The organism is Vibrio sp. CJQ_6, from assembly GCF_043106745.1.
Taxonomy (GTDB): Bacteria; Pseudomonadota; Gammaproteobacteria; order Enterobacterales; family Vibrionaceae; genus Vibrio; species Vibrio furnissii.
In genome coordinates this window covers 517,139-574,809 of sequence record NZ_JBICMV010000028.1, presented here as the reverse complement: position 1 = coordinate 574,809, position 57,671 = coordinate 517,139, and the positions used below count along the sequence as shown (strand labels likewise).

Annotated in this window: 51 protein-coding genes (2 of these 51 running past the window's edge); 25 read left to right on the top strand and 26 right to left on the bottom strand. The window is 52.4% G+C overall.

Annotation, left to right across the window (positions count from 1 at the left end; genetic code table 11):
* The 3 genes from ACF8PK_RS17450 to ACF8PK_RS17440 form a co-directional block, all read right to left on the bottom strand.
* A protein-coding gene (locus ACF8PK_RS17450) for a methyl-accepting chemotaxis protein (RefSeq protein WP_004727918.1) crosses the window boundary here: on the bottom strand, positions 1 to 1,428 show its 5' portion. It extends 198 nt beyond the left edge of the window; the window shows 1,428 of its 1,626 coding nt (coding positions 1-1,428); its start codon is at positions 1,426 to 1,428; its stop codon lies beyond the left edge, outside the window.
* A gap of 297 nt (positions 1,429 to 1,725) precedes the next feature.
* The gene (locus ACF8PK_RS17445; RefSeq protein ID WP_392442713.1) at positions 1,726 to 2,610 is read right to left on the bottom strand and encodes an arginase family protein; all 885 of its coding nucleotides are present in this window, start codon (positions 2,608 to 2,610) and stop codon (positions 1,726 to 1,728) included.
* A 167-nt stretch (positions 2,611 to 2,777) separates the two neighbouring features.
* Positions 2,778 to 3,716: a helix-turn-helix domain-containing protein gene (locus tag ACF8PK_RS17440; RefSeq protein WP_143679400.1), complete on the bottom strand. Its 939-nt coding sequence runs from the start codon at positions 3,714 to 3,716 to the stop codon at positions 2,778 to 2,780.
* A gap of 707 nt (positions 3,717 to 4,423) precedes the next feature.
* On the opposite strand from ACF8PK_RS17440, the gene alr reads away from it, so the two are divergent.
* Positions 4,424 to 5,587, top strand: a complete 1,164-nt coding sequence (gene alr / locus ACF8PK_RS17435; RefSeq protein WP_392442710.1) for an alanine racemase — start codon at positions 4,424 to 4,426, stop codon at positions 5,585 to 5,587.
* Positions 5,588 to 5,704: 117 nt separating this feature from the next.
* On the opposite strand, the gene ACF8PK_RS17430 is transcribed toward alr, so the two are convergent.
* The 5 genes from ACF8PK_RS17430 to ACF8PK_RS17410 form a co-directional block, all read right to left on the bottom strand.
* Positions 5,705 to 6,334, bottom strand: a complete 630-nt coding sequence (locus ACF8PK_RS17430; RefSeq protein WP_392442707.1) for a hypothetical protein — start codon at positions 6,332 to 6,334, stop codon at positions 5,705 to 5,707.
* A 10-nt stretch (positions 6,335 to 6,344) separates the two neighbouring features.
* Positions 6,345 to 7,349, bottom strand: coding sequence for a 5'/3'-nucleotidase SurE (locus tag ACF8PK_RS17425; protein WP_392442704.1), 1,005 nt, complete (start codon positions 7,347 to 7,349; stop codon positions 6,345 to 6,347).
* 157 nt (positions 7,350 to 7,506) lie between these two features.
* Positions 7,507 to 8,577 carry a hypothetical protein gene (locus ACF8PK_RS17420; RefSeq protein WP_392442701.1) on the bottom strand — a complete coding sequence of 357 codons (1,071 nt, stop codon included), beginning with the start codon at positions 8,575 to 8,577 and terminating at the stop codon, positions 7,507 to 7,509.
* 29 nt (positions 8,578 to 8,606) lie between these two features.
* On the bottom strand, positions 8,607 to 9,434 hold the full coding sequence (locus tag ACF8PK_RS17415) for a hypothetical protein (protein WP_275725074.1): 828 nt from the start codon (positions 9,432 to 9,434) through the stop codon (positions 8,607 to 8,609).
* Between the two features lie 113 nt (positions 9,435 to 9,547).
* Complete coding sequence (locus ACF8PK_RS17410; protein ID WP_232281731.1) at positions 9,548 to 10,309, bottom strand: AraC family transcriptional regulator; 762 nt, start codon at positions 10,307 to 10,309, stop codon at positions 9,548 to 9,550.
* Between the two features lie 235 nt (positions 10,310 to 10,544).
* On the opposite strand from ACF8PK_RS17410, the gene proC reads away from it, so the two are divergent.
* From proC to ACF8PK_RS17360, 10 genes are all read left to right on the top strand, one after another.
* Positions 10,545 to 11,375: a pyrroline-5-carboxylate reductase gene (gene proC, locus ACF8PK_RS17405; RefSeq protein ID WP_238771035.1), complete on the top strand. Its 831-nt coding sequence runs from the start codon at positions 10,545 to 10,547 to the stop codon at positions 11,373 to 11,375.
* Positions 11,376 to 11,549: 174 nt separating this feature from the next.
* Complete coding sequence (gene dctP / locus ACF8PK_RS17400) at positions 11,550 to 12,608, top strand: TRAP transporter substrate-binding protein DctP (RefSeq protein ID WP_143679405.1); 1,059 nt, start codon at positions 11,550 to 11,552, stop codon at positions 12,606 to 12,608.
* A 68-nt stretch (positions 12,609 to 12,676) separates the two neighbouring features.
* Positions 12,677 to 13,180 carry a TRAP transporter small permease subunit gene (locus ACF8PK_RS17395; protein WP_158142018.1) on the top strand — a complete coding sequence of 168 codons (504 nt, stop codon included), beginning with the start codon at positions 12,677 to 12,679 and terminating at the stop codon, positions 13,178 to 13,180.
* Positions 13,177 to 14,505: a TRAP transporter large permease subunit gene (locus ACF8PK_RS17390; protein ID WP_172562896.1), complete on the top strand. Its 1,329-nt coding sequence runs from the start codon at positions 13,177 to 13,179 to the stop codon at positions 14,503 to 14,505. The genes ACF8PK_RS17395 and ACF8PK_RS17390 overlap by 4 nt, the downstream gene beginning before the upstream one ends.
* 75 nt (positions 14,506 to 14,580) lie before the next feature.
* Positions 14,581 to 15,540: an ornithine cyclodeaminase family protein gene (locus ACF8PK_RS17385; RefSeq protein ID WP_158108740.1), complete on the top strand. Its 960-nt coding sequence runs from the start codon at positions 14,581 to 14,583 to the stop codon at positions 15,538 to 15,540.
* 179 nt (positions 15,541 to 15,719) lie between these two features.
* Positions 15,720 to 16,001, top strand: coding sequence for a YhdT family protein (locus ACF8PK_RS17380; protein ID WP_004727901.1), 282 nt, complete (start codon positions 15,720 to 15,722; stop codon positions 15,999 to 16,001).
* Positions 15,994 to 17,448 (top strand): sodium/pantothenate symporter, encoded by a 1,455-nt coding sequence (gene panF / locus ACF8PK_RS17375; protein ID WP_392442695.1) that lies wholly within the window; start codon positions 15,994 to 15,996, stop codon positions 17,446 to 17,448. Before ACF8PK_RS17380 ends, panF begins: the two co-directional genes overlap by 8 nt.
* 216 nt (positions 17,449 to 17,664) lie before the next feature.
* Complete coding sequence (locus tag ACF8PK_RS17370; RefSeq protein ID WP_392442693.1) at positions 17,665 to 18,567, top strand: LysR family transcriptional regulator; 903 nt, start codon at positions 17,665 to 17,667, stop codon at positions 18,565 to 18,567.
* 124 nt (positions 18,568 to 18,691) lie between these two features.
* On the top strand, positions 18,692 to 19,651 hold the full coding sequence (locus tag ACF8PK_RS17365) for a glutathione S-transferase family protein (protein ID WP_158108742.1): 960 nt from the start codon (positions 18,692 to 18,694) through the stop codon (positions 19,649 to 19,651).
* A 62-nt stretch (positions 19,652 to 19,713) separates the two neighbouring features.
* Positions 19,714 to 20,322, top strand: a complete 609-nt coding sequence (locus ACF8PK_RS17360) for an alpha/beta hydrolase (RefSeq protein WP_392442690.1) — start codon at positions 19,714 to 19,716, stop codon at positions 20,320 to 20,322.
* 75 nt (positions 20,323 to 20,397) lie between these two features.
* On the opposite strand, the gene leuE is transcribed toward ACF8PK_RS17360, so the two are convergent.
* On the bottom strand, positions 20,398 to 21,039 hold the full coding sequence (gene leuE, locus ACF8PK_RS17355; RefSeq protein WP_041943353.1) for a leucine efflux protein LeuE: 642 nt from the start codon (positions 21,037 to 21,039) through the stop codon (positions 20,398 to 20,400).
* A 372-nt stretch (positions 21,040 to 21,411) separates the two neighbouring features.
* Here leuE and ACF8PK_RS17350 point away from each other — a divergent pair, with 372 nt between their 5' ends.
* The 4 genes from ACF8PK_RS17350 to ACF8PK_RS17335 all read left to right on the top strand — a co-directional run bounded on the left by ACF8PK_RS17350 (position 21,412) and on the right by ACF8PK_RS17335 (position 24,967).
* Positions 21,412 to 22,254, top strand: a complete 843-nt coding sequence (locus ACF8PK_RS17350; protein ID WP_392442688.1) for a DUF3100 domain-containing protein — start codon at positions 21,412 to 21,414, stop codon at positions 22,252 to 22,254.
* Positions 22,247 to 22,717, top strand: a complete 471-nt coding sequence (locus ACF8PK_RS17345) for a hypothetical protein (protein WP_392442686.1) — start codon at positions 22,247 to 22,249, stop codon at positions 22,715 to 22,717. The genes ACF8PK_RS17350 and ACF8PK_RS17345 overlap by 8 nt, the downstream gene beginning before the upstream one ends.
* A 144-nt stretch (positions 22,718 to 22,861) precedes the next feature.
* Complete coding sequence (locus tag ACF8PK_RS17340; protein ID WP_392442685.1) at positions 22,862 to 24,037, top strand: M20 aminoacylase family protein; 1,176 nt, start codon at positions 22,862 to 22,864, stop codon at positions 24,035 to 24,037.
* Between the two features lie 21 nt (positions 24,038 to 24,058).
* Positions 24,059 to 24,967: a LysR family transcriptional regulator gene (locus tag ACF8PK_RS17335; protein ID WP_392442683.1), complete on the top strand. Its 909-nt coding sequence runs from the start codon at positions 24,059 to 24,061 to the stop codon at positions 24,965 to 24,967.
* Positions 24,968 to 24,986: 19 nt separating this feature from the next.
* Here the strand turns inward: ACF8PK_RS17335 and ACF8PK_RS17330 are convergent, their stop codons facing one another.
* From ACF8PK_RS17330 to ACF8PK_RS17300, 7 genes are all read right to left on the bottom strand, one after another.
* Entirely contained in the window at positions 24,987 to 26,213 is a 1,227-nt protein-coding gene (locus ACF8PK_RS17330; RefSeq protein WP_392442680.1) for an MDR family MFS transporter, read from the bottom strand.
* Complete coding sequence (locus tag ACF8PK_RS17325; protein WP_392442679.1) at positions 26,214 to 26,990, bottom strand: ABC transporter ATP-binding protein; 777 nt, start codon at positions 26,988 to 26,990, stop codon at positions 26,214 to 26,216.
* A gap of 2 nt (positions 26,991 to 26,992) precedes the next feature.
* Complete coding sequence (locus tag ACF8PK_RS17320; protein ID WP_238809261.1) at positions 26,993 to 28,045, bottom strand: iron ABC transporter permease; 1,053 nt, start codon at positions 28,043 to 28,045, stop codon at positions 26,993 to 26,995.
* Between the two features lie 55 nt (positions 28,046 to 28,100).
* Complete coding sequence (locus ACF8PK_RS17315) at positions 28,101 to 29,132, bottom strand: ABC transporter substrate-binding protein (RefSeq protein WP_238824945.1); 1,032 nt, start codon at positions 29,130 to 29,132, stop codon at positions 28,101 to 28,103.
* A gap of 631 nt (positions 29,133 to 29,763) precedes the next feature.
* A complete protein-coding gene (locus ACF8PK_RS17310) occupies positions 29,764 to 30,720 on the bottom strand; it encodes a TRAP transporter substrate-binding protein (RefSeq protein ID WP_392442677.1) in 957 nt (318 codons plus the stop codon).
* A gap of 32 nt (positions 30,721 to 30,752) precedes the next feature.
* Positions 30,753 to 32,057: a TRAP transporter large permease gene (locus ACF8PK_RS17305; RefSeq protein WP_038152347.1), complete on the bottom strand. Its 1,305-nt coding sequence runs from the start codon at positions 32,055 to 32,057 to the stop codon at positions 30,753 to 30,755.
* A gap of 78 nt (positions 32,058 to 32,135) precedes the next feature.
* Entirely contained in the window at positions 32,136 to 32,657 is a 522-nt protein-coding gene (locus ACF8PK_RS17300; RefSeq protein WP_014258202.1) for a TRAP transporter small permease, read from the bottom strand.
* A 349-nt stretch (positions 32,658 to 33,006) separates the two neighbouring features.
* Between ACF8PK_RS17300 and uxaC the strand changes: the two genes are divergently transcribed.
* From uxaC to ACF8PK_RS17285, 3 genes are all read left to right on the top strand, one after another.
* Complete coding sequence (gene uxaC, locus ACF8PK_RS17295; RefSeq protein ID WP_014258201.1) at positions 33,007 to 34,419, top strand: glucuronate isomerase; 1,413 nt, start codon at positions 33,007 to 33,009, stop codon at positions 34,417 to 34,419.
* Between the two features lie 73 nt (positions 34,420 to 34,492).
* The gene (locus tag ACF8PK_RS17290) at positions 34,493 to 35,956 is read left to right on the top strand and encodes a tagaturonate reductase (protein ID WP_392442674.1); all 1,464 of its coding nucleotides are present in this window, start codon (positions 34,493 to 34,495) and stop codon (positions 35,954 to 35,956) included.
* Positions 35,957 to 35,966: 10 nt separating this feature from the next.
* Positions 35,967 to 37,454, top strand: a complete 1,488-nt coding sequence (locus ACF8PK_RS17285) for a UxaA family hydrolase (RefSeq protein ID WP_275725051.1) — start codon at positions 35,967 to 35,969, stop codon at positions 37,452 to 37,454.
* Between the two features lie 141 nt (positions 37,455 to 37,595).
* Here ACF8PK_RS17285 and ACF8PK_RS17280 read toward each other — a convergent pair whose 3' ends face one another.
* Positions 37,596 to 38,345, bottom strand: a complete 750-nt coding sequence (locus tag ACF8PK_RS17280) for a GntR family transcriptional regulator (protein ID WP_014258197.1) — start codon at positions 38,343 to 38,345, stop codon at positions 37,596 to 37,598.
* A 195-nt stretch (positions 38,346 to 38,540) separates the two neighbouring features.
* Here ACF8PK_RS17280 and ACF8PK_RS17275 point away from each other — a divergent pair, with 195 nt between their 5' ends.
* Together ACF8PK_RS17275 and ACF8PK_RS17270 are read left to right on the top strand one after the other, a co-directional pair.
* Positions 38,541 to 39,230, top strand: a complete 690-nt coding sequence (locus ACF8PK_RS17275; protein ID WP_041943349.1) for a DNA-3-methyladenine glycosylase I — start codon at positions 38,541 to 38,543, stop codon at positions 39,228 to 39,230.
* Between the two features lie 204 nt (positions 39,231 to 39,434).
* Positions 39,435 to 39,953, top strand: a complete 519-nt coding sequence (locus tag ACF8PK_RS17270; RefSeq protein WP_392442670.1) for a cytochrome b/b6 domain-containing protein — start codon at positions 39,435 to 39,437, stop codon at positions 39,951 to 39,953.
* 32 nt (positions 39,954 to 39,985) lie between these two features.
* Here ACF8PK_RS17270 and ACF8PK_RS17265 read toward each other — a convergent pair whose 3' ends face one another.
* Positions 39,986 to 43,018, bottom strand: a complete 3,033-nt coding sequence (locus ACF8PK_RS17265; protein ID WP_392442667.1) for an EAL domain-containing protein — start codon at positions 43,016 to 43,018, stop codon at positions 39,986 to 39,988.
* Positions 43,019 to 43,630: 612 nt separating this feature from the next.
* On the opposite strand from ACF8PK_RS17265, the gene pdhA reads away from it, so the two are divergent.
* The 3 genes from pdhA to ACF8PK_RS17250 are packed head-to-tail and all read left to right on the top strand — an operon-like array spanning position 43,631 to position 46,846.
* Positions 43,631 to 44,722 (top strand): pyruvate dehydrogenase (acetyl-transferring) E1 component subunit alpha, encoded by a 1,092-nt coding sequence (gene pdhA / locus ACF8PK_RS17260; protein ID WP_238819454.1) that lies wholly within the window; start codon positions 43,631 to 43,633, stop codon positions 44,720 to 44,722.
* Positions 44,715 to 45,698, top strand: a complete 984-nt coding sequence (locus ACF8PK_RS17255; RefSeq protein ID WP_004727876.1) for an alpha-ketoacid dehydrogenase subunit beta — start codon at positions 44,715 to 44,717, stop codon at positions 45,696 to 45,698. The genes pdhA and ACF8PK_RS17255 overlap by 8 nt, the downstream gene beginning before the upstream one ends.
* Complete coding sequence (locus tag ACF8PK_RS17250) at positions 45,695 to 46,846, top strand: dihydrolipoamide acetyltransferase family protein (protein WP_392442664.1); 1,152 nt, start codon at positions 45,695 to 45,697, stop codon at positions 46,844 to 46,846. Before ACF8PK_RS17255 ends, ACF8PK_RS17250 begins: the two co-directional genes overlap by 4 nt.
* A gap of 665 nt (positions 46,847 to 47,511) precedes the next feature.
* Here ACF8PK_RS17250 and ACF8PK_RS17245 read toward each other — a convergent pair.
* Complete coding sequence (locus tag ACF8PK_RS17245) at positions 47,512 to 48,450, bottom strand: electron transfer flavoprotein subunit alpha/FixB family protein (protein WP_392442662.1); 939 nt, start codon at positions 48,448 to 48,450, stop codon at positions 47,512 to 47,514.
* A 17-nt stretch (positions 48,451 to 48,467) separates the two neighbouring features.
* Positions 48,468 to 49,220, bottom strand: coding sequence for an electron transfer flavoprotein subunit beta/FixA family protein (locus tag ACF8PK_RS17240; protein ID WP_392442660.1), 753 nt, complete (start codon positions 49,218 to 49,220; stop codon positions 48,468 to 48,470).
* A gap of 304 nt (positions 49,221 to 49,524) precedes the next feature.
* Between ACF8PK_RS17240 and ACF8PK_RS17235 the strand changes: the two genes are divergently transcribed.
* Positions 49,525 to 51,198 carry an electron transfer flavoprotein-ubiquinone oxidoreductase gene (locus tag ACF8PK_RS17235; RefSeq protein WP_392442658.1) on the top strand — a complete coding sequence of 558 codons (1,674 nt, stop codon included), beginning with the start codon at positions 49,525 to 49,527 and terminating at the stop codon, positions 51,196 to 51,198.
* Positions 51,199 to 51,316: 118 nt separating this feature from the next.
* On the opposite strand, the gene yghU is transcribed toward ACF8PK_RS17235, so the two are convergent.
* From yghU to ACF8PK_RS17205, 6 genes are all read right to left on the bottom strand, one after another.
* A complete protein-coding gene (gene yghU / locus ACF8PK_RS17230; protein ID WP_392442657.1) occupies positions 51,317 to 52,177 on the bottom strand; it encodes a glutathione-dependent disulfide-bond oxidoreductase in 861 nt (286 codons plus the stop codon).
* Positions 52,178 to 52,429: 252 nt separating this feature from the next.
* Positions 52,430 to 53,269, bottom strand: a complete 840-nt coding sequence (gene pstB / locus ACF8PK_RS17225) for a phosphate ABC transporter ATP-binding protein PstB (protein ID WP_392442655.1) — start codon at positions 53,267 to 53,269, stop codon at positions 52,430 to 52,432.
* Positions 53,270 to 53,291: 22 nt separating this feature from the next.
* A complete protein-coding gene (gene pstA / locus ACF8PK_RS17220; protein ID WP_055465137.1) occupies positions 53,292 to 54,119 on the bottom strand; it encodes a phosphate ABC transporter permease PstA in 828 nt (275 codons plus the stop codon).
* Positions 54,116 to 55,081, bottom strand: coding sequence for a phosphate ABC transporter permease subunit PstC (pstC, locus tag ACF8PK_RS17215; RefSeq protein ID WP_392442653.1), 966 nt, complete (start codon positions 55,079 to 55,081; stop codon positions 54,116 to 54,118). The genes pstA and pstC overlap by 4 nt, the downstream gene beginning before the upstream one ends.
* Before the next feature lie 19 nt (positions 55,082 to 55,100).
* Entirely contained in the window at positions 55,101 to 56,144 is a 1,044-nt protein-coding gene (pstS, locus tag ACF8PK_RS17210) for a phosphate ABC transporter substrate-binding protein PstS (protein ID WP_392442650.1), read from the bottom strand.
* A gap of 278 nt (positions 56,145 to 56,422) precedes the next feature.
* Complete coding sequence (locus ACF8PK_RS17205) at positions 56,423 to 56,812, bottom strand: nuclear transport factor 2 family protein (RefSeq protein ID WP_202651045.1); 390 nt, start codon at positions 56,810 to 56,812, stop codon at positions 56,423 to 56,425.
* A gap of 139 nt (positions 56,813 to 56,951) precedes the next feature.
* On the opposite strand from ACF8PK_RS17205, the gene ACF8PK_RS17200 reads away from it, so the two are divergent.
* Positions 56,952 to 57,671, top strand: the 5' portion of a protein-coding gene (locus tag ACF8PK_RS17200; RefSeq protein ID WP_392442647.1) for an AraC family transcriptional regulator. The gene runs 18 nt beyond the window's last position; only the first 720 of its 738 coding nucleotides appear in the window; it begins with the start codon at positions 56,952 to 56,954; its stop codon lies beyond the right edge, outside the window.

Below are 57,671 nucleotides of genomic sequence, written 5' to 3'. Positions count from 1 at the left end.
GTTGATTTCACTCACCAACACCGAAATTTCTTCGAATGCCACGCTGGCATCGTTCGCCACCGTTAAGGTTGAGTTGGCCAGCTCATTGCTGTGTCCCATTTTGCTCACAGTCTGGCGAGTTTCCGAGCTCACGGCGGTAATCATGGTTTCAATATCCGCTGTGGATTGTTGCGTCCGGTGAGCCAGTGCACGCACTTCGTCTGCCACCACCGCAAAGCCACGACCATTTTCTCCGGCGCGCGCCGCTTCAATCGCTGCGTTCAGTGCCAACAAGTTGGTTTGTTCAGCAATGGCACGAATCACGTCCAGCACGGTGCTGATATTGGCTACGTTATCGGAGAGCGCCAACACGCTGTTTTCCGCATCTTGCATGTCCATTTTCAGCAGTTCTAGCGCGCTGATCGTTTCTACGATTTTCGATTTGCCGATCTGCGTTTTATCGTCCATTACTTCCGCGTTCGCACTGGTCGCGCTAGCGGTCCGAGCGACTTCTTCAATCGCCGAAGTCAATTCGCTGACGGCCGTTGCAGCCAAGCTCAATTGATCGCTTTGCTGGGTCACAATCACGGAGGATTGATGCGTCACCACACTCAACTCTTCTGATGTCGCGGCAAGCTGAGTGGAAGAATCGCCGATCATCGACATCGCTTTGGCAAGCTGTTGTTGCATGTCGGCCAATGCGCGCAGCATATCCGCGGCTTCATCGCGGTGTGGGTCAGACAGTTGCTGCGTCAGATCTCCCGAAGCGATTCGCTTGGCCACCTCCACGGCATAGCTCAAAGGTACAATCAGGCTGCGGCTGTAAACGTATGCTAGAACAACAATCACCAAAATGGTCAGCGCAATGCCGATGTACACCAGCTTTTGAGCCACAAGGTATGTATCGGTCGCGGCATCGTTGTCGATGTTGACCATCTTGATTTGAAACTGTGCGTAACGATCCAACACCGCTTCAATTTTGTCGATCAGTGGCACAACCACATCTTCACGATAACGGACAGAGGCGTCCAGCAGGCCCTGTTCGGTCAGCGTGAACAGTTGTGGCAGCGCATCGGTCAACTGACCATGCAATAAGGTCACTTCCTTCAAGATGTTTCTGGAATCTTCATTACTCGCCAACTGCGACATTTTTAGCTCAGCGGCATCGTAATCTTTAATGATCGCTTTCATGCGCGTTTGAATTGCACTTTGCTGCGCCTGAGTTTTAGCATCAGAAAGCTCACTCACCGCAACTTGGGTTCGTAAAATACCACGACGCAAATCGGCTACCGTCGCAACGGCAGGCATGCGTTGTAATGTCAGTTGATCTGTTGAGTCGTTGAGACGAGAAAGCTGAGAAACCGAGAATAACCCCAATATCAGCGTACAAGCACCTAGCACACCAAACGCCAAGGCACTTCTTAATCCGATGCGAATGTTTCTGATCATATATTCCCTTACAAAAGTCAGTTAAGCGAAGGCGCGGTGCACGCCTTCTAAAACCGAGTTTATAAAGGAATTTTTTGGGGAATCTTTTGCGCAAACCACACTTCATGAAAGATACATACGTTTCATAATGAAACTTCGTTTCACCTCACAAATTGTGTGGATTATCAATAGCCTTTAGCCCTTGTATTCCAAGGTTTGAAGCACGCCAAAAGGGATTGAAGCGCGAGATCGCAGTGCTGCTGTCACACCTCTCGGAACAGGAATTATCATCCTATTAAATGAATGCTAAACACCGCATTAGCTTGAGCAATTATTCCCCAACAGAGGCAAGCGCGCCATCATGGTTTTCAGCGCCAAAGCATCCCATGGCAGATGTTCTGCGATACCCAACCCAACCACATCAGCCACCCCCGCCATGTCTGTCAATGCGTCAATCACTTGTGTCATGCTCAGTTTGCCTTTCGCCACGCCATCGAATAACGCCGGATCATCAGCCACGTTGGAGAACAGCAACGCACGGAACAAGTTCGGATCAAGCACATCCAAATCCAAGTGAATGGCAAGATGCTTCGCGCCCGTTGAACGGAACCAATCAACCAACGGCTGGCTCCCCTCTGCTTGCAGTTGCTGCGGAGAAACATTCGCTAAGCCCAACGCGTTCATTTGTTGCGCTTCCCAACTGGTCGGCTCATTGACCCCCAAATAGCAAACATTGCGAGCGTTCACCGGTTTTGCCACGTAACTACAAAATTGAGCGTCGCCGAGGCCAAGCAGGTTGCCCAGAACCATCGCATGCGCATGACTGAACTGCGCCGGCGTCATGATGTCTGGATGCGCATCAACCCACAAAATGGCTAAATCGCCCTGATATTTCTCGTTCAGGTAGGCAAATGGGGCCAAGTCGACCAAGCAATCACCGCCCAGCACAACAATGCGCTCGGGTTGATGGCGCTGGATTTTTGCTTGAGCATCTTCGAGTTGTTGGATCAGTTGCGGCCGTGCCAGCACCCCATCCACCACTGCCAGCGTTTGGCCTTGCGGCAACGCCACGTCGATAGTTTCAACCGGCCCGTCATGTTGTGGCGCTAACCAATTTAACAACTGCGCGCCCAAGAAATAGGGTTCGTTGTTGCCCCCTTGCCACTGTGGAAAAATTAGTCTCAACGTATTGGATTGGCTCATTTTGACTCCTTGCATAAATATGAAAGCCACACGCGCTGTTTGTTTTTACGGAGATGAACGTCACGATTTGGCAAAAGCTGCGTGCGGTGCGATACAAGGAATTATGCAAGCGCAGCGGGAGCACGCGTTATTCTGAGCCGGACAACCGATGTGCTGATACGGACAATTTAGGCGGCTGAATCACGCATTTGTGAGGGCGTCATGCCGTATTTTTCCTTAAACAGTTTGTTGAAATGAGGCAGATTTGAAAATCCCTGCTGATAGGCAATATCGCTGATGGCCATCTCTTGATGGGTAAGCAACATACGACGACACGCTTTTAATCGTTGCAGCCAAACCCAGCGCATCACCGACGTATTCTGCTTGGCAAACAAGCGACTGAGCGTGCGCGCCGACATGTGCAAATGGCTTGAAATCGATACGACACTCAACGCGGGATCGCCCAACTGCTGCTCAATATAATGCTGCGCAAGTGCCAAATTATTTCGCTTGTCGCGTTGCACCAATGCGCTGGCGTCACCCGACGCGGCCTGAAACGCCGTGCCCAGCATCATCAAAATGGCGCGCAACATTTGGTCACCAAACACCTCTTCTTGCTCTTCGGTCAACCAAGCCTGTTCAAGCATGGCGGCCACAAACGAGACCAACGGCGCATCCCGCTTTAAGGTGACATTCAACCATGCCTCACAATCCTTGATATGTTCACGCACCAGAGCGTGCGGCACGGAAATGACAATCTGGTTGTCACCTTGAGGGAACGTGTAACGAAATGGCTGATGATTGTCATACATCACGATATCGCCCGCGTGCTGCTCTGATGTCACGCCAGCTTGCGTCAAGCGTGCCAACGGACACAGCGACAAACAGATGAAATAATCGTCGCTGTATTCGACGTCGTCCATCTCGCCATATTCAATCGGTGTCGAGCGAATGCGCGAGATCAAAGCGCTGCGTCCTAAGCTTTTAACATCTAGCTCGCCGTGGAACGCCTCCTCAGACAACATTCGGTTGTGGGTGGGCGAGGCAAAGGTTCGTTCCACGTTGTGTTGCCAGTAGGCAAACCCTTCTTGTGCTCTCACATCTTGTGTCGAAAAACTTCTGCCCACGTGCGATTCCTTCCCCTTATCCTGTGTGCTGTCGATAATACCTTAAGCCGCACGCGAACCAAACGATGGTCCTACTCGTGCGATATGCCGGTGTGTCTCATCGTTCCATCGACCTACGCGGCGCAAAGCAGGTTGGCGCTCATGCTGCGAGGCGACATATTGACAACATATTTGTCTGCATTCATCAATTCACGCAGAAAATCACGTCAAATCTGTGCTCGTCATGGGTTTATATAAATTCATGAAATGTTCAATTTACAGCGTATTTCACTATCTTCAAGCCCAATCCCCCACCACAAAACGATGCCCGCCAGCGACGCTCATTTCATTCAATCGATCCATTGCCCGCTCGCTCAGAACAAATAATCACCAACGACGTTCGAATGATGCTCGCCTTGCGCAAAAAGACGGCGAAGTGGCGCAAATACCTTAGACCAAGATGTTGAAGCGTCATTCGCCAACGCCTCACCGCACGGAATTTATGAAACTCCTTTTTTTCATCCATCACTAGAATTTTATATAAGCACCGATTCCATCCAAAGAACAGCATATTGATCAACATAAATTTAACAGAATAATCAATCAGAATTACACCAACATCACAGTTACATAATCTACAAATAACTAACACAAGCAATGAATTTGCTACATAATAGCCAGCAACTAGGAGTTATGTTCTAAAGACAACATCAATCGCAGGAAGCCATATGATAACCGCCCAAGCCCACATTGATCTCAACGCGCTCCAACACAACTATCGTCGCTTGAAAGCATTAAGCGGTTCGCAACAAGTGGTGGCGGTCATCAAAGGTGACGCGTATGGCCATGGTGCCGTGCAACTGGCCAGCGCGCTGCCAGATGCTGATCGCTTTGCCGTGTCACGTTTAGAAGAAGCAGAGGAGCTGCGCCTAGCGGGCATCACTCAACCCATTTTGTTGTTGGAAGGCTGCTTTTGTGCAGACGATTTGAAACGCGCCGCCGAGCTCAAACTCGACACCACCATTCATTGTGAAGAACAGCTACACGATCTCGAAACCAGCACGCTGGCACACCCAATTCATGTATGGCTGAAAGTCGATACGGGCATGCACCGTTTGGGCGTGCAGCCCTTTCAAGTGCCCGAGTATGTGTCGCGCATCGAACGTACGCACAAGCTGAGCGAAAAGTTAGGGTTCATCAGCCATTTTAGCTGCGCTGATGATATCAACCATCCGACCACGCAGCGCCAATTGGCCTGTTTCAATCAAGCGACTGCGCAATACGATGGTCCGAAAACTATCGCAAACTCTGCTGGCATTTTGTTTTGGCCAGAATCGCAATTCGACGTTGCCCGTGCGGGCATCGCCCTGTTTGGGATCTCACCCAGTGCCGAACACACGGGCCGCGATCACGCGCTGGTGCCTGTCATGACACTCAATACCCGTTTGATTGCCGTGCGCAAACATCAAGCCAGCCGCCCTGTGGGCTATGGCGAAACTTGGCACGCGCAACAAGATACCCACATCGGTGTGATTGCGATGGGGTATGGCGACGGATACCCACGCAGCGCACCAAGTGGTACGCCGGTCTTTGTCAATGGCCGGCTGGTGCCTATTGTCGGGCGTGTCTCTATGGATATGATCACCGTCGACCTAGGTCCAGATGCAACCGATCAGGTAGGAGATGTGGTAGAGATGTGGGGGAAAAACCTGCCCATTGAAACCATCGCGAACCACGTTGGCACCATTCCTTACGAGCTAACCATCAAGCTGACACCGCGCGTCCACCGCCATTACCACCAAGCGCACGGCGTGGTGATTGACATGACGCAAGCGTTGTCAAAACGCGAAACACCGCCCACCCGTATGTTGAATCAGAAAGGTTCGTTGTAGCGAGACGATCTGTCCCGCCCCATAAGCATCATCGCCAACGAAGCATGATCACCCACGAAAGCCGCTACCCAGCGGCTTTCGTTCATTTGGGAGCTTTCGTTCATTTTGGAGAAGAGGTTACATCTGAACCCACACTTGAGGAAACGTCTCGCTACTGGTCTGAATGTTCAAGCTGACCAGCGATTCGTTCTCGGTTTCCAGCGTCACCAGATTCACATGCCCTGCTGCAGCGCATTGGTTATCCGTCAGTTGCATGTCCGCCAAGCCATTGACCTCAGTCGTCGCGGTCAGACTGCCGGAGCTTTCACAACTTGCGCCACTGACGGTAAGTGCGCCGCTGTCATCTATGTTCATTTGCAGCAGTGCGTCGTTGTAACGCGCCTGATAAGTACCAGCAAAGCTGGCAATATCAACGCTCTCAGCAAAGACCGGAGACAACGTCGTTTCACCATTGCTGTTGGTGCACGCCAGCGCAGCGGCGCTCATTTCGCAACTTAACGCTACCGCCGAAAATACCAGCAGACCTTCACTGCTGCTGCCCACATACGAAGCTTGATGCTCACGTTCATCCCACAGCGTCAGTAACGTCGTAGAATTCTGCACCACAATCTGCGCTGAGAGCGGTACCGTGTCATCACGCCACACCACACCTTCATACGTCCCCACTTGTATGGTGTCGTCGGTGGGTTTACACCCCCACAAGGCAAACACACAGCACAGTGCCATCATCCATTGTTGCTGTTTCATCACCACTTCCCTATTCCAAGCCAATCAAGCGCTGGCTAACCAACGCGACTTTGCCGCGCGCCGCCTGCACGTTGCCATCAATGGTACTGATGGTGATGTAACCTTCGTTAACCGCGATACCTTCAGAATCTTCACTGGTGTCACCAGCGTCACCGGTGGTGAAAGTCAGCCCTTGCTTACCAGATAAGGCGCTCGTTGCCGCCGCTTGCGCTTCTTCTGAAGTCATGCCGCCCGCAATCAGGCTCTGCATGGTGTAATACAGGGCAGTAGAATCGGTAGACAAATCATCACTGAATTTAAGCAGCGCACCGCCGCCGTTCCAGCCCACATCGGTAAACTTGTAGCCCATGGTGCTGTTCATCTCTTCCGGGGTATTGACGTTCAACCCAGTGTAAGCAGGCAATAGCGGTTGGCCCGAAGGTTGATTGGCCACCAACTGCGCGACAATCTTAACCACCACGTTCGCCACCAGTTGTGATTGCTCTGCGTCTGACACGGTATTGGAATTGGCGCTGACCGCAATGGCCGGAATGCCACGGCTGAGTGAAATCATCGCCGCACCAAGCGTGCCGGAGTTGTTGTTCATATAACCAAGGTTGTTCCCTTCATTCGGTCCCGAAATCACCAGATCTGGATCCTGTCCCCACACGGCCTGCGCGGCGACATCAATCCCGTAGATCGCCGCCATCACCGGCGTTCCTTCTGCGAAACTGGAAAACGCCACCGAGGTATCGGTGTCACCGACACAATATTCCTGATCTGCCGACTGGGTCTCATCAACCGACACAGGTTTGAGGAACGTCATCGCGCCGCCTTTGCCACTTTGTCCGGTACAAGGCGCCGACATAATCACATCGTGACCCGCCGCTTCGAGCGTACTTTTCATCACCTGAATGTTGGTGGTCTCCCAACTGTCGTCATTCGTCAGCAGAATATTGAGCGCAAAAGATGGGTTAGAAAGCGTCAGGGCACCACACGCTGCCATCGCCAGGCAGACTTTTGAGAATTGCTTCATGATTGTTCCGTTTTTTCACTGTGTTGTCTTCCACTCAAACGCCGTGTTCGAGCGGTCTGAACGTTACTTTTGCGAAAAAACATGACGCTTCGGTTACAACTTTTTAGTGGCTCAAGACAGAGATATCTTTAAAATATTTCCAATAAATTTCAATTAGTTAAAAACCTTCGATAGCAATATTAATCCGATTTGGAGACATCTTTAAACGGTAGCAGAACTGTGCGTTTTGATCTTTGCGGCCATTTTCAAAACCGCAAGCTTCCGTAAGCGTCTCCCCAACCACACCCAGCAGCGCTTCTTTGATTTTATTGCGGTTCTGATCGAGGGTTTTGGCTCGCAAACCATGTTGTTTAAGCTCGCTGATCGCGCGGCCATGCCCCCCAAATTGCGCCATCAACGCAATCAAATTTTGCGCACTGCGCACATCCGGACGGTTAGCAGGCGGATTGCTCACCCAACCATCATCGCTCTCGCACTTGCGGCGCTGCGCGTACCACAACCAGTAAATAGCCGGCGTAACCGACAAAGGGATCACCAACGCATTCAGGCGCACTTGGATTTGACCGTCATGAGTGATGAACTTGAGCGCCAACGGCTGAGAGGCTTGATTGAGCTGTTCAACCGCGTCTTCAATCGTGTAGGAAGACTGACGGCTTGCGAGCACCGCCAGCAAATAACTGCCATCAGGTTCAGCGCTCGGCGCCGAGCCGCGAAAGTGCTGCAGCGCTTGCTTCCAGAGCTTGGCATCGACGCCTTGCTGAGACAACTGATGCAGCAGACGCTGATCGCTCGGCCTGAGAGGTTGCGGCCGCCAACGCATCAATAGAGAAGTCAGCCCCGCCGCCAACAGCGCAAGACTGCCCCATGGCAGCCACTGCACGTCGCACTGCATGGCAAGGCGCTGCGCCCCACCCTGCGATGGCAGCTGAAGCGTAATCGGGAATCGCAGCCCGTTTGTTGCTGAGTTTGAAGACTCGAACCCGCACGTTGCCAGCACTTGCAACGGGTTGCGCCATTGCAGATGGCTCAGCGCCTCTTGGCTTCGCAGCGCAAACAGCGCTTGGGTTTCAGCCTGCTCGCCCAATTCGGCGCTGTCTTGCCAAATCTGGTTACGGGCCGACTGGATCGGCCCATCAATGACCCGTTGCAAGCGAGCCTGAGTCAGCACTGCACTGAACAATAGAGACAAAAGCAAATAACACACAATCAAACCGAGCAGTTGAGCCATCTGCATTCGGTGGAAAAAAGGAATCGTCATCATGAGGAAAAAGCAGCCAATACGTGGTGAAGATGAGACTTCAATTGGTGGAGCACAGGTTCATCGCGCAGTGAGCGAGAGACATACCAGCCACCAGCAGAAATACCCTGTGCGATCGTCGTTTGATAAAACGTATCGCCCTGATACAGCGGGCTATAATTGGTATCCGGAATGACATCAACCTCACCCTTCGTGAGCGCAGAAAGCATCGCCTGACGCGACGGATAACGGGTGACACGGGCAGCATGAATATCAATAGACAGTTGCGCCAGCACTTGGACCGGCAACTGATAGCCAGAACGACTGAAGGTATCACTGAGCAGACCGATACGATGCGTCGCAAGAAATTGCGGTGTGATGGGCTCGCGGGCAAACCACAGCGCATCATATCGAGGCATGGGTAGCAGGGTCTCATAGTAACGCTGATAGTCTGGGCTCAATCCAGCCAGATGATAATCGCGCCCCCACATCACATCAAAATCCTGCTGATAGATCATGCGTGGCGTTAGTTCACCACGTGGCAACCACTGCACGGTCACATCACGAAAGCGGTGATTGAGCATAGGATCACTGCACAGCGTTGACAGCAGCGGTCTTGCCATGACGTGCGCCGGGATCAATATGGTTAAATTGGGCAGCGCTGGGTCGGCGCGTTGTTCGGTGTGCACCGCGGAACAGGATAGCTGATTAAAAGCCAGAGTTTGGGGCATGGTGAGTGTTGGTGCTTGCAACCAAGCCATCAGCCCGACACACAAAAGCAAGCTCACGAGGGTGTAACAGCGCGGCGCAGCGGGATGGTGCCAGAGCCGCGTCATGACGTCATTCATAACGGCGATACGTTCCTTCTTTTTGTGAAGAAATTACGCCAAGCTTATGAAGTTAATATGACAATCCTCGATAATTTGTAGATGTTCACCGCAGATAGCGGCATGTTCTGCGATTATTTCTTCGCCGACATTTTGCGTCGCACCTGCCCCGGGGTTTCACCAAAAAAACGGCGAAACGCGTGGGTTAATGCACTTTGGCTGGAAAAGCCCACTTTTTCGGCAATTTCGATCAACGGAAGGCGCGTGTCCTGCAGCATCTGACGGGCACGCTTCATGCGCGCGGTAAATAGGTATTGCCCCGGAGTCATGCCTGCCGCTTCACGAAACAGTTCATGGAAGTGCCCGGCGCTGACGTTACTGACCGACGCCAAGCGCGACGTGGGCAACGCTTCATCAATGTGCTGTTGAATGTATTCATCAATCGCCACTAAATCGAGACGACCACGATGGAGGTAATTGACGTCCTGCTGATTGAACATGCGTTGATGCAAACTAGAAAGAAAGGTGGTGGTGATCCCTTCTGCGGCTTCGGGATAGGAATCCCAGACATCTTTCTCACGGTACATGTACGCTAATAAATAGCGCAGGCCAGAATCGATATCAAAATATTGCGCGGAATCGAACAGGCGTTCGAGTTTCACGCCAACGTGTTCGGTTGGTATGTCGAGAATGATGTGGCTGTTGTCGCCGATCCCTTCATAAAAGTGCTCATCGCCTCCGGGAACCAAGCAACCGTGGAACGGGTCAACCTGGCCACCCCGCCCCTGAACTTCAAACGCTGCGCCACCACGATACGCAATCACAATTTGATGGTAATCGTGGTCATGATGAAGGCAACTGTTCTGTAGTGCTTGCGTCCGTATGCGAATAGCCATGATGAGCGTGGAGACATGTCCGACCAGGTTAAATAAGAATAATTCTCTTATAACAAAAATCTCACTTAAAAGACAAGTAATATTTCAGAAGCGTTTCAAATGTTAAACAAGTGCTGCAATTTGCGCAAAAACTCAGGAGTTTTAAACAATAATCCAACATTCCGAGCTGCTTAAATGGAACAAGCGTAGGGAAACAATGCGCTGAGACCGCTTTTAATCAGGAAGAAAAAGAACAATGACAGCAACAATCACCTTTATTGGTGCGGGAAATATGGCCAGCGCAATTGTCGGCGGCTTGGTCAGTCAAGGATACCCAGCCGACCACATCACCGCGACATCTCCCGACACGGCCATGCTTGACGCCGTCAACACCCGTTTCGGCATTCAAGTCACCAGCGATAACTGTGCAGCCATCCAGCAAGCCGATATCGTGGTGTTGGCCGTAAAACCACAAATTCTACGCATGGTGTGCGACGAACTTCGCCCAACCCTCGACGCTCGAGACGTGCCGCCGTTGGTGCTGTCTATCGCGGCAGGGATTCCACTTGACTCCCTGCAATCATGGTTAGGTGAGCAGGTGCCGGTGGTTCGCGCCATGCCAAACACCCCCGCCATGATTGGTTGCGGCGCGACCGCATTAAAAGCCAATGCGTTGGTGAGCGATGCGCAGTGCGCGCAAATTGAGCAACTGCTGTCGAGCACCGGCATTGTCGAATGGCTTTCCGATGAAGATTTAATGGACGCGGCCACCGCCGTCGCGGGCAGCGCACCTGCATATTTCTTCCTCTTTTTCAAAGCGATGGAAGATGCAGCCGTGAAGCAAGGCCTGCCTCGTTCCACCGCGCGTAAACTGGCACTGCAAACCGGCCTTGGCGCTGCATCCATGGCATTAACCGGTGAGGATGAACCGGAACAATTGATGCGTAATGTGATGTCGCCACAAGGCTCAACGGAGCGTGCTATCGCCTCTTTCGAAGCTGCTGGGCTTCGTGACATCGTTGCACAAGCCATGCAGGACTGTGCCGATCGCGCCCGAGAGATGCAATCGCTCTTTGGCGAAAAATAAAAGAAATAGTTCACAGAATAGTATTCCAATAACCGACGTACCCGACACCGTCGGCAGGCAGCATGCTTTCCCCCACTTGCAGTGGCGTTGTATACGAGTGGGGAGATGCGGCCCCAATGCCGCAACCTTCGGTAACCGAGGTAAAACAACAACCCGTAAAAGGACTAAGTAAAGATGAAAGGAAATCTTCGTAAAATCATGAAGACCGCGGCGCTGGCTGCGTGCGTTTCACTGGCGACGTCAGCTGCGTACGCCGATGAATGGCGTATGGCAACACCGTGGTCAGGTGGCCCTTGGCTAGAGCGTGATGCCAAGTTCTTCGCCGACAACGTGAGCGAGCTGACCCACGGCGACATCACCGTGAAAGTCTTCCCTGGCGGTACACTGGGTAGCGCGCTGAAAGTGACAGACACCGTGAAATCTGGTGTCGCAACCGTCAGCCACAACTACATCAACTACGACTACGGTAAAGATCCAACGACAGCGTTGCTGGCAGGTCACTCGAGCGGCCTGACGCCAGAAGAGTTCATGTTGTGGATGTACAAAGGCGGCGGTATCGAACTGTACGAACAGTACCGTAAAGAGAAATTTGGTGTGGTTGCTTTCCCTTGTTCCATTCTTGGCACCGAAATTTTCCTTCACTCCAACAAACCCGTTCGCACACTGGAAGACTTCAAAGGTCTGCGCATTCGTACCTCTGGTGCATGGGCAGAGATCGCCTCTCGCCTAGGCGCATCGACCGTGGTGATGGCGGGCAGCGATATCTACTCGGCACTAGAACGCGGCGTGATTGACGCAGCCGAATGGGGCAGCCCAGAGATGAACCGTCCAACGGGTTTCCAAGAAGTGGCGAAATACGTGATCCTACCAGGGATTCACCAATCAGGTGGCGTCCTGGAGTGTCAGGTCAACCAAAAAGCGTGGGATAAACTGCCCGCTGAAGAACAAGACTTGATTCGTCAGGCAGCAAAACTGTCTATGTTCGATTCATGGTTATCTGCGTCTTACGCCGACCTTGATGCGTACAAAGAACTGGTGAACGGCAGCAACGAAATCGTTCGTCTTGATCCAAAATTCATCAGCCAAATTCTGGAAGAGACCAAGAAATGGGAAAATGATCATGCAGCCGATAATGCATGGTTCAAGCGCGTGCTGACCTCTCAACGTGAGTTCAAAGAGCAGATCAAACTGTGGCCTGAATACCGTATGCAAATCGGTGTGACCGAAAGTTAATCTCCTCTGCCACAGCCGCCGCAAGGCGGCTGTCTGGTCTCTTTTTCGATCGTAATTAGGTTAACACTATGAAGTTGATTACCAGTATCGAGGCCATTACCCGCTTTGCCGGGCTGATTGCCGCTCTGTTGGTATTGCCGCTGATCGGTGCGCTCGTCACTGAAGTCTTCAGCCGCTATATCTTTGATTCCCCGACCCTGTGGGCGTTTGAAATCAGTTACATGGTCATGGGCGCAATCTTTATGCTCGGCCTTGCCAATGCATTGCGCCTTGGCCAGCACGTCAGTGTCGATGTGGTGACACTGAAGCTCAAACCTCGCGCCACTGCGACCATTCGCAGCCTGTGCTATTTGATGTTTTTACCCATCGTGAGCTGGATCAGCTTGGAGCTGTACCACTACTTCTACGAAGCCTTTGACAGTGGCGAACGTTCCGGCCGTTCTGCGTGGAACCCGGTGATGTGGCCTGTGTATGGCGTTTGGTTTATTGGTCTGGCTGTTCTCAGCCTGCAAGTGTTGGCGGAACTGCTGAAGTCCGCACGCATGGCGCTGGGCCACGAGGTAAATGTATGAGTGATTATTTATCCCTGTTGATGTTCCCGCTGCTAATTCTGTTTATCTTTGCGGGTTTTCAGGTCGCGTTTTCCATGATTTTGGTGGCCACCATTTTCGGCCTGATGCAGTTCGGCGACGTAACGGCATATCAGCTATTGAGCAAAATTGAAGAAACCGCCACCAACTCAATTCTCGCCGCCGTTCCCCTGTTCATTTTTATGGGTGCGATGTTGGAAAAATCCGGCATTGCCGAACGGCTATTTAAAGCCATCCACATGTGGACGCACGGCATGCCCGGCGGCCTTGGGGTTGGTGCAATTCTGCTGGGTACCATTTTTGCCGCGGCAAGCGGCGTGGTGGGTGCAACCGAAGCCGTGATTGGCATGCTGGCTATCCCCATCATGATGAAACACGCTTACGACAAACGTTTGTTGTCCGGCGTGATCTGTGCCAGTGGCTCACTGGGTACCGCGATCCCACCCTCCATTACCGTGATTGTACTTGGCCCTGTCGCGGGCGTATCCGTGGGTCAGCTATTTAGTGGCCTGCTGCTTCCCGGCTTGATGATGGCCACGCTGTTTATCCTTTACGTGGTGATGTTGTCATGGCTGAAACCCACCGTGGCGCCGCGTCAGGTGGAAGATGGCGAAGGCTACAGCCTCAAAGACCGACTGGTGGCGACATTCACTGCGCTGCTGCCCGCTGCGATTCTCATTTTCGCTGTACTGGGCACCATTTTGATGGGCCTTGCCACGCCAACTGAAGCTGCTGCGTGTGGCGCACTCGGATCGATTCTGCTGGCCGCCAGCTACCGTAACCTGACGGTTAAAGTCATGTGGAACTCGCTGATGAGCACCGTCAACATCTCAGCGATGATCTTGCTGATTGTACTTGGCGGCAACATGTTCGCAGGCGTGTTCTTTGCTGCAGGGGGTATGGCAACCGTACAATCGGTTCTGCTTGGCACTGGCCTCGAAGCTTGGGCGATTTTGGCGCTGATCCTCATCATCGCGTTCCTCGCCGGATTTGTACTCGACATGATGTCAGTAGTACTCATCGTGATTCCTGTCGCCATGCCTGTGGTACGCTTGCTTGGGTTTGACGAAGTGTGGTTCTGTGTGGCGTTCCTCGTGGTTCTGCAAACCAGTTACCTGACACCGCCGCTGGCGCCCTCGATTTTCTATCTGCGCGCCATCACGCCACCGGACATCTCTCTGCGTCATATGTATGCAGGCGTGGTGCCGTTTATCGTGATTCAGCTTCTGGTGCTCACCGCAGTACTCGCCTTCCCCGCGACCGCGCTGTGGCTACCGGATGTGATGGGCGGCCCTGCGTGGGAATAAGATGTCTCGCGTAGAAATCACGTTCTCCCTGACTGGCGGCTCTGGCTGCCAGTCGTTCTAACTCTGTGAGGTTTTATGAAGTTTCTCTCAGCCGACGTTGTCGCTCGCCATTTGCCGTGGACAACACTCATCGACAAACTGGATGATACGTTTCGCACGGGGGTCAATGCCCCGGCGCGCCACCATCACACCATTGAACGTCCCGACGGCGAAGCCACCATGTTGCTGATGCCCGCGTGGGAACAGCAGGGGTACATCGGCATGAAAATGCTCAACGTGTTTCCCCAAAACTCATCGGTGGGCTTACCGGCCATTTCCGGTTTGTATCTGTTATCGGAAGGCCAACATGGTCAAACGCTGGCGTGCATTGCTGGCAATGAGCTGACACGCCGCCGCACCGCCGCCGCATCGGCATTGGCGGCGCGTTATCTGGCGAAAGCGGATGCAGAAACTTTATTGATCGTCGGCACCGGCCAAGTTGCGCCAATGCTCATCGAAGCGCACGCGGCTGTGCGCCCGATTCAACGCGTGCTGGTCTGGGGGCGTAATCCTGACAAAGTGAAAGCAATGGTTGATGAGTATCAGGGTTATCAAGGCGCCTCGACCACCATCACGCAGATTGAGGCCGTCAGCGATCTGGCCAACGCCTGCGCGCAGGCTGACATCATCAGTTGCGCGACGCTCTCCAAAGCACCGATCGTAAAGGGTGAATGGTTAAAACCGGGCTGCCACCTAGATTTAGTCGGCGCCTTTCGTAAAGACATGCGCGAATGTGATGGCGATGCCGTGGCGCGCAGTCAAGTGTTTGTCGATACCTGGGCGGGTGCCAAAGGCGAAGCTGGCGATCTGCATCAGGCGATGGCTGAAGGTCATTTCTCGATGGAAGACATTCACGGTGATTTGGAACAGCTCACTCGCCAAGAGGTCTTTGGTCGCCGCTCCGATGATGAGATAACCCTCTTTAAATCCGTCGGCGCGTCACTGGAAGATCTCGCCGCCGCCATCGTATTGTGGGAAGACTTACCGCAAGACTGATTTTCCTTCCGTCCCTTTCCTCACATGCGCTGACGTACGTGTTTGTTGTGGCACTTTTGGTTTAGGTTCGGTTCGCACTCACCGAACCTGGACACCTTGGTTTAGTAAACTTTTGTGCCCGACGGCACATTTGTATACCATACCCACCTCCGTATGGTACCTAGACCAAGAGACAACTTATGGACAACAGAAAAAACAGGTATCGTCAGGCGCATCGTGAGGCTTTTTTAGCCATTGCGCTGGCAGTGGGCTATTTCATCTGGTGGTATGTATCCGCCTACGGGTTTTCGGCGCCGCCGCAAGACACCAGCATGCCAGAACTCTATTTCGGCATGCCGCTTTGGTTCCTGCTTTCGTGTGTGATTGGCCCAATCGTCTTCACGGTGCTGTGCGCCGTGATGGTGAAAGTGTTTTATCGCGATATTCCCTTAGATGTAAACCCTGACGAATCCAATGAATAGTCAACTTCTTATCCCTTTAGTTATTTACCTGATTGGCGTCTTTGCGGTCGCATTTTTTACGCGCCGCCACTACACCAATGGCAGTTTTCTCAGCGAATACTTCGTGGGCGGCCGCAGCATGGGCGGATTTGTGCTGGCGATGACGCTTGCCGCAACCTATGCCAGTGCCAGCAGCTTTATTGGCGGCCCCGGAGCGGCATACAAAATGGGCTTGGGATGGGTGTTACTGGCGATGATCCAGTTACCGGCAACCTGGCTGACACTGGGCGTACTGGGCAAAAAGTTTGCGATAGAAGCACGCAAACACAACGCGCTGACCCTCAATGACATTTTGTATGCACGCTTTAAAAGTCGCTCAGTGGTCATTTTGGCCTCGCTGTCGTTACTATTGGCTTTCTTCGGCACCATGGTCGTGCAGTTTGTCGGCGGCGCGCGCTTGCTACAAACCGTGACGGGCTTACCCTACGAACAAGGCTTGTTGCTGTTTGCCTGCACCGTCGGTTTATACACCACCATTGGCGGATTTCGCGCCGTGGTGCTCACCGACACCATTCAGGGCATCATGATGCTCATCGGCACCATCATTTTGTTGGTTGGTGTGGTGCACGCCGGGGGGAGCATCGGCGAACTGGTCACCAGCTTGCATGCGATCGATCCTGCGTTGGTGACGCCGTACGGCCCCGATCAATTCCTCAGCCAGCCGTTTATTCTCAGCTTCTGGGTATTGGTCTGTTTTGGTGTGATTGGTCTGCCACATGCGGCAGTGCGCTGCATGTCGTACAAAGACAGTCCGTCGCTACACAAAGGCATGGTGATCAGCACCATCATGATGGCGCTGCTGATGTTCGGCACCCATATGGCGGGTGCATTGGGCCGCGCACTTGTGCCGGATGTGGGTAGCCCGGATCAGATCATGCCGACGTTGATGATGACTGTCTTACCCCCCATGGTCGCAGGCATCTTCCTCGCAGGCCCAATGGCGGCGATCATGTCGACCATTGACTCGCAGTTGATTCAGGCGTCTGCCACCTTGCTCAAAGATCTCTACATCAACTACATCAATCCGCAGGTGGTGAAAGAAGATCAGGCCGAGCGCAAACTCAGCCGCATGTCGCTCTGGATCACCGGTATTTTTGCGTTGCTCGTGTTTTTTGCAGCAACCAACCCGCCGGACATGATTGTGTGGTTAAACCTGATTGCATTGGGTGGCTTGCAAGCGGTATTCCTGTGGCCACTGGTGCTCGGTTTGTATTGGGAAAAAGCGTCGGCCGCCGGCGCGTTGTGTTCCATGGTGGCCGGGCTTTCGGCTTACATCGGCCTGATGCTGATTAAACCGAATCTTGGCGGCGTGCACCCCATCGTCCCCACGCTGGTCGTGGGTTTGTTGGCATTTATTGCGGGCAGTGTGCTGAAACCAAGACCACAACCGGATGCCATGCCATCCTAAACTCCCCCTTGAGAAGAGCGGCCACCAGCCGCTCTTTTTTATTGAAGCGCCCAGACAAATCGTTGCAAACGGATTGCCTTTACGACGCGCGCTCCATAAGCTTGCTGTCTGGCGATGAAAACCGTCAGTAATGAAACCGATTAATGATGAAAACAGTCAGTGATAAAAACAGGCAGCGATGAACGCTGGCCGTGACGAAAATAATCAGGATAGAGAATGGATAGGCTGCAATGCGATCGCATGTTTGTTGCGGTCATGGAACTCGGTAGTTTTGCCAAAGCGGCTGAACGTTTGGCCATCAGCAGCGGTCAGGCGTCCAAGTTGATTTCGCGCTTAGAGCAAGACTTGGGCGTGCAACTGGTCAAACGCTCCACCCGCTCACTGGCCGCCACAGAAGTCGGCCAAGCGTATTACGAGCGCATCAAACGCGTGTTGGACGATCTCGATGCGCTCGACGACGCCATTCGCAATGCCTCGCGCTTGCCTTCGGGTCGGCTACGTATATCTGCGCCAGTGACCTTTGGCCAAAGCCAACTGGCACCGAGCCTGATTGATTTTTCTAAACAATTTCCCGACATCACGCTTGATGTCAAATTCTCCGATCGCAGCGTGAACGTGGTAGACGAAGGCTTTGATTTGGCGCTGCGCATCGGCAAGTTGGACGACAGCAGCCTGATTGCACGTAAGCTGTGCGACGTGCGCGTCATCACGCTCGCATCCCCTCATTACCTGAGCCAACACGGCACACCCACGCACATTCGCGATTTAGCGCAGCATCACTGCATCATCGATACCAACTTTCGCGATCCCTACCATTGGCCCTATCTCAACGAGCAAGGTCATGTGCACGATTTCGCCGTGAATGGTCGGCTCAAATTTTCCAATGCCGAAGTGTGTTTGAAAGCAGCCTGTGCCGACCTCGGCATCACGCGTCTGCCAACATTTGTTGCGGCCCAAGCGCTCAAAAAGCAACAACTGGTCGCCATTTTGCAGCAATACGAAGTGCCGCCGCTCGGCCTGTATGCGCTCTACCCGCCTGCCAAACATCTCGCTCAGTCATCCCGAGCCTTCATCGATTTTCTGGTTAACCGTTTTGCCAACGGCGCAGATTGGGAATAACCAGTGGCGCACGCGCCATTTCTTCCATATTGGAAGGAAATAACTTCACTATCGCCATCTAATCATTCATTTGGAAGTAAGCTACAGTCTCTCCATCGCAAAGAAAACAGATTTGAGGTGAGACATGTTGGTGAATGGTCAATGGACAAAAGAGTGGCATCCGGTACAAGCGACGGATAAAAAAGGCGGTTTTGTGCGCCAAACATCAAGTTTTCGTGATTGGGTGGTTGCCCCGGAATCGTTAGCTGCAGGCGAAAGCGCCCAGTTTATCGCCGAACCCGGTCGCTATCACCTGTACGTGGCCTTGATTTGTCCTTGGGCATCACGCACTTTAATCGCTCGTAAGCTCAAAGGGCTGGAAGACGTCGTGAGCGTTTCTGTCGTCGAACCGCAACTGCTCGACGAAGGCTGGCATTTCGGCGATTACCCAGGTGCCGACCGCGACGAACTGAACGGTTTTGAGTGGATGCACCAACTCTATACTCATGCCGATCCACACTTTACCGGCCGTGCAACCGTGCCCGTGCTGTGGGACAAGAAAACACGCACCATCGTCAACAACGAATCCGCCGACATCGTACGCATGTTCAACAGCGGCTTCGGAGAACTGGCCAACCCAAATGTTGACCTTTATCCGTCTGCGTTGCGTGAAGAGATTGATGCCCTGAATGCGGAAATCTATCCAAAGCTCAATAACGGTGTGTACCGCGCAGGCTTTGCGACCACTCAAGAGAGCTATGAAGAAGCGTTCCACGATGTTTTTGGCATGCTCGATCAATTGGAACATCGTCTGAGCGACGGGCGCGATTACCTTTCCGGTCAACACGTTACAGAAGCGGATATTCGTCTGTTCGTCACGTTAATTCGTTTTGACCCTGCGTATCATGGCATTTTCAAATGTAACTTACGCCAGTTGCGTGACTACCCGTTCTTAAACGCGTATGTCAAACGCCTGCTGGATTTGCCGGGCGTGCGCAGCACCGTCAGCCTCGACCACATCAAACAAGGCTACTATTCCATTAAAGCGCTCAACCCAAATGGCATTGTGCCGGTGGGCCCGGACATGTCAGCGTATGGTTTGTAAGGTCCACGTGGCAATGTGAGTCAGTAAGGTGAGTTAGTAAGGTGAGTCAGTAAGGAATGAACATGACAAAGAAAATTGTAATGCTGCTGCATGGTGTTGGCAGCTCCGGTAGCGATCTTGAACGCTTGGGGGATTACTGGGCGCCGTCGATGCCGGGCGTGATGTTTCTGTCGCCGAATGCACCTTTTCCGTTTGATCACGGTGGCGGCTATCAATGGTTCAGCTTGGATGGCATCAACGAAATTAACCGCCCAAGCCGCGTGCAAGATGCCCGTGTCGCCCTAGATAAAACGTTAAATGATTTGCTGCTGCAAAACGGTGGCTCTTGGCAAACCGACGAGATCATTCTGGTCGGATTCTCTCAAGGCACCATCATGTCGATGGATGTATTGGCCAGCAGTCGCCTGCCGGTTCGCGCCATTGTCGGCTTCTCCGGTCGTTTGTCCTCGCCGCAACCCTACGACATCGACCGCGACGTGCCGGTGCTCCTGATCCACGGGCAAGGCGACCCAGTGATCCCGTATTCAGAAACGGAGAAAGCCGCCGCCACACTGGAAGCGGCCGGCGTTGAGGTCAGCACGTTCTTGGAACCCGGTATTCCACACACGATTTCTCAAGCAGGCGCCGATAAAGCGGCAGCATTTATTCGCCAACAGTTTGGCTTTGCCTGATCATCGTCAGCACTTAAAAACAGAACGGGCCTGAAATCATCAGGCCCGTCGTTTATCGTGACACGCTCGCTATCATTAACTCAGGCTAGCAAGTCGCGCCGCAAAGCCCATAAAGAACATCCCCAATAAACCGTTCCCCAGTTGTGCCAATCGCTTATTATTCTTAAACATCTGCGTCAGCGATGTCCCCAAGAAGATCAGCGCACTCAAGTAGGCAATACTGAAAATCTCCAGAATCACGGCCAGAATGAGGTATGAAATCCACGTGTGATCATAGGTGTAATCGATAAACTGGATGAAAAACGACACGTAGAACAGAATCGCTTTCGGATTGGTCAGGCTTAACGATAAGGATTTCGCAAACACGTGTTCGCTTTTCTTCGGACGCTCCACGCCCGATTCATCCTCACCGTCTTTACGTAGCAAAGAATGCAGGATCTTCAAGCCGAGATACAACAAATACGCCGCACCCAAATAACGAATCACGGTAAACAACACGGGAGAAGTTTGAATTAAAGACGCCACGCCAAGGTATGACAATAAGATGAGCACCGCATCGCCAATTAATACGCCCGATGCTGCTTTATAACCCGCTTTGACGCCAAACGAAGAGCTTGATTTCAGGACATATAAAGAGTTCGGCCCCGGCGCGAGAATAATCATCGTTAATCCCACCATATAGGTCCAAATATTAATAACGCCAAAACTCTCTAACATGCTATCCCTCGCATTACCGCAGCAAATTCTACAACTGAAAGATCGTGTATAACGCAAATACTCAATGAAGTCGAGTACAGAAAATGACCGTTCTAAAAAAACTCGTCTTCGTAAGATGATTCTCTACTTCTCGCCCCCAAATGCCGCAAAAACGCTGCCTGTACAGCGGACATTAAGCAGAGAATTATACTAACTTTTGATTCAAAGCTAAGTAAACGTTTGCTTTGTTGTTCACAGCAACAGAATCATATCTTGCGTTGCCTTTTTTAGAACAAATCGTTGGTTTTATATCATTAGTTCCAACAATTTATTTATGGTTAAATCATTGAGCACAGTTTTACTATGGAATAAAAACAAATAAGGAAGCACGCTATGGATAGTTTAAAAGGCCAGTTGGGAAACTGGCAGCTGCATCTGACCGTTATAGCAATATCGGTGGTTGCAGAACTCATTGGCATCATTAAAGTGCCACTTGGAAGCAGCAGCGTGGTGTTATTACCCCTGTTCTATGCCTTCATTTTTGGTTTATTACTCAACCCGAACGTGGTTAAAAAAGCCAAAGCGGTCATGAGTACAAAAGCCGCTGAAAAAGCCACACCCATTATCATAATTTCCGTTCTCCCTTTTCTGGCTAAATTCGGCACATTGATCGGACCATCGCTAAATAAAATATTAGAAATTGGTCCAGCGATGATATTTCAGGAACTAGGCAACCTTGGCACGATATTAATTGCCATGCCAGTTGCGATTCTGGTCTTGAAGATGGAACGTGAGTCGGTCGGTGCCTGTTTTTCAATTGCCCGTGAACCGAATATCGCCCTGATTTCGGATAAATATGGTCTCAAAAGCCCGGAAGGTATCGGCGTCATGGGCGTCTATGTGATGGGCACGATGTTCGGCACGCTCTATTTTGGCCTGCTGGCTTCCTTGCTTGCTTCGACCAATTGGTTTGATCCGCGTGCACTTGCCATGGCATGTGGGGTTGGCAGTGGCAGTATGACCGCCGCTTGCTCCGCTGCGCTCGGCGCATCGATTCCTGACATGAAAGATGAAATCTTAGCGCTGGCGGGCGCCAGTAACTTGCTGACCAACGCGACGGGCCTGTTTGTCGGCTTGTTTATCGCCCTACCGCTGACCGAGAAAATGTACCGTCTTCTGACCAAGAATCAGCCTGTCCGTTCATCCGCAGCTCAAGGGAGTGACCTCAATGTCTAATACAGCGACTGCAAAAAACGTTAACGCAAACATCAACCTGATTGATTACGCGTTGGTCCTGGTCATTGTGTGTATTATCGCCCTGATCAGTAACTGGACCGGAACAGGCATTACACCGCTCTCCGCCCTCCCCGGTATGATCATTTTATTTGGCATGGTCATGGTCGGTTTATTTCTGGCCAAAGTGATGCCGTTTTATTTGCCCTCGGTCGCTTGGTTGTCACTGGTCAGCGTGATCCTCACGATCCCAGCCTCGCCGGTATCTGAATTTATTCTGGCCTACGTAAAAGAGATTAATTTCTTAAGCTTGGTCAGCCCGGTATTAGCTTACGCAGGTTTAGCCATCAGCAAACAAGAGGTCACGACGTTTAAGTCGGCCGGTGGCAAAGTCGTAATTATTGCTCTGTTAGTCTTTACCGGGACATATTTAGGCTCCGTATTCGTGGCCAATCTAGCTCTATAATTCTTAAATCATCACCATGCTCAACGATTTGGCGCTGCAGTGCGATGGCGAATCAAAATATCCAACGCTCTGCAACGTCCAACCAAATAATCTATTTCAACACGTCAGCCACTGATCGAAGTGCACATAATCAAGATGTGAAAAATGATGACTCAATATATTGATCAGAACTCAAAAGAACACCAACAACTGATTGCTTGGAGACGCGATCTCCATGCCCACCCAGAAACGGCCTATGAGGAGTTTCGCACCTCCGATACCATCGCTTCAATCCTGAGCGAACTCGGTTTGCAAATCGAACGCGGACTGGGAGGCACCGGTATTGTCGCGACACTGCATGGCAATCAGGGGGATGGCCCGACCATCGGCCTGAGAGCAGATATGGATGCGCTTGATGTCGTGGAAATGAATGCCTTTGACCACTGCTCTAAGCATCACGGCAAAATGCACGCGTGCGGCCATGACGGTCACACCACCATGCTGCTGGGTGCAGCGGTCTCCTTGTCCCAAAATCCTAATTTCAAAGGTACGGTCCATTTCATCTTCCAACCGGCGGAAGAGAACGAAGCAGGCGCTAAAGCCATGATTGAAGATGGCTTATTCGAACGTTTCCCAATGCAGGAAGTGTATGGGCTGCACAACTGGCCGGCACTACCTGCAGGTCAGGCCGCGGTGCATTATGGCGCGGTGATGGCCGCTTTCGACACGTTTGATATCACCATTCAAGGTATTGGCGGACATGGCGCGATGCCGCATGACACCGTCGATCCGGTTTACACCGCCAGCCTGATTATCAATGCGCTGCAAGGCATCATCAGCCGCAATCTTGACCCGCAAAAATCCGGCGTGATCAGCGTAACTCAGGTTCATGGGGGCCACGCTTACAACGTGATTCCAGAAGAAGTGACATTGAAAGGCACAACGCGTTCTTTCTGCCCGAAAGTGCGTGATTTGATTGAAACACGCATGCTGGACGTCGTCAGAGGCATCGCAAAAGCGCAAGGCTGTAAAGCCGATATTCTCTACTCACGCCGTTACCCGGCGACCATCAACACTCAGCCGGAAGCGGAGAAGTGTCAGCGCGTGCTTGAGTCCATGCCTGAGATTCAGCAGGTTCATGTGAATCCCCCCGCGAGCATGGGCGGCGAAGATTTTGCCTTTATGCTGGAAAAACTGCCCGGCGCTTACATTTGGCTCGGCAATGGCAGCGACAACCATTCGCACAATCTGCACAGCCCGAACTACGACTTCAATGATGAGGTACTACCTATTGGTGCCAACTTCTGGGTTAAACTGGTTCAACATTTGTTAGCCGATTAATCGTACTCAGCGAAGGAACGTATGGACGAAAGAGCACTGAAGTATTTTGAAGTGGTCGCAAAAACCAAGAGTATTCGTGCAGCCTCAGAAGTGCTGCACGTCTCACCTTCTGCGATCAGTCGAAAAGTGTCGCAACTTGAAGCTCAGCTTAACGTCCGTCTGATGGATCGGATTGGCCGCGGCGTCAATCTCACTCAGTCCGGCCTTCGCTTAGCCGAGTACATTCAAGACATCAACCAGCGAAAAAATGACTTGGTGTCTGACCTGTCTGAAATCGAGCACTTGCAAACCGGCACGCTGCGCCTTTCTGTGGGAGGCGGTTTTATTCCGGACCTCATCAATCATGCCATCGCACAGTTTTCTCATCGCCATCCGGGCGTCAAACTGATCCTGCAAGTCGGCGGCGGTGATGATGTCATTGAAGGCATTAAGAGTGAGGAAACCGATATCGGCATTCTGCTGAATGCACCGCAAGATACCAAAGTGGATGTCCTGTTCTCCTGCCCGTTTCAAGAACTGAGCCTGCTTGTACCGCCGCAAAGCCCATGGGCAAACATTCAGCTCTGCTCCCCTGCACAACTCGCGGAGATCCCGCTCGCGCTGCTCAATGAAAGTTTCAGTATAAGGCGTGCCATCAATCTTTATGAGGCGCGGCAGGAAATCCGCCTTAAAGAGATTCTGCTGTGTAACTCGTTTGAAGCGCTCAAAAGCTACGTTGAGGCCGGGCTTGGCGGAACGCTATTGCCGAAAGTCTGCGTGACGAAAGAGCTGAAAAATCAGTCCTTTGTGGCTATCGATATTGAAGGTATGCACACCCTCGACACCTCAGTTGATCTGGTGATACGAAAAGGTAGGCCGCTCAGTGCCTCCATTCGAGAGATGAGAGATTGTATCGTCACCAGTATGAGCGCGTTTAATGCCGGCTTATGAGCCTGCGTTAAACGCAAAATCACGCCAGTTCCGGCTCCGGTTCTTGTTGCTTGCTGACCTGAACATACAGCCCGATACCGGACAACGCGCCGAGCACGGCGAAGGTCAGCCATAACCAAGCGGATGGAAACTGCGGTAAATCCAGCAACCACCCCGCTCCCCAATTTCCCGCAAATGCAAAGAAACCGCCGATACAAGAATAGAGGCCGTAATAACTGGCCAGTTTAGACGGCGTGGCGAAGCGTGGCACATAGGCACCAATCAGCGGATAAACCATCATTGAACCGGCGCTGAGCAGTATCGCGCACAGCACAAACGGCAATGGCGGCCACAGCGCAAAGTGCAGGTTCAAGGCCAGAAATGCACTACCCATCAGCGCCATGCCAATCCCCATCCCTTTGGCGATACCAAGCTGCTTGTCCACCCAGTGGCTGACCGGCAGTTGCAACAGCACACCCATCAATGACGACACCATAAAGACCCAAGTGATCACCGACGGATCGCCAGTCTGAACCCGAGCCTGATGCGGAATGGAGAGGTACAACTGATGAAACAGGATTTGATAGACGCACGCCGCGAAGACAAAACGCATGAAGGGTTTGTTTTTCAGCATCGCCCACCAATCAAGCAGGAACAGCTGTTGTTCTGTCGCCGCCGGTGCGTGAACGTCTTTTGGCAGGTAGTACCATTGCAGCAGAAGCAGAATGAAGAACACACCTGCCGCCGAGAGTCCGACCCACATAAAGCTGACCGAGAACAACGTCAAACCAATCAGTGGACCAAGCAACATCCCCGCTTCACTGGCCAGATTCTGCAACGCAAACACTCGGTTACGCTCGCGAGCGTTCGGGTATTCCGAGGACAAATACGCCTGACTGCTGGGCGTAAACAGCGCGCCAGCAAAGCCAGTGCAGAACGCGCCGACGAGAATCGCCGCGAAGCTGTCGCTGATCCCAAGTAAAAAGAAACCCACAATGCGGACGGCGCAGCCACACAAGATCATCGGTTTAAAGCCGAACTTATCCCCCAGCGTGCCACCAATCAGAAACAGCCCCTGCTGGCTAAGCACACGCAGGCCGATGATGAAACCGATGTACCAACCGCTAAAACCAAGGTTTTGCAAATGCTCCGCCAGATAAGGCAGCAGCATGTAAAACCCGAGGTTGAAACTGAAACTGTTAAACACCAGCACTCGGCCAGCGGCAGAGAGCAATCGCCAGTCCTTGATGAAATGATGCAGCTTCACTTACGCGACCTTTTTCGAACGCAGCGTGCGCACAAAAGGCACACCGTGTTCATCGGTGATGACTTGCGCCTCGACGTTATAAATATCCTGCACCAGCTCAGAGGTCAGTACCTGCTTGGGATGCCCACAGGCCACCAGTTCACCCTGTTTCAGCACCAGCAGATTATCGGCATACTGCGCCGCTAGGTTGAGGTCGTGCAGCACCATCAGCGTGATGTATTGCTGCTCGCGGGTTTGCGTCACCAGATGATCCAGCAGCACGTGCTGATGATGAAGATCCAGCGCGCTGACTGGTTCGTCGAGCATCAGAATTTGTGGGTCACGCATCAGTGCCTGAGCAAACAGAATCATCTGACATTGACCACCACTGAGCGTGCGCACATCGCGGTTCGCCAGATGAGACAAGCCCATGCTTTCCAGAATTTCCAGCGCGCCGCGCAGCATGGTGTCGTCCACTCGCAGGCTCAGGGCATCCAACTTGCCCAGCAGCACCACTTCAATCACGGTGAGGTTAATGTCGAGGTGAATATCCTGCGGCATGTAGCCAAAACGTGAGCGCCAGTGCGGCAGCGATTTGATACTCAGTTGATCGTGTTGATGTGAAATCTTGCCACTGTTGAGTTTGATATCGCCAAACAGCGTTTTCAGCAGCGTACTTTTCCCCGTGCCATTCGGACCAAGGATCGCCGTCACCTGCCCCGGTTGCAGCATAAAGCTCATGTCACGCGCCAGCGTCAGCGAGCCAATCTGAATATTGAGTTTGTCAGCCTTGAGCATGATTAACCTCGCTTCGCCACGATCAGCCAGAAGAAGAACGGCACGCCGATAATTGCCGTCACAATCCCGATCGGAAACAGCGCGCCCGGCACAATCACTTTTGACAACACAGAAGCCGTTGAGAGCAAAAATGCGCCGATTAGGAATGAAAGTGGTAGGAAGAAGCGTTGATCTTCGCCCACCAGAATTTTAGCGATGTTGGGTGCCACAATGCCGATAAAACCAATAATGCCGACAAAGCTGGTTACGGTTGCCGTCATTACCGCCACGATAAACAGAATTTTAAGGCGCAGGCGCTGCACGTTCACACCGACGCTTTTTGCGCGCTCTTCGCCCAACCGCAGCGCCGTCAGTTTCCACGAATCCCGCATCAGCAGCGTAAAACCGCCCATCACCACTACTGCGGTGATGGTTAAGTTGCTCCACGTCGCTTTCGACAAACTGCCAAACAGCCAGAACAGAATTTGTTGGCTCAGCTCCGGTGAGGCGATGAACTGCACCAGCGACAACAGTGACTGAAACAGAAACAGCAACGCAATCCCTGCCAGAATCAACTGGCCTGAGGTAATGTGACGCATGGAGGCCAAAGCAAACAGAAAACAGGCCGACAACATACAACACAGGAATGCGCCCAGCGGCACCGCGTAATGGCTGTCCATGCCCAGCGAACCGATGTAGAGCATCAGCGCCGCACCAAAGCCTGCCGCTGCAGCCATACCCAGTGTGTACGGACTGGCCATCGGGTTATTGAGCAGCGTCTGCATTTCTGCGCCGCCAACCCCCAGCGAGCCGCCGACGATGATCGCCATCAGCGCAATCGGCAAACGCAGGTTGGTGACAATCACGCGGGTTGAACCATCAACCTGAAATGGCAGGCCGATGAATTCCAGCAGCGCATTCAGCACGCGCGATGCATCCAGCATCGATGGCCCAGTCATGATATCGAGTATAAAGGAAGCCAATAAAATAGTGCCAAACGCACACAGCACCACCCAGCGGCGGCGCTCACTCTTTCGTTGTTGTTCAATCGCTTGTAAAAGTATCGCGGATTGCATGTCACATTACCTGGTTACACAAAGAGCAAGCGGCACATGAAAGTGCCGCTCAAAATTATTCAGAAAGAGAAACCGCAAAGGTGCCGGTTGGTGTCACCGGTAGGTACGCTTTATAGAAGTTGATGTATTCCGCTTCCGGGTCGAGATCGTTGAACAGATCCGGGTAGAGCGCTTTGGCGATGAACTGAATCATCGGGCCATCGAGAATACTGCGGCATGCACCGTGGTAGATGCTGATCATGCGGTTGTGTTTCACCGCAGGTAGGCTATCCCACCCTAGGCGCTGCTTGTAACCTTTCAGGCGAGCCAGCGCAGTCGCGCGGTCAACGTCCTGACCAATCACCATCGCATCATCAGCACCGCCAAATTCATAGCCGGTGATCAGCAGTACATCCGGCTGAGCCGCCAGAACTTGCTCTGGGTTAAGGTGCCCCCACCACTCGACAAACGGTTTAGAGATGTTTTCACCGCCTGCCATTTCCGACATCGCACCCCACATGTTTTTACCGAAGGTGTAGCCGTACTCTTTGGTGCCAGGAAAACCAAATTCCGCGTAAATGGTGGGTTTAGGCAGGTTCGCTTTCGCCAGACGATCCGCCACCAGCTGAACCATGTCCTGATATTGTTTGGCGATTTTCTCCGCGCGCGCTTCCTGACCGGTGATCTGGCCGATGATCAGGGTGCTTTGTACGTGACGTTCAACGGTCTGTGCGTTGTAATCCACCACAATCACAGGAATGCCGGCATCTTCAATGCGGTTGACGTCGTTGCCAAGGCCTTTGAACTGCCAATCAGCCAGGACCAGCAAATCTGGGTTGAGGCTAATCACCTTCTCAACCGAGAACGTTTGGGTGTCTACTTTGCCCACATCCGGCAATGCTTCTAACGATGGGCGATGGGCGACGTACATTGCCCAGTTCGCAGGGCGCCATTTTTCCCAAATCCCTTTCGACATGCCGACCACGTGATCAAACGATTTTTCAGTACCGATCGCCATGTAGTCTTCCCCATAGAAGCCCAGCACGACGCGCTTTGCTGGCAAATCCAGCGTCACTTGACGATCAAGGACGTCAGTCACCGTCGTCATTTGAGCGAAAACTTGGGGTGCAAATGAAATGAAAAGAAGTATCACAAACCGTTTTATCATTGTTATTTCCTGTATAAGCGCGAGATGTCAAAGACTCGTCTGGGCGACTATCTTATTTATATTTACGACAATATCAATAAAAATGAGTCCAACAATCATTCTCATTTATAAAATGACATCAAAATCTAACACAAGCTCACACAAACACATACGCTCCACTCACTGATCGGCATCTTGCCCACGTTTATGGCACGCCGGTTTTCAGGAGCAGGACAACAGACTGACGGAGATTTCACGTAAGTTAATTACACTTTATTGCCAGTGATTGGCCGACTTTTCTTCTTTTTGTTGGAAACTTACGCAATTTTATTGATCTGAATCATTTCGAGGAGTAAAGTGTGACCGAAATCTCATTTAGTTATGTCGATTAAGGTGACGTTATGTACGATAAAAAACAATCTTGGTCTATCAACCTTCGCGAGTTATTCGGCATGCTGGCAATGTTCTCCGCGACCTCTTTGGTCGTTCTGATGCTCAGCCTGACCTGGGTTAATTTCTAAATTCAGGAATAACGCGCAAAGAAAAGGCACTGCTCTGCAGTGCCTTTTTCGTTTCAAGAGATCGAGGTCTCTTAGTTGATGGTTTGAATCTGCTCCAGCAATGGCACCAAATCGGGATTGTCTTTCTTGAACTTGTCGTACACCGGTTGCACTGCCGCTTGGAACTTCGCGATATCACTTTCCACAAACGTCACGTTGTGATTGGTTAAATCCTGCGTCGCTTTCTCGACGTATTTGGCCCAGTTCTCTTCCTGAACTTTCACCGTCTCTTTCGCAGCATAACGCACGGCTTCACGCTGCGCCTCGGTCAGTGAATCCCACACGCTGGTTGAAACCACCAACACGTCCGGCACCATGGTGTGGTTGTCGCGCGAGAACACATTCTTCACTTCATAGTGACGTGATGAGTAGTAGGACGGTACGTTGTTCTCTGCCCCATCCACCACGCCTTGTTGCATCGCAGAATATAGCTCACCGTATGGCAGTGGCACCGGCGTGCCACCGAGCGCTTTGATGGTATCGATAGACAGCGCCGAGTTCTGCACACGAATCTTCATCCCTTTCAAATCATCTGGCGTTTTGATGGGTTTGCTGGTGTAGAAGCTGCGCGAGCCTGCATCCAAGAAAGCCAGACCAATGAAACCGGCATTGCGTGACGAGGCCAGAATCTCCTCACCAATCGGGCCGTTGAGCACCGCATCGTATTGTGCGCGGTCTTTATACAGATAAGGCAGCGACAGCAGTTTGTAGTCCGGCGCAAAGGTGTTCAGTGTCGCCGCGCTGGCTTTCGTGAAAGCCACGGTGCCGTTTTGTACCATCTGCAAGCCTTCAGATTCATCGCCCAACGTGCCATTTGGGTACACTTTCACGCGTACATTGGCCTCTTTCTTCACCGCTTTCGCAAAATACTCCAGCGATTGGTGAACCGGGTGCTCGGTTGGCAGCGCATGCGACAGTTTCAGAGTGGCAGCATACACGTTACTCCCCAGCAGAGTTGATACCGTGCACGCCAAAAGAAGTTTGTTCATCGTTTTCATTTCACAGTCCTATGTTATTGGTTTTAATAGTTATATCCAGCCAGATGCGGCAACCATAAAGAAAGAGAAGGGATCAACGTCACAATCGCTAACGTGATGATCATGATCAGGAACAGCGGAATCATCTTCGGCACCACTTGCCCTAATTTCGTGTCGTACACACTACAGCCGACGAACAGCGCCGTGCCAACTGGCGGTGTGCAGATCCCGATACACAGGTTGAACACCATGATGATGCCAAAGTGAATCGGGTCGATGCCCATCTGCGTTGCGATAGGCAAGAAGATCGGCGTAAAAATCAGAACCGCCGGCGTCATGTCCATAAAGGTGCCGATGATGAGCAGAATGATGTTCATCAGCAAAATGATCATGATTGGGTTTTCCGATGCTTCTAAAATGAAGTCGGAAATAAAGGTGGGAATGTCGGCGTTCGCCATTGACCACGACATCGCAGACGAGGTGGCCACCATCAGCAAAACGATAGACGTCGTCACCACGCTGTCGACCAAAATCGGGAAGATATCACCGGTTTTCAGCTCTTTATAAGCAAAGCCAAGCAGTAAGCTGTACACCACCGCAATTGCCGAGGCTTCCGTCGCGGTAAACACCCCCGCCAGAATCCCGCCCATGATGATCACCACCAAGCCAAGGCTTGGCAGCGCATCCAAAATGACCTTGCTGGCTTTTTCGTTGAACTCATATTTTTCGCGCGGAATGTTGTATTTCGAGCCGAGCAAGAAAATACCCACCATGATGCCAAGCCCCATCAAAATGCCGGGCAAGTAACCGGCGATAAAGAGGTACTGCACCGAGGTCGAGCTGACCAACGCATACAAAATCAAAATGTTGGATGGCGGGATCAAAAGCCCTGCCGGGCACGATGACACGTTCACCGCGGTGGAAAAATCGGCAGGATATTTGTGCTTGTCTTGCAGGGGACGCATGATACCGCCGACCGCGGCCGCCGATGCGGTCGCAGAACCCGACAATGCGCCAAACATCATGTTGGCAATCACGTTCACGTGCGACAGTGCGCCCGGCAGTCGCCCACCAAACAACATCGCGAAGTTGATTAAGCGACTAGCGAGCCCGCCTCGGTTCATCAAGTTGCCGGCGACAATAAAGAACGGCAGCGCTAACAAACCAAAGTTGTTCAACCCGTTCGCCAGTTTTTGGGAAATTAAGATGGCGGTTTTATCGAGTGGGAAATCGACAAATACCGTGAGAAAAGCAGCCAGTCCGATCGAGAAGGCGATGGGCACGCCCAAGATCAGTAATACGGCCAATGTTCCGAACAAAACGATCACCGGGAAAATATCGTAAAACATATCCGGCGCGTTCATCAGGAATTCTTGTGAAAATAACAAATCCGTTAATGTCATGATGTCTGTTCCTAACGCGAGACTTTATACGCGGTGGTCGCTGCGAGTTTGAGTCAGAAAATAAATCGATCTGAAAATATCCAGAACACCAAAATAGGTAATCAACACGCCAGAAATTGGCACCACCAAATAGACATAGCCAATTAACAGATGATGACCGCCAATCACAATGCCCGGCGAAATTTGCCCGTTTGCGATGGTCGAACTCACCAATAAATAGCCGCCGTAAATAAAGGCCACGGTTGAGAGCATCACCACAATCAGGTTGGTCAAAATGGATAGAACGTTTCTTCCTTTTTCACCATATCTTGAGGAAAGGAGCTCCAGCGCCAAATGGCGTCGAATCGAAAAAGTGTAAGCGCCGCCTAGGACGCCAATCCAAATCAATAGATAACGTGACAACTCATCCGTGAAGTTGGCCGGGTCATTTAACACAAAGCGGGTAAAGACTTGCCAAACAACAGCGATGATCATCACAGCCATAAATAGCGTCAGCAGCAGGCGAAGCCCTCTGTTTATATACTCATTGATTAACTCAATTATCATTGCGTTTCTCTTCTGATGCGGTCCCACATATTCATTAGTCCGCCCCGGGTCTTGTTGTTATTCAATTGTGGGGCCATCATTCTCGTCCTGAATGCCCTTAATTGGTCTGACTAATTAAAAATATATATTACATGTCAAAATGATAAAAAACCAAAACGAGATCAAAAAACACTACTTTTTGTATAACAACTTTCTAAAATCAGATCTCACCAACAAAAACATCATATACGAGCCAGTTATTGAGACCTAAGTCACACATTGTCTCCCTATAAGCTCGCTAGACTCTTGAACAAGCGAACATCTAATGTATCTTTAAAACCAAATTGGTATAACAACTGAGATTAAGGACATGACAACTTTCCTCTCTGAGAACTTTCTGCTGAATAACGAGTTTGCGCGTCGCCTCTATCACGACGTCGCCGCGGACATGCCGATCATTGATTACCACTGTCACTTGCCACCACAGCAAGTGGCCGACGACTACCGCTTTCAGAACCTGACCGACATCTGGCTGCGTGGCGACCATTACAAATGGCGTGCGATGCGCAGTAATGGCGTCGACGAGCGCCTATGTACGGGCAACGCGTCTGACAAAGACAAATTCATGGCCTTTGCCCGCACGGTGCCGTTTACCATCGGCAACCCGATTTACCACTGGACGCACCTCGAACTGCGTCGTCCGTTTGGTATTACAGGCATGGTCTTGAATGAAGAGAGCGCCCCGCGCGTTTGGGATCAATGCAATGAAATGCTGGCCAGCCCAGAGTTCAGTGCGCGCGCGATCATGCAGAAGATGAACGTGGAAATGGTTGGCACCACCGACGATCCAATTGACGATTTAAGCGCGCACAAACGTGTCGCTGAAGACAAAGACTTCCCGGTACAAATGCTACCAAGCTGGCGCCCAGACAAAGCATTTAACATTCACCTCGACACCTTCACCGATTACATGGCAGCGCTGGCTGAAGTGGCAGATGTGGAAATTCACCGCTTTGCCGATTTGTGCCAAGCGCTGGACAAACGCCTGCAACATTTCGCCGATCACGGCTGCTGCGTGACTGACCATGCGCTCGATACGGTGAGCTACGAAGACGCAACCGAGCAAGAGCTCGATGCCATCTTAGCCAAACGCCTTGCGGGCGGCGCGGTAACGCCCTTTGAAACCGCGCAATTTAAAACCGCTGTGCTGGTTTATCTGGGGAGAGCGTACGCCAAACGTGGCTGGGTGCAGCAGTATCACATCGGGGCGCTGCGGAACAACAACCAACGCATGTTCAATCTGCTCGGCCCCGACACGGGTTTCGATTCCATCAATGATGGCGAAGTCGCCCTGCCGCTGGCACGCCTGCTGAATGCGCTGGATCGTGACGATGCACTACCCAAGACCATTCTGTATTGCTTGAACCCACGCGATAACGAAGTCATTGCGACCATGTGTGGCAACTTCCAAGGCGGCGGTGTGGAAGGCAAGATCCAGTTTGGCTCGGGTTGGTGGTTCAACGATCAGAAAGATGGCATGGAACGTCAGATGACGCAGCTCGCGCAACTGGGCTTGCTGAGCCGTTTCGTCGGCATGCTGACCGACAGTCGTAGCTTCCTTTCTTACACTCGCCACGAATACTTCCGCCGCATTCTGTGCCAGATGATTGGCCAATGGGTGGAGAACGGCGAAGCGCCAGCCGACTTTGATTTGCTGAGCCGCATGGTGTCGGACATCTGCTACCACAACGCAAAAAACTATTTTGGCATCACGCACAAGTGATCCACTTTTGCCACGTTTAAACGCCCGAGATTCGCTGCCCGCCCTAAGGTTGGGCAGCCCCCAACAGGTACTTATGATGAAACAGCTTAATCGCGATACTTTTCCCGGCCCGTCGTATCCGACCAAAATCATTCAATTTGGTGAAGGCAACTTTCTGCGCGCATTTTTAGACTGGCAAATTGACCAGTTGAACCAACACACCGACTTCAACGCTGGCGTCAGTGTCATTCGCCCGATTGGCGGCGAGTTTCCACCCAGCCTCAATACACAACATGGCTTGTACACCACGCTGATTCGCGGTCTGGACGAGTCCGGCGAAGCGGTGTCTCAATCGCGCATCATCTATTCCGTCAACGAAGAGTTGTCGGCGTACCGCGAATTCGAAGCGATTCTGGAACGCGCGAAAAACCCAGACATTGAGTTTGTGTTTTCCAATACCACCGAGGCTGGCATTGCGTTTGTCGACAGCGATCAACTGAGCGATTTGCCCCCCAGCAGCTACCCGGCTAAATTGACCCGCATGTTGTGGGAGCGCTTCAATCACTTCGACGGCGCGCAAGACAAAGGCTGGACCCTCATTCCTTGCGAGTTGATTGATTACAACGGCGAAGCGCTCAAAGCCATCGTGTTGCGTTACATCGACCTTTGGGCTCTACCTGCGGCGTTTCGTGACTGGGTGGAAAGTGCCAATACGTTCTGCTCCACTTTGGTGGATCGCATTGTCACTGGCTATCCAAAAGATGAAGTGGCCGCTTTGGAAGCGGAACTCAATTACCACGACACCTTTATGGTCAGCGCAGAGAACTTCTACCTGTTCGTGATTCAAGGCCCGCAATGGCTGAACCAAGCACTGTGTCTTGATCAACTGAGCGACGAACAGGCACTGAACATCAAAATTGTTGACGACATCAAGCCATACAAAGAGCGTAAAGTCGCCATTTTGAATGGTGCGCACACCGCGTTAGTCCCGGTGGCGTTTCAGGCTGGCATCGATACGGTGGGCGACAGCATGCAAGACGAGCAGATCGCCGCGTACCTCAAAACGGTGATGTTTGACGAAATCATTCCGACCTTGTCATTACCAAAAGATGAACTGCGCGCCTTTGCACGCGATGTCGAATACCGCTTCAAAAACCCGTACATCAAGCATTTGTTATTGTCGATTGCACTCAACAGCATGACCAAATTCAAAACACGTATTCTGCCGCAGTTGCTCACCTACCAGCAGGCACAAGGTCAACTGCCGCGTTACCTGAGCTTTGCGCTGGCAGCCCTCATCACCTTCTATCGCGGGCAACGCGCCGAGGGCGAATATGCCCTCGCCGATGACCAGCCTTGGCTCGATTTCTTTGCCAGCGCATGGCCAAAAGTCGAACGGGGTGAAAGCAGCCACCGCGAACTGGTTGACGGTGTATTGAGCAATACCGCGCACTGGGAAACTGACCTCACCCGCGTTCCGGGGCTGGCAGAATGCGTAACGGCGCACGTTGAACGCATTTGCGCGCAAGGCATGCGAGACGCACTCAGCCGTTGTTAAGGGGAAGCTTGTGAATCCATTACTCAAAATTCATCCGAGCGATAATGTCGCCGTGGCACTGCGCGATTTGGACGCAGGGTTGACCGTGGAACTCGATGGTCAAACCCTGACGTTGCTGGAAGCCATTCCGCAAGCGCACAAAGTGGCACTGAATGATTTCGCGCCCAACGATCGGGTGATCAAATACGGCGCGCCAATTGGCCATGCTTTGGCGCCGATTGCCATCGGGCAGCGAGTGTATCAAGACAACATTCGCACCAACCTCAGCGACCTGAACGACTACGACTACCAGCCCGATTTTCAGTCGGTCAGTAGCTCACTGGCCAATACGCCGGTGTCGCTCTATCGCCGCGCCAATGGCACCGTCGGTATTCGCAACGAACTGTGGATCATTCCAACCGTGGGCTGCGTCAATGCCATGGCCAAGATGATGAAAAAGCAGGTCGAAGCAGAGATGGATCTGTCCCACATCGACGGCATTCAGGTCTTCACCCATCAATATGGCTGCTCGCAACTGGGCGATGACCACAACAACACCAAGGTGCTGTTGCAAAATCTGGTCAAACATCCCAACGCGGGCGGGGTTCTGGTCGTTGGCCTTGGTTGTGAAAACAACCAAGTGAATGCGTTTCGTGACTCGCTGGGCGATTTCGACCCGGAGCGGGTGGAATTCATGATCTGCCAAAAACACGATGATGAAGTGGAAACCGGCGTCGAACTGATGAAGAAACTGCTCGACAAAATGGCAAGCGATCAACGTGAACCAGGCTATCTGAGCGAAGTGCGCTTTGGCTTGGAATGCGGCGGCTCAGATGGATTTTCAGGCATCACCGCCAACCCATTGCTGGGGCGTTTCTCCGATTACTTGGTGACACATGGCGGCACCACAGTGCTGACCGAAGTGCCGGAGATGTTTGGCGCCGAACATATTCTCATGAGCCGCTGCGCCGACAAAACCACCTTCGAGCAGACAGTGAAGATGATCAACGATTTCAAACAGTATTTCATCGACCACAAACAGCCGATTTACGAGAACCCGTCTCCGGGCAACAAAGCGGGCGGCATTTCCACGCTGGAAGAGAAATCACTCGGCTGCACGCAAAAAGCAGGTCGCAGCCAAGTAATGGATGTACTGCGCTATGGCGAGCGGTTGTCGAAACCGGGGTTGAATTTGCTCAGCGCGCCGGGTAATGATGCGATTGCTACCTCCGCCTTGGCAATGGCCGGTTGTCACATGGTGCTGTTCAGTACCGGACGTGGCACCCCGTACGGCGGCCCGGTGCCGACCTTGAAACTTGCGACCAACAGCGATTTGGCAAGACGCAAACCGCACTGGATTGATTTCAACGCCGGCGCATTGGTTGAAGGCACATCGATGGACTTGCTGTTGGAACAATTTGTCGCCAAAGTCGCCGATTTCGTCAATGGCGAGCCGACCCGCAATGAGCTAAATGACTTTCGCGAAATCGCGGTGTTCAAGAGCGGCGTGACGTTGTAACTCAAGCCGTGCAATAAAACCCATCGAAAGACACAGATGCCCATCAGGCGACCTTCGGGTCGCCTGATTTTTTATTGCGGGTACGTTAGTCAGCAAATTTTGAGCAATAAAAAGCGAAGCACTTGGCTTCGCTTGAAATCATCAGAATGTCGAAATGGGGCTTTCGGCAAACAGAAAACGGTCGTAATCGTCGCTCGAACCATCAAACAGCATCTGCTTGGTGTTTTCGATGTGCTGCCACACCGCCTGACGCGCCGCTTGTGGGTCGCGCTTGATCAGCGCTTTGACGATTTCATCATGCTCGCTGCACCAACTACGAATTTTGTTGTCTTCGATGTGTTCATGCAGCTTCTTCCAGTACGGGTTATTCTCGCGATGTTTGCACAGCATCTCTGCCACATGCACCACTGCAGAGTTCTGCGTACAACGGGCTAGCTGTATGTGAAATTCGCTGTCCCAGTAGGAATCGCGACTGTAATCATCAGATTTAGCTTGTTCTTGGATCTTCATCAGCGCGACCAAATCTTGCTTGGTCGCTTGCGTGGCCGCAAATTCAGCAATATTGCTTTCAAATAACTGACGCGCCTGCAATAGCTCAAAGGGGCCGCAGGTGAGCATAAAACTCGCATCGCTCAACGTTGCGCTCGCATCAGCAGCGGGTGCTTCGATGGTGGTGTTGATGACACGAATTCCCGAGCCTTTACGCACTTCGACGTAACCTTCCACTTCCAGCATGATCATCGCTTCACGAATCACGGTGCGGCTCACTTCCATTTGCTCGGCGATCAAACGCTCGGCTGGCAACATGTCACCCACCTGGTATACCCCATTGGCAATGTCAGTTTTGAAGCGGTTAGCAATCTTCTGGTAAAGCTTAACGTTCGGTTCCATATCTATCCCACAGCAACTTGTTATACCAATTAGTCTAACATACAGGATCACTGCAACGCTAAACAAAACTCGGATCGCATTAAATCAATGTCAGATTGCCAGACAAGGTCGTTTGCTCACCGCGTAACCAATCCGTGCCGAACGCACATCGCTCTGTTAGACTGTTGTTTCTCATCACAAAAAGTGGCACTTCACATGACAATGGAAACGTTTCAATCAATCTACCAACGTGCCGCCGAGCGTAAAGGCGGAGAAGACCAACTTGAGAGCCTGCTGAAGAAACCACTCAGCACAGCCGAGTTAGCCGCTATTCCCGACGACCGTTGGTTGTCGGGATTCAGTATGAAAGTCTTTCAATGCGGCATCTCATGGGATGTGGTGCGCAAGAAATGGCCCAACTTTGAAGCGCTATTTTTCCAGTTTCGCATCGAACCCCTATTGATGCTGTCTGACGACATATGGGAACAGAAAGCCCAAGACCCGAAAATCATCCGTCACCTCGCCAAAGTGATGTCGATTCCCAAAAATGCGCGCATGATTTACGACGCGCGTCAGGAATACGGCTCATTCAGTGAGATGGTCGCCAACTGGCCAGTTGAACGCATCACCGAATTGTGGGATTACCTGAAAAAACACGGCGACCGCTTGGGCGGCAATACCGGCCCGTACACCCTACGCCAAATGGGCGCAGATACATTCATTCTCTCAGGTGACGTCGAGGCCTACCTGCGCAATACCGGCATCATCGAGGGTGGCAAGAACACCAAGCGTTCACTGCAAGCGTCGAATGCCGCCTTTTGCCAATGGCAACAGGAATCAGGCCGCAGTATTAGCGAAATCAGTCAAATCATCGCTTTCAGCACCGGCGACAACCGCGTGATGTAACCTTCCAGTCAGCCAGAGTCACAAACGAGTGGCTCTGGTTTTTCACCTGACCGTTCTCTACTGCGCTCTCCTTGCCAACCAATCACTTTACGTTTTCCCTCTTATCACGCCATCGCACCGTTCATTCTTAAGTTTCACTTAAGTGTCTGGTGTCATAGTCATGTTCAGACATCTTCGACATGAGCAAAGTCAAAGAGGAGAAAGATGACTAAACCTTACGTTTGGGACGGCGTTGTGCGTCTGACCCACTGGGTCGTTGCCGCACTATTCCTGTCGAACTACTTTTTCACTGAAGCAGGCAGTGAAACGCACGAATGGGTCGGATATGGGGTCTTGGTCGCCCTGTCCGTGCGGCTAACCTGGGGGATCATCACCGACTCCCCGGCGAGCCTTTCGGCCTTTAAACCGTCAGTGAATCAGGCGATATCACACTTGAAAGAGGTTTTGGCAACCAAAGAAGACAACCACATCGGTCATAACCCGGCAGGCGCGGTGATGATTTGGGTGATGTGGCTGGCATTGATTGCCACAGCGCTCACCGGTTGGGCAACCCAGTGGAACATGTTTTGGGAAGAAGACGCCATGAAAGCCGTGCACGAATTCTTTGCCAATCTAACCATGGTTGCTGTCGCCATCCACATTAGTGCCGTGATCTTGATGACCCATTGGGTGAAACGCCCTTACGTCAAAAGCATGCTGCCTCAGCGCGGCCGCGAGAAATAAACGGTGAGCAATAAACAGTGAGGAAGAAGCGGTCACGTTTCTTCCTTTTCTCTTGCTTCCGTATCCGCAAAGCGCTGCTCAAACTCTCGTAAGCTGGCTGGGCGAGCGAGATAAAACCCCTGCATCAAATCCACGCCTAGCGCTCGCAGCAATTGGGTTTGTGATTCAGTTTCCACCCCTTCGGCCACCACACGATGCCCCAAACTTTGCACCATGCTGATGAGCCCTTTCACAAACGACAAGTTCGCGGGATGCGCTTCGATATCGGCAATAAATGAACGATCAATTTTCACCTCGCTGATCGGCAGGCGCTTGAGCAGTGAAAGCGACGAAAAACCCGTCCCAAAATCATCCAGCGACAACGTGAAGCCGGCATTTTTGAGCGCTATCAACGTACGAAGGCATTGCTCTTTGTCGGCCATCGCCGCCGTTTCCGTCATTTCCAAACAAAACAGCGATGCGGGTAAACCATAATCGTTCACTTTCTGCGCCAGGTTATCAGCAAACCGCGAATGCCCTAACTGCCTTGCGCTGACATTGACTGAAATGTGTTGAAGGTTTTGCAACCATGGCGACGTCTTCACGTCCTGACACACTCGGTCGATGATGTAATCGCCCAGTTTCATGATCAAAAAGCTGTTTTCCGCGACAACAATAAACTCACTTGGGTTCACCTGCCCCAAGGTTGCTGAGTGCCAGCGAGCCAGCACTTCCACCGCAATGATGTGATCATGTTGTCGACTGAAGACCGGCTGGTAATGAACTTGAATTTCGCCTTGGTCAATCGCCAACCCCAGCAGATGCTCGATGCGTAAATGCGTTTTGAATGGCTCATGCATGTTCGAATTGAACAACACCACTTCACCGCCGCCTAATTGTTTGGCGCGGTACATGGCGACGTCCGCGTTTTTGATCAACTCATCGCCATCCACGCCATGCAGGGGATAAAACGCCACTCCAATGCTGGCTTCGCCGACCAATTCCATGTTGTCATACTGCATCGGCCGTTTGACCGCTCGCAGCAGTCGATTCGCCAGTTCGTGGGCTTGATAATCATTCTGCACATCACAGAAGAACACAAACTCATCGCCACCAAAGCGGCCGATGATATCCTCCGCGCGCAATGTCTGTTGCAGTGCCTCCGCCACATGGCACAACAACGCATCCCCTACCTGATGCCCAAATGTATCGTTGATGATCTTGAACCGGTTCAAATCCATCATCATGACCGCTTTGGTGCTGTTGGGATGATGCTGAATATGATGCTCGATCACTTCCATCAATTTTCGTCGGTTGGCCACACCCGTCAAACCGTCGTAATAGGCCATCTGATGAATTTTGTCGGCCGACTCCTGTTGCTCCGTGATGTCCGTCATGGATCCCACCAAACGAATCGGTCGACCTTGCGTGTTGTGAATCACCGCGCCACTCAATTGCACCCAAATGTAGTGCCCGTCATCACGTCGCAAACGCAGGATGCATTTAAACGGTTCGGAAACATCCAGATAGGTTTGCAGCACCTCTTCAAACGCGGGGCGATCGTCCGGATGCACACGATTGAGCAACACTTGCGGATTAATGGCATCAGACGTATCGGCAAGCTTCAACATCTTGGTCAACCGGCCATTCCAACTCAGGCGATTGGCGAGCAGGTCCCATTGCCAAATCCCATCGTTCGAACTGTTCAACACCACTTTGAGTTGCTGTAATAACTGCTGTGATTTTTTGTGGCGCTGCACACTGGTTTCGATCAGCGCGTCTCGCTCAACAAACAGAGACAAGATATCGAGGTAGTTGTAAAACAGTGCCGATTTACCGATGTATTGGCGCCCGTCGAGATTCTCGACCGCAGTGACAATGTCCCAACAATCGCGTTCGCCGCGATGCACAGGCAACACCGACACCACGTAAGGCCGATCCCCGGCCACGCAAGGCAGATCGCTCAGCGTTCGAAGGGCGCTGTTGGCGGGGCGAGATTGCAGTGCCTGCTGCTCAAGAAACGAGACTTTCAACAAGGAGAGCGCGTCGCCGTCGTAGCGATTTAACTCAGCCCACGCCAAATTACATTGATACAGGCTGCACGCATCGAGGATCGAATCAAAGCCATCTTTGGCGATGGAATACAAGGTATCAAACAGCTCCGACGACGAATAACGGCTTTCATACACCATCGCCTGACGCACCGACTGAGAGGCGTCACTCGCGTCAGCCACCGATGCCCTGTTGCCGCAGGATTGGCGCACCACCAGCTTTTGCTCAACGTGGATCACTTCCTCTTGAAATGGCGCTCCGGCAATACGGGCAAGCGCGCGTTCAAACGCCTTGCAGGCGAGCTCCTCCAATTGTTGATCCACCGTGGTTAATGCTGGCGTGACCGACATGCCGGAGAAAATGTTATCGATTCCGACGACCGCAACATCATCGGGCACACGAATGCCGTTGCGCTGCAATTGTTCAATCATGCCGATGGCGTTTTCGTCCGTCGCGCAGATGATGGCCGTACACTCATTCCCCACCATGTTCAGCCAATCACTGGCGGCTTTGCGCCCGGCAGACAACGAGCAGCTGTCAACACAATACAACTGCGAACTGTGAAAGCCCTCGCCGCGTTGCGTGTCGACCCGTTGTTTAAAAGCGTTGAACCGTGAGCGAATGTCGTTGACGGATAAATCACCACAAAAGCCAATGTTGCGATGCCCCAGAGCGAGCAACCAGTCATAAAGCTGCTCCACCCCGCTAATCTGGTCACTGCAAAGCTGTTCCACGGGCAGCGGCGCGTAGCTCGCCCCCATTGAAAATACGGGAATACCTAACTCAGTTGCGGCTTTGACATAACTGGTACCAGCGCAGTGCTGAACAACAATCAAGGCGCTCAGTTGCGTTAACGCAATGGGCAGTGTGAAATCCCGTGAATCGCCCGCTCGAATCATGATGAGATTCACACCATGCTGTTTCGCTTTTTGACGAAACGTTGCGCTGATTTCCCCCATATAGAAACCACTGAACATCGGCATAATGACGCCAATCGTGGTTTGTCTGGTGCACTGCCTTGCTTTTGTTTTCACTTGTCCAGTCCATCAAGTCGATACCGTATCCCTGCCTATAGTGCAAAGAATCGACAAAATAACAAAAGACTCACTATGAAAACTCACGAATATCGCACATTCAGTACATGGCTTTTGGTAAGGAATGACAACGCTGTCATATTCGGTTCAGGCGCGCTTTTCATGGATACAAAAAAGCCGTCGTTGCACCAAATCGGGCTGCGATCTCATTCTCGACTGCAATGGATGCGTCATTATATTTGTGCAAATTTTGATTCCAATCGAGTGAATCTTTTCAGCATGTTCGATCAAGCCCCTCAAAAACTGGCATTTTCTGCTACTTTTGCGCGAGTGTAAGCTTTCCTTTACTCCCCCCGCTTGCGCCAATTTGATGCGAATTTTAACAATTTAGTTACACTTACCTTATCCGGTTATACCAAGATTCATCACTAGATAAATGTGGTATGAACAGCAATAAAAAATGCCGTTGTCGGAATTCGCAGGACACTATTTCAAAACTGTCCATTACGCTGCCACCTGCGCATTTCGCTCCACATCAGTCTCGGTATCACCTTTGGCGTAACGATGTGAATTGCTGCCATCTTCGATGCGTAGCGTCAAAAGGAGCTTGAGATGAATATTCAGGCCTTACCCATGGAACGATTTATCGACCACCATGGCAATCTGGTTAAGCCGCTTCCCGAATGGGCCGATGTGTCAACGCTGACCGGTTTTTATCGCGATATGCTACTGACCCGAACCTACGATCACAAAGCGGTTGCGCTGCAACGCACCGGCAAACTCGGGACCTACCCGTCCCATTTGGGTGCAGAAGCCATCGGCATTGCCGTGGGTCGGGCGCTCAAAGTGGACGATGTGTTTGTGCCCTATTATCGCGATATGCCAGCGATGTGGGCGCGCGGCATCGGCATGGAAAAGAACCTGCAATACTGGGGCGGCGATGAGCGCGGCAGTGATTTCACCCCGGATGAACATGTGCATTGTCGCGACCTGCCGTTTTGCGTCCCGATCGCCACCCAATGCACGCACGCCGTGGGTGTCGCCTCAGCACTGAAAATTCAAGGCAATCATCAAGCAGCATTGGTGATGTGCGGTGACGGCGGGACATCGAAAGGCGATTTCCTTGAAGCGATCAACTGCGCGGGCGCGTGGCACATTCCGCTGGTGTTTGTGGTCAACAACAATCAGTGGGCTATTTCCGTCCCGCGCCATCTGCAATGTGCGGCAGATTTCTTATCTCAAAAAGCACTGGGCGCCGGCATTCCCGGCCTAACTGTCGATGGCAACGACATTGTGGCCATGTACGATGCGGTGCGCACCAGCTTGGAGCGGGCACGCAAAGGCAAAGGCGCAACCTTAATTGAAGCGGTCAGCTATCGGTTAAGCGACCACACCACCGCCGATGATGCCAGCCGCTATCGCAGTGACGATGAACTGCAACAGGCGTGGCAATTTGAACCCGTTGCCCGATTGAAAACCTATCTGATGAACAGCGGCGTCTGGACCGAGCAAGACGAAGAGCAGTGGCTAGATCACTGCAAGGACGTGGTGGAACATGCGGTGCAGCGCTACCTCGACCTCACGCCGCAACCACCTGAAGCCGCGTTCGATTTTCTCTACGAATCGCTCACGCCGGATCTCCACGCGCAGCGTGACGAACTGATCAACAAAGCAATGCGCATGCAGGGAGGTAAACATGGCTGAAATGACCTTAGTTGAAGCTGTCAACCTGGCTTTGCATTATGAGATGGCACACGATCCGAATGTGATTGTGCTCGGCGAAGATGTCGGCGACAACGGCGGTGTATTTCGCGCCACCGTCGGCCTCAAAGACCAATTTGGTTTTAAACGCGTCATCGACACACCGCTCGCTGAAGCGCTGATTGGCGGTGTCGCCGTGGGCATGGCCACCCAAGGTTTGCGTCCGGTGGCCGAGTTTCAGTTCCAGGGCTTTGTGTTTCCGGCGATGGAGCATTTGATGTGCCATGCCGCGCGCATACGTAACCGCACCCGTGGCCGCCTGACCTGCCCGGCCGTGTTCCGCGCGCCATTTGGTGGCGGGATACATGCGCCCGAGCACCACTCGGAAAGTGTCGAAGCCCTGTTTGCTCACGTGCCCGGTTTTAAAGTGGTCGTCCCATCTTCCCCTCAGCGTGCCTACGGTTTGCTGCTGGCCGCTATTCGCAGCAACGATCCGGTGATGTTCTTTGAACCGAAACGCATCTATCGCACCGTCAAATCCGATGTCACCAACAACGGTGAAGCCCTACCACTCGATACCTGCTTTACCCTGCGTAAAGGCCGCGATGTCACGTTGGTCACTTGGGGCGCCTGCGTCGTAGAATCATTACAGGCAGCCAAAACCTTGTCCGCGCAAGGCATTGAAGTGGAGGTGATCGATTTGGCCAGCATCAAACCGGTCGACATGAACACCATCTTGCGTTCGCTGGAGAAAACCGGGCGTTTACTGGTGGTGCATGAAGCCAGCAAAACCTGCGGCGTCGGCTCAGAAATTCTGGCGCGCGTGGCGGAGCAGGCGATGTGTCTGCTCAAAGCGCCACCCAAACGTGTCACCGGCATGGATACCATCATGCCCTACTACAAAAATGAAGCCTATTTCATGATTCAGGAACAAGACATCGTGCTGGCTGCGCGAGCGTTAGTGGAGGGTTGGAAATGAAGTCATTTATGTTACCCGACCTCGGTGAGGGGTTAGCCGAATCAGAAATCGTCGAATGGCATGTCAACGTCGGCGATGTGGTTAAAATCGATCAGGTCGTGCTGACGGTGGAAACCGCCAAAGCCACGGTTGAAGTGCCCGCGCCATACGCGGGTAAAATCATCAGTCGTTACGGCAATGAAGGCGATGTGATCAACATCGGCAGTTTGCTTCTGGAAATTGAAGAGCTCGACAGCGCCGGCAACGCCATATCCAGTCCCCAGAAAAAACACGACGCAGCGACCGTGGTCGGCAATGTCTCCCACCAGTCACACAATGTGGATGTGGATGACTTCTGGGTGGGCAGCAGCGAACAGGCCAACCCGGCGAAGAAATCACTCTCAGCCCTGCCCTCGGCCCGCCTGCTGGCACAGCGTCTCGGCGTGGATTTACAGCGTTTACAAGGCACCGGCCCCGATGGTTTGATTGTCGAGAGTGATGTGCAGAATGCCGCTGACCAACAGATCCCCGGCACGGAAGTGCTCAAAGGCGCGCGAAGAACCATGATCAATACCATGACCGAATCGCACCTGCAAGTTGCGGCGGTCACCATCACCGAAGAAGCCCTGTTGACCGAGTGGAAGCCGGGTGAAGACATCTCGATTCGCCTCATTCAGGCGATTGTTTCTGCCTGCCAGCAAGAGCCAGCAATGAACGCTTGGTTTGATGCCGAAACCATGACCCGTTGCGTGCACAGCACCGTCAATATCGGCATTGCAGTCGACAGCGCCCACGGCTTATATGTGCCGGTACTGCGCCGCGCAGATACATTTGAACCACAAGCGATGCGTGAATGGCTCGATACCACCGTGCAAGGGATTCGCGAACGCAAGATTGGCCGCGAACAGTTGCAACACGCCACCATCACGTTATCCAACTTCGGCGCGATTGCTGGGATCTTCGCGACGCCAGTCGTGTCACCGCCTCAGGTCACCATTGTTGGTGCCGGTCGCATCATCGAAAAAGTGATGATCAAAGACGAGCAATTGATGAACGTGAAAGCGATGCCGCTGTCGATTACCTTCGACCACCGTGCCTGTACAGGCGGTGAAGCGGCCCGTTTTGCCCACGCACTGGTGCAAGATCTGCAACGTCCAAGCGCGCTGTAACGTAACGCCGCTCTCAACAGCGAAAAAACCACCTTTCTTGATCGAGGTGGTTTTTTATTTGCGTCGAAAAGTAAGTAAACCAAGACCTGAGACCACAAAAAAGTGCATCAAACTTTTAAAAAGCATGCTAGACAGTAAAAAATGGACAATTTCAGTATTTTATCAATAAAAGAGATCATTAATGAGCGATTTTGGCGTCATTCATCGTCGATATACTTTGAAAGCGTGGTATTTTTGTCCATAATTATTTTCAAACCTCGATGTTGAGGTGAGCTCGTTAAGGAGCGGTTATGTTTAGAAAAATACTTTTGCTTGCTACCTGTCTCAGCTTTTCAATCTTTAGTGGTAGCGCGCTGTCTGCAAGTGAAGCAGGCAATAGCGCGACAGGGCCTTTGGTGATGTGTGAGATGCCGGACGGCACCATGAAGTACATCCCCATTGTCATCTGTCAGCACAATAAGTAGTCGTAAAAAAAAGGGAGCACTCGTGAGTCCAGAATCAGACTCGGTGCTCCCTTTCTTCGACCAACAGAACCAACTGCTAGGTCGAAACTTTTGCAAAACTATCAAAAAACATCATTTCGAATTAAAAAACTGGATCAACGCAATAAATATTAAGTTTTTAACCGCTGCGAAAAAACGGATATCCAAAGCCATAAATTCATCTCACACCGACTGAATCAACGCGGGCATGATCTCAAACAAATCCCCGACCAAGCCGTAATCGGCAATCTGGAAAATTGGCGCGTCCGGGTCGCTGTTGATGGCGACGATCACTTTGGAATCTTTCATACCCGCCAAGTGTTGAATCGCACCGGAGATCCCCACCGCAATATAGAGTTCTGGTGCCACGATTTTACCGGTCTGACCGACTTGCAAATCGTTGGAGACGAAACCGGCATCGACCGCCGCACGAGACGCGCCAATCGCGCCGCCGAGTTTGTCGGCAAGCTGTTCCACCAGCGCGAAGTTTTCTTTACTCCCCAGACCTCGGCCGCCGGAAATCACCACTCTGGCAGCAGGCAATTCAGGACGCGCGCTTTCCACTGTTTGCTGCGAGACAAACTGCGACGTCGCCGATTCAATCACGTGATCAACGGTTTTCACCTCCGCATTTCCTCCCGTACTGGCGACGGCATCAAAGGCTGAGCTGCGAATCGTCATCACTTTGATTGCATCCAGTGATTTCACTTTGGCCAGCGCGTTGCCTGCATAAATGGGGCGAACCACCGTATCCGGAGATTCAATCGTCATCACATCAGAAAGTTGTCCCACATCGAGCAGTGCCGCCACTCGCGGCAGCAGGTTTTTACCAAACGTGGTAGCCGGTGCGAGCACGTGGGAGTAGCTGCGTGCGATTTCTGTCACCAACGCTGCGCCGTTTTCTGCCAGGCGATGTTCATAAGCGGGACTCTCAGCCAGTAGCACATGGCTGACCCCCGCACACGCTTTTGCCGCCTCAGCGACTGATGCACACGCCGCGCCCATCACAAGTACACTCACCTTCCCGCCAATTGCGTTGGCCGCCTGCAAAGTGCGCAATGTATCCACAGCCAACACCTGATTGTTGTGCTCGGCAATGACTAAAGTCGAGAGTTCACTCATCGGTTGCTCCTGTCCCTTCAGCCAATCACTTTGGCTTCGTTTTTCAGCTTATCCACTAGCTCAGACACACTGGCCACCATCACGCCCGCTTTGCGCTCAGGTGGTGGCATGACGTCCATGATTTGCTGATGCGTGGTGAGCGTGACGCCTAAGGCGTCCGGCGTGGTGACATCTAACGGTTTGCGTTTGGCTTTCATAATGTTGGGCAGCGAGGCGTAACGCGGTTCATTGAGGCGTAAATCGGTGCTGATGATGGCTGGTAAAGCGAGCTTGAGCGTCTCCAGCCCGCCGTCAATCTCGCGCGTCACCAACACGGCGTCGCCCTGCACGTCCACTTTAGATGCGAAGGTGCCTTGTGGGCGCTCCGTCAGCGCTGCCAGCATTTGCGCGACTTGGTTGTTGTCGGTATCGATGGACTGTTTTCCCAGCAGCACCAACCCCGGCGCTTCGCTCGCCATCACCGCTTTGAGCAGTTTGGCCACATTGAGCGGCTCTGGCGCGCCATCAGTTTCAATGTGGATCGCGCGGTCGGCACCGAGTGCCAATGCGGCGCGCAGTTGCTCTTGGCAACTGACATCACCTACGGAAACCATAATCACCTCTTCGGCAATGCCCGCCTCTCGCAGGCGAATCGCTTCTTCCACCGCGATTTCGCAAAACGGGTTGATGGCCATTTTGACGTTGTTAGTTTCAACGCCTGAGCCATCACTTTTCACTCTCACCTTTACGTAAGCGTCAACGACACGTTTAACAGCTACTAAGATTTTCACACAGCCTCCTTGAGCGCTTGGCCGCTTTCATGGGCGACGGACCATCGGGAATGTTGGGTGGAATCAAACCGCTCGGTGATGACTGTTTAACGCGAGCCAAAATATTGTGCTTTCTGGACTGGTTAAATCCCGCATATCAACCACCTTTGACCACCAAACCCATTCAAACTCACCAGAAAATCATCCACTTTCTGCCATTCTCAATGGGTTAAATGAGGTTACTCTTTGAGCTTAGTTGAGTTTACGTTTACGTCAACTGGACTATATTTAATCCATAAATACCGTTGACGCATGGATGAAAAACATGGAACGAGAATCGATGGAGTTTGATGTCGTGATTGTTGGCGCAGGCCCGGCCGGGCTGGCTTGTGCGTGTAAACTGGCGCAGATTTGCCAGCAACAGCATGAGCCGAATGTCAGCATTTGCGTGGTCGAGAAAGGCTCTGAAGTGGGCGCGCACATTCTCTCCGGCGCGTTATTTGAAACCACGGCGCTCGATGAGCTGTTTCCGGATTGGCAGACCATGGATGCGCCGCTGACAACCAAAGTCAGTTCGGATGAATTTCTCTATCTCACCACCGAATACAACCACGTGCGCTTGCCCCACTTTGTGACGCCCAAAACCATGCGCAATTCAGACCAAAGCTACGTCATGAGCTTGGCCGACTTGTGTCGTTGGCTCGCCAAACAAGCTGAAAATCTGGGCGTTGAGATCTTTCCCGGCTTTGCTGCTGCCAGCGTCAATTATGATGAAAGCGGCGCTGTGATTGGAGTCATCACCTCAGACATGGGGTTAGACAAAACGGGCAATCAGAAAGCCAATTTCGAACCGGGCATTGCGCTGAACGCCAAATACACCATTTTCGCCGAAGGCGCACGCGGCCATTTGGGAAAAGATCTCATCAAGCATTTCAAACTCGATGAAGGAAAGCAGCCACAGCACTACGCACTGGGTATCAAAGAGATCTGGGAACTGCCAGACGATCACCCGCACAACAAGGCGGGAGAAGTGATTCACGGCCTGGGCTGGCCGCTGAATGAAACCCACACCACGGGCGGTAGCTTTCTCTACAAGCTCGGCCACAATCAGATTGCGATCGGGTTGATCACCGACCTCAACTATCACAACCCGTATTTAAGCCCGTTTGATGAGTTCCAGCGCCTCAAACATCACCCAGCATTCAGCAAACATTTATTGGGTGGCCAGCGCATTGCCTATGGCGCACGCGCGATTGCCAAAGGCGGCTTGAACGCTTTGCCCAAACAACAATTTCCCGGCGGCTTGCTCATCGGCTGCGATGCCGGCACGCTCAACTTTGCCAAAATCAAAGGTTGCCATACCGCAATGAAATCCGGCATGTTAGCGGCTGAAGCCATCACGCATGCACTCAATGCAGGCAACCAACGCCATTTTGAACCCGATTACGAGTCGCTGTTCAAGGCATCCTGGTTATATGAAGAACTCGAACAGTCACAAAACTTCTGTGCCACCATTCACCGCTTTGGCAATGTGGCGGGCGGCGTCATCAATAGCTTCGAGCAGAACATTTGGGTACCGCTGTTTAAGCGCGCTGCGCCATGGGAGATGGAAGATCCGCACCCAGACCATGTCCGCATCATCGATCAATCACGCTGCGCGCCCATCACGTATCCCAAACCCGATGGTGTGTTGAGCTTCGACAAACCCTCATCCGTCTTTCTGTCCGGCACGCAACACGAAGAGAACCAACCGTGTCACCTGAAACTGACCGATCCTTCGATTCCGATTGAAACGCATCTGCCCAAGTTTGGCGAGCCCGCCCAGCGCTACTGCCCTGCGGGTGTGTACGAAGTGATTGTGGTCGATGCTGTGCCGCGCTTTCAAATCAACGCTGCCAACTGCGTGCATTGCAAAACTTGCGACATTAAAGATCCGTCGCAGAACATTACGTGGTGCCCACCGGAAGGGGGCGGCGGCCCGAATTACCGCAACATGTAACCCGCGATTCGCGCCAAACACCCTGCGCCAAAGACAAAAATAGCCACGGTACGTCGTGGCTATTTCATTGGCATTGCTCGTGTTTTTAAACGACTAGGAAGAACCGTTTAAGCTGCCGTTAAGCGGGCTGTTTCGCCAAAGCGGAATCGATATCCGCGGCGCTGTGGCGCTCATCAACGCGCTCCCACGCTTCGCCCATGGTGCGGTTGACAATGCGACCCCGCTGCACCGCAGGACGCTCAGCCATCATTTTCGCCCAGCGTTGTACATGGGTATAACTCTGCACATCAAGGAACTCGGCCGCGTTATAAGCGTTGCCCAGCGCCAGGTTGCCATACCAAGGCCAAATTGCGATATCGGCAATGCTGTACGCTTCACCCGCAATGAAGGTGCCTTTCGCCAGTTGTTTATCCAACACATCCAGCTGGCGTTTGGCTTCCATCGCAAAGCGATTGATTGGGTATTCAAATTTCTCTGGCGCGTACGCGTAGAAGTGGCCAAAGCCACCGCCGAGATACGGCGCAGAACCTTGCAGCCAGAACAGCCAGTTCATCACCTGCGCACGTGGCGCCGCTTCGGTTGGCAACAAGTGACCGAATTTTTCAGCCAGATAAAACAGGATGTTGCCGGATTCAAACACGTTAATCGGCTCAGGGCCGGAACGGTCAACCATGGCTGGGATTTTAGAGTTTGGGTTGACGTCAACAAAGCCGGAACCAAACTGCTCGCCATCACCAATACGAATCAAAAATGCATCGTACTCCGCGCCTTTTACGCCCAGCGCCAGCAGCTCTTCCAGCATGATGGTCACTTTCTGGCCGTTCGGCGTGCCCATCGAATAGAGCTGAATCGGGTGCTCGCCAATCGGCAGCGTTTTCTCATGGCGCGCGCCAGAGTCTGGTCGGTTGATACTGGCCCATTGACCGCCGTTTTCGCTGTCCATGGTCCAAACTTTGGGTGGTACGTATTGGTTTGCCATTGTGTTTCCTTATCTTTGTTGGAGTTCGGCACTACAAGATATAGGGGTGATTGGCGAAGATAAAAACCCCTATTGGCTCATTTACTTAGAACCTTCAGTTATGGCTTGGTCGGCGTGAGCATAACCAAGCATCGGCGCGGCGCGACACCGCACGCAGAACCCCAACATTGCCGCATGGCCTGCACAACAATGCGCAAAGATAGAGAAAACAGAGCGACCCATCGGTGCAGAGAGCCGCTCTGGTGGGCGGATTTATCCGAAGTCGCCCGAAATATAACGGCGGGTACGCGCTTGTTTGGGTTGATGGAACATTTGACGCGTCGGGCCAAATTCCACCAGCTCGCCGAGATACATAAATGCCGTGTGATTGGAAATGCGCATCGCTTGCTGCATGTTGTGCGTAACAATCACGATGGTGAAGTTCTCTTTCAGCTCGCCAATCAACGCTTCAATCGCCGATGTAGCAATCGGATCGAGCGCGGAAGTGGGTTCGTCCATCAAAATGATGTCCGGTTCCAGCGCGATGGTGCGCGCGATACACAAACGCTGCTGCTGACCGCCAGACAAGCTGTGCGCATCGGCATGGAGCTTATCTTTCACTTCCTGCCACAAGTGCGCCGCTTTAAGCGCTTGTTCTATTTTCTGCTCGATCTCTGCCTTGCTGTGGCCTTGCAAACGCAAACCAAAGGCAATGTTTTCGGCAATCGACATCGGAAACGGCGTCGGCTTTTGGAATATCATGCCGATTTTGGATCGCAGCTCGTTGAGGTCTGCGTAATCGAGCAAATTGGCGCCTTCATAACCAATCATGCCTTCGGCATGTTGATGACCATACAGCGCGTAAATTCGGTTCAGGCAGCGCAACAAGGTGGATTTACCACAACCCGACGGGCCAATCAGCGCCGTGACCTGATGTTGATAAATCGGCAGCGACACAGATTTTAACGCGCGCTCCCCTTTGCGGTCGTAGTAGAAATTCAGATCGCGAATATCCAGCACCACCTCGCTTGCCGTGGTGGCTAGAGTGTCCACCGAAGTCTCCGTGTCCGTGGTCGCCGGAGACAAAATCGTGGTTGCTATGTTGTGATTCATGGTTCTCACCTTTAAATGGTTCTCACCTTTTGAAAAGTTTCGGCAAATGCGCGGCACTGATGTTCACCAGTAGAATGAACAGGGTGACAATCAGCGCGCCCGACCATGCCAGCTGTTGCCAACTCTCGTAAGGACTCATCGCAAATTGATAGATGGTGACGGGCAGATTCGCGACCGGACCGGAGAAATCGGTCGACATAAAATTGCTGTTGAGCGCGGTAAATAGCAGCGGCGCGGTTTCCCCTGCAATGCGGGCAAACGACAACAAAATCGCGGTGATAAGGCCAGAAGCCGCTGAACGGTAGCAGAGTTTAAACACCACCACCCAGTTGGCCGCGCCGAGGCCACGGCCCGCTTCTTTGAGTGTGCTTGGCACCAGGCGAAGCATCTCTTCTGTGCCAGCGATGATGGTTGGCAGCGCCAGAACGGCGAGCGCAATACACCCCGCCCAGCCAGAATAGCCGCCGCTTGGCACGACGATCAGCGCGTAAACAAACAGGCCGACCAGTATCGACGGCGCGCTCATCAAAATGTTGTTCAGAAAGCGAATCGCCTGCGCCCACTTGCTGTCGGCTTCCTGCTCCGCTAGCCAAGTCCCTGCCAGCAGCGCAATCGGTGTGGCGATGAAGATCGACAGAAAGGTCATTTCCAGGCTGCCGATAAAGGCATTTTTCAACCCACCCGCACTGCCCGGCCCCGGCGTAATCTCAGTAAACAGCGCCAGATTGATACCGGACAAGCCCCGTGAAATCAGGGTGTAGAGAATACTCGCCAGAACCAGCAACCCCATGGCGGCCGAGCCGTAACAGAAAAGCTGAAACAGGCGGTTTTTGATGCGTCTGGTGTTCATTTTTTCACGCCCCCCATGTTGTTCGCGGCCAGCATTTTGTTTGCAATCAGCATCACCAGTAACGTAATGACAAACAGCAACACGCCAAGGCCCAATAATGAAGCGATGTGAATCGGCTGCGTTGCTTCGTTAAACTGCTGGGCGATGGTCGAGGCAATTGAGGTCGCTGGCATAAACAGCGACGCCTGAATGCGGTTCGTTCCGCCAATCACAAACGTCACCGCCATGGTTTCGCCCAACGCGCGGCCAAGCCCAAGAATACAGGCGCTGAATACCGCGCGGCGCACGCTTGGTAAGAGCACTTTGGTGATCACTTCAAACGGATTCGCGCCAATGCCGTAGGCCGTTTCACGCAGGATATTGGGAATCGACGCCAGTGCATCGCGCGTGAGTGACGTGATGATCGGCAGAATCATCAACGCGAGGATGATGCCGGCGCTGAGCAAGCCAATGCCGATCGGCGGACCATTGAACAACGGGCCAATCAGTGGCCACTGCGCGAGGTGCTCTCCGGCCCACATTTGAAAATGGTCGGAAAACCACGGACAGAACACAAACAATCCCCACATCCCGAAAATAATGCTGGGAATGGCAGCCAGCAACTCAATTGCTTTACCGACGGGCGCGCTAACCCAGCGCGGTGCGAGTTCTGACAGAAACACCGCAATGCCGAGCGACAGCGGCACCGCAATCAAACAAGCAATGAAGGCGCTGACCAAGGTGCCGTAAATGGCGGCAGCCGCGCCAAACTCGCCGTGAATCGGATCCCAGACATCACGGTAGACAAACGACAAACCAAACGTCGACAACGCCGACTGGCTGCCGGAAAGCAGAGAGAGGATGAGGCCGAGCAGCACGGCAAACACCATCAGCGCGCTGAAGAAGCTGACGGCGGAGAAAATCTTATCTGGCTGATATCGAGAAATCGCTTTATTCATAACACTCTGACTGTGCCCCGGCATACACCGGGGCATCCTCGGCTTAACGGATCACGGCTTGACCATCGGAAACCAGATTCTGTTTCCAAGTCTTGTTCACCAGTTTCACCACCGATTCCGGCATCGCCACGTAGTCGAGGTTTTGTGCCATTTCTGGGTGCTGATAGCTCCAAGTGAAGTACTTCAGCATTGCCTGCGCTTTTGCCATGTCTTTCTGATCTTTGTGCATCAGAATGAATGTCGCGGAGGTCATCGGCCACGTTGCCGCGCCCGGCTGATCGTTGAGGATCAGTTTAAAGCCCGGCGCGTGTTCCCAATCGGCATTCGCCGCTGCGGCCTGAAAGCTCGCCGCGGTTGGGTTCACAAACTTGCCGGCTTTGTTTTGCAGCTGGGTGTAAGCCAGGTGGTTTTGCGTGGCGTAAGCGTATTCCACATAACCGATAGAGCCTTTGGTGCGTGTCACGTAGTTCGCAACACCCGCGTTCCCTTTGCCGCCGATATCCGTCGCCGCGCTTGGCCAGTTGATGTCTTTACCCACACCAATTTTGGATTGCCAGTCACTGCTCACGCGCGACAGGTAATCGGTGAAGTTGAACGTCGTGCCTGAACCGTCAGAGCGGTGAACCACGTAGATAGGCAATTTAGGCAGTTTTTCGTTCGGATTGAGCTTAGCGATCGCCGCATCGTTCCAGTTTTTGATTTTGCCCAGATAGATGTCCGCCAGCACAGAGCCCGTCAGTTTCAGTTCGCCCGCTTTGACACCAGGAACGTTGACCACTGGTACGATACCGCCCATCACCATGGGAAACTGAATCATGTCTTCCTTGTTCAGTTCAATCGCATCCAGTGGTGCGTCCGTACCGCCGAAATCAACCGTGTTCGCTTCAATCTGACGAATACCACCGCCAGAACCGATCGCCTGATAGTTGATTTGCACACCTGTCTCTTTTTGGTACGCTTCCGCCCATTTGGCGTAAACCGGATATGGGAACGTCGCGCCCGCACCATTCAATGTGGTGGCAGCGAATGCTGAGCCAGAAGCACACAGTGCTAGTGACACCAAAAGCGTAGATTTCATCATTTTCATCGTGAACCCCGATATTTTCTTTGAGAATCGCTGAACCGACTTCCTTGTTCAGTAAATCGACAGCGCGCTACTGGGGACACGCTAAAAACTCCCGATGACATTTTTGTGACGATTTTGTTATTTCATTGATTTAAAAAGAATATTTATCATATTGGTTATTTTTTGATAAGTTGAGTTATCTGAAATCGGGGATTTGAGCGCCTTACACAGCGCTCAATTTTCCATCAACCTCACTCGGCTGAGTTCAACTCAATCGCACAAAAAACCCGTTCATCGAATTACCGCACAGACGCCAGTGCTCTATCGCTCTGGTCACCGTCAATCACGCGTGAAAGTTCATCGCAGCGCACAATTTTGCCCTCTCGCCACTGAAAATGAGCGATCACCTCCACCATACTGCGTTCTCCATTGCGTTTCTCGACGCTAACCTGATGGCGACTGAACACATGTTCGTCCTGCTGCGCCATCGCTACAACAGTCACGGTCATCGACTGCGTCAGTTGTTTTAAGGTCAGCAGATGCTCTTTAAATTCGCTCAGGTTCAGCACAGCGCCATCGGCCACTTGTTGATAGCTGGACGCGAAATAACGCTCCACCTCGCGCTCATCCACATACTCAGCTTCAATGACCGCCAGCAGCGCGGCATGAGTTAAGTGTTTCAGTTCCATATTGTTCTCCTCAGTTCATCAATTGAATCCGCAACATGGGCGCTTATCGTCTTCACTGCGCCATGTTGTTCTCTATGCTAAAGCCGATTTGCGTGGCAGAATTTGGACATTAAGACAAAAAATAAGGAATTTCTGCCAAATGGTTGCGATTCGCCGAGCCTCACTCAAGCATCCCAAAAACGCGATCACTGAATGGCATACTCATCAGGAAGGTCAGCTGTTTTGGGTGAACCAAGGGATTTTGATGGTCGAAGCCGAGCAGCAGCGCTGGACGGTGGCCTCCGGCTGCTTAGCGTGGATCCCCGTCGGTTGCCGGCACCGAACCGAGGTGATTACCGATGTAGAAGGCGAACTGCTGTATGTGCAAGACGCAATGATGTTGGATGCCATGCCGGCCCCCAAATTGATTCGTTGCGACGATCTCACCACGGCGCTGCTCAAGCGGCTGTCCGGCACAGCATTGAACTCTTCAGACACGCGTGAGCAGGCGTGGCTAGCACTGCTCGGCAGTGAAATCTCGCACGCCCCCGCCACCCCGTTGCAATTGCCATTGCCGGAAGACAAACGAGCGCGCAAGGTCGCCAACTATTTGATTGCTGAACCCGAAAACCGCCTGAGCCAAGAGACGCTGGCAGAACGCTTTGGCCTCAGCAGCCGAACGCTGCATCGTCTGTTTCGCCATCAGACGGGCATGACATTTGTGCATTGGCGTCAGCAAAGCCGCCTGCTTCACTCATTGAGCTTGCTCGAAGCGGGCAAGAGCATCACCGAAGTGGCGCTGGCCTCAGGCTACGACAACACCAGCAGCTACATTCAGCTGTTTCGCCAGCGATTCGGCGTCACGCCCAAGCTGTACCTG

Bases quoted from the DNA above. Each gene is read 5' to 3' on its own strand.
- pstB (WP_392442655.1), bottom strand. From the start codon at position 53,269: ATGAATCACAACATAGCAACCACGATTTTGTCTCCGGCGACCACGGAC.
- pstA (WP_055465137.1), bottom strand. From the start codon at position 54,119: ATGAACACCAGACGCATCAAAAACCGCCTGTTTCAGCTTTTCTGTTAC.
- ACF8PK_RS17320 (WP_238809261.1), bottom strand. From the start codon at position 28,045: ATGCAATCCGCGATACTTTTACAAGCGATTGAACAACAACGAAAGAGT.
- ACF8PK_RS17310 (WP_392442677.1), bottom strand. From the start codon at position 30,720: ATGAACAAACTTCTTTTGGCGTGCACGGTATCAACTCTGCTGGGGAGT.
- ACF8PK_RS17270 (WP_392442670.1), top strand. From the start codon at position 39,435: ATGACTAAACCTTACGTTTGGGACGGCGTTGTGCGTCTGACCCACTGG.
- panF (WP_392442695.1), top strand. From the start codon at position 15,994: ATGAATAGTCAACTTCTTATCCCTTTAGTTATTTACCTGATTGGCGTC.
- ACF8PK_RS17390 (WP_172562896.1), top strand. From the start codon at position 13,177: ATGAGTGATTATTTATCCCTGTTGATGTTCCCGCTGCTAATTCTGTTT.
- ACF8PK_RS17415 (WP_275725074.1), bottom strand. From the start codon at position 9,434: ATGAATGACGTCATGACGCGGCTCTGGCACCATCCCGCTGCGCCGCGC.
- leuE (WP_041943353.1), bottom strand. From the start codon at position 21,039: ATGTTAGAGAGTTTTGGCGTTATTAATATTTGGACCTATATGGTGGGA.
- alr (WP_392442710.1), top strand. From the start codon at position 4,424: ATGATAACCGCCCAAGCCCACATTGATCTCAACGCGCTCCAACACAAC.
- uxaC (WP_014258201.1), top strand. From the start codon at position 33,007: ATGACAACTTTCCTCTCTGAGAACTTTCTGCTGAATAACGAGTTTGCG.
- ACF8PK_RS17325 (WP_392442679.1), bottom strand. From the start codon at position 26,990: ATGCTCAAGGCTGACAAACTCAATATTCAGATTGGCTCGCTGACGCTG.
- ACF8PK_RS17360 (WP_392442690.1), top strand. From the start codon at position 19,714: ATGACAAAGAAAATTGTAATGCTGCTGCATGGTGTTGGCAGCTCCGGT.
- ACF8PK_RS17335 (WP_392442683.1), top strand. From the start codon at position 24,059: ATGGACGAAAGAGCACTGAAGTATTTTGAAGTGGTCGCAAAAACCAAG.
- pstC (WP_392442653.1), bottom strand. From the start codon at position 55,081: ATGCCGGGGCACAGTCAGAGTGTTATGAATAAAGCGATTTCTCGATAT.
- ACF8PK_RS17250 (WP_392442664.1), top strand. From the start codon at position 45,695: ATGAAGTCATTTATGTTACCCGACCTCGGTGAGGGGTTAGCCGAATCA.
- ACF8PK_RS17350 (WP_392442688.1), top strand. From the start codon at position 21,412: ATGGATAGTTTAAAAGGCCAGTTGGGAAACTGGCAGCTGCATCTGACC.
- ACF8PK_RS17410 (WP_232281731.1), bottom strand. From the start codon at position 10,309: ATGGCTATTCGCATACGGACGCAAGCACTACAGAACAGTTGCCTTCAT.
- ACF8PK_RS17385 (WP_158108740.1), top strand. From the start codon at position 14,581: ATGAAGTTTCTCTCAGCCGACGTTGTCGCTCGCCATTTGCCGTGGACA.
- ACF8PK_RS17420 (WP_392442701.1), bottom strand. From the start codon at position 8,577: ATGGCTCAACTGCTCGGTTTGATTGTGTGTTATTTGCTTTTGTCTCTA.
- ACF8PK_RS17235 (WP_392442658.1), top strand. From the start codon at position 49,525: ATGGAACGAGAATCGATGGAGTTTGATGTCGTGATTGTTGGCGCAGGC.
- ACF8PK_RS17380 (WP_004727901.1), top strand. From the start codon at position 15,720: ATGGACAACAGAAAAAACAGGTATCGTCAGGCGCATCGTGAGGCTTTT.
- ACF8PK_RS17430 (WP_392442707.1), bottom strand. From the start codon at position 6,334: ATGAAACAGCAACAATGGATGATGGCACTGTGCTGTGTGTTTGCCTTG.
- ACF8PK_RS17300 (WP_014258202.1), bottom strand. From the start codon at position 32,657: ATGATAATTGAGTTAATCAATGAGTATATAAACAGAGGGCTTCGCCTG.
- ACF8PK_RS17345 (WP_392442686.1), top strand. From the start codon at position 22,247: ATGTCTAATACAGCGACTGCAAAAAACGTTAACGCAAACATCAACCTG.
- ACF8PK_RS17425 (WP_392442704.1), bottom strand. From the start codon at position 7,349: ATGAAGCAATTCTCAAAAGTCTGCCTGGCGATGGCAGCGTGTGGTGCC.
- ACF8PK_RS17275 (WP_041943349.1), top strand. From the start codon at position 38,541: ATGACAATGGAAACGTTTCAATCAATCTACCAACGTGCCGCCGAGCGT.
- ACF8PK_RS17290 (WP_392442674.1), top strand. From the start codon at position 34,493: ATGATGAAACAGCTTAATCGCGATACTTTTCCCGGCCCGTCGTATCCG.
- ACF8PK_RS17445 (WP_392442713.1), bottom strand. From the start codon at position 2,610: ATGAGCCAATCCAATACGTTGAGACTAATTTTTCCACAGTGGCAAGGG.
- yghU (WP_392442657.1), bottom strand. From the start codon at position 52,177: ATGGCAAACCAATACGTACCACCCAAAGTTTGGACCATGGACAGCGAA.
- proC (WP_238771035.1), top strand. From the start codon at position 10,545: ATGACAGCAACAATCACCTTTATTGGTGCGGGAAATATGGCCAGCGCA.
- pdhA (WP_238819454.1), top strand. From the start codon at position 43,631: ATGAATATTCAGGCCTTACCCATGGAACGATTTATCGACCACCATGGC.
- ACF8PK_RS17205 (WP_202651045.1), bottom strand. From the start codon at position 56,812: ATGGAACTGAAACACTTAACTCATGCCGCGCTGCTGGCGGTCATTGAA.
- ACF8PK_RS17315 (WP_238824945.1), bottom strand. From the start codon at position 29,132: ATGACGACGGTGACTGACGTCCTTGATCGTCAAGTGACGCTGGATTTG.
- ACF8PK_RS17255 (WP_004727876.1), top strand. From the start codon at position 44,715: ATGGCTGAAATGACCTTAGTTGAAGCTGTCAACCTGGCTTTGCATTAT.
- ACF8PK_RS17280 (WP_014258197.1), bottom strand. From the start codon at position 38,345: ATGGAACCGAACGTTAAGCTTTACCAGAAGATTGCTAACCGCTTCAAA.
- ACF8PK_RS17365 (WP_158108742.1), top strand. From the start codon at position 18,692: ATGTTGGTGAATGGTCAATGGACAAAAGAGTGGCATCCGGTACAAGCG.
- ACF8PK_RS17245 (WP_392442662.1), bottom strand. From the start codon at position 48,450: ATGAGTGAACTCTCGACTTTAGTCATTGCCGAGCACAACAATCAGGTG.
- ACF8PK_RS17370 (WP_392442693.1), top strand. From the start codon at position 17,665: ATGGATAGGCTGCAATGCGATCGCATGTTTGTTGCGGTCATGGAACTC.
- ACF8PK_RS17305 (WP_038152347.1), bottom strand. From the start codon at position 32,057: ATGTTTTACGATATTTTCCCGGTGATCGTTTTGTTCGGAACATTGGCC.
- ACF8PK_RS17395 (WP_158142018.1), top strand. From the start codon at position 12,677: ATGAAGTTGATTACCAGTATCGAGGCCATTACCCGCTTTGCCGGGCTG.
- ACF8PK_RS17340 (WP_392442685.1), top strand. From the start codon at position 22,862: ATGATGACTCAATATATTGATCAGAACTCAAAAGAACACCAACAACTG.
- pstS (WP_392442650.1), bottom strand. From the start codon at position 56,144: ATGAAAATGATGAAATCTACGCTTTTGGTGTCACTAGCACTGTGTGCT.
- dctP (WP_143679405.1), top strand. From the start codon at position 11,550: ATGAAAGGAAATCTTCGTAAAATCATGAAGACCGCGGCGCTGGCTGCG.